This is a genomic window from Phenylobacterium sp. (assembly GCF_031984885.1).
Classification (GTDB): Bacteria; Pseudomonadota; Alphaproteobacteria; order Caulobacterales; family Caulobacteraceae; genus Phenylobacterium.
In genome coordinates this window covers 53,672-109,663 of the sequence record NZ_DAMABV010000009.1, presented here as the reverse complement: position 1 = coordinate 109,663, position 55,992 = coordinate 53,672, and the positions used below count along the sequence as shown (strand labels likewise).

At 67.7% G+C, this 55,992-nt stretch carries 53 protein-coding genes and 1 pseudogene (2 of these 54 only partly in view); 18 read left to right on the top strand and 36 right to left on the bottom strand.

What is annotated here, in order from left to right:
• The 6 genes from RTL41_RS14860 to RTL41_RS14835 form a co-directional block, all read right to left on the bottom strand.
• Positions 1-291, bottom strand: partial view of a hypothetical protein gene (locus RTL41_RS14860; RefSeq protein ID WP_312165807.1) — the 5' portion only. The gene continues 48 nt to the left of window position 1, outside the view; 291 of the gene's 339 nt are visible here — the first part of the coding sequence; its start codon is at positions 289-291; its stop codon lies beyond the left edge, outside the window.
• 167 nt (positions 292-458) lie between these two features.
• Positions 459-974 (bottom strand): GspMb/PilO family protein, encoded by a 516-nt coding sequence (locus RTL41_RS14855; RefSeq protein WP_312165806.1) that lies wholly within the window; start codon positions 972-974, stop codon positions 459-461.
• Complete coding sequence (locus RTL41_RS14850; protein ID WP_312165805.1) at positions 971-1,768, bottom strand: hypothetical protein; 798 nt, start codon at positions 1,766-1,768, stop codon at positions 971-973. The genes RTL41_RS14855 and RTL41_RS14850 overlap by 4 nt, the downstream gene beginning before the upstream one ends.
• Entirely contained in the window at positions 1,765-2,337 is a 573-nt protein-coding gene (locus tag RTL41_RS14845) for a hypothetical protein (protein WP_312165804.1), read from the bottom strand. The genes RTL41_RS14850 and RTL41_RS14845 overlap by 4 nt, the downstream gene beginning before the upstream one ends.
• Positions 2,334-2,708: a hypothetical protein gene (locus tag RTL41_RS14840; protein WP_312165803.1), complete on the bottom strand. Its 375-nt coding sequence runs from the start codon at positions 2,706-2,708 to the stop codon at positions 2,334-2,336. Before RTL41_RS14840 ends, RTL41_RS14845 begins: the two co-directional genes overlap by 4 nt.
• Positions 2,709-3,054: 346 nt before the next feature.
• Positions 3,055-3,540 (bottom strand): hypothetical protein, encoded by a 486-nt coding sequence (locus RTL41_RS14835; protein WP_312165802.1) that lies wholly within the window; start codon positions 3,538-3,540, stop codon positions 3,055-3,057.
• A 633-nt stretch (positions 3,541-4,173) separates the two neighbouring features.
• On the opposite strand from RTL41_RS14835, the gene RTL41_RS14830 reads away from it, so the two are divergent.
• Positions 4,174-4,401, top strand: a complete 228-nt coding sequence (locus RTL41_RS14830; protein ID WP_312165801.1) for a hypothetical protein — start codon at positions 4,174-4,176, stop codon at positions 4,399-4,401.
• Between the two features lie 64 nt (positions 4,402-4,465).
• Here RTL41_RS14830 and RTL41_RS14825 read toward each other — a convergent pair whose 3' ends face one another.
• From RTL41_RS14825 to RTL41_RS20895, 3 genes and pseudogenes are all read right to left on the bottom strand, one after another.
• Positions 4,466-5,386, bottom strand: a complete 921-nt coding sequence (locus tag RTL41_RS14825) for a HEPN domain-containing protein (protein ID WP_312165800.1) — start codon at positions 5,384-5,386, stop codon at positions 4,466-4,468.
• 56 nt (positions 5,387-5,442) lie between these two features.
• Positions 5,443-6,030 (bottom strand): DUF2285 domain-containing protein, encoded by a 588-nt coding sequence (locus RTL41_RS14820; RefSeq protein WP_312165799.1) that lies wholly within the window; start codon positions 6,028-6,030, stop codon positions 5,443-5,445.
• Between the two features lie 3 nt (positions 6,031-6,033).
• Positions 6,034-6,108: pseudogene (locus RTL41_RS20895) on the bottom strand (transcriptional regulator domain-containing protein); the annotation flags it as partial.
• A gap of 484 nt (positions 6,109-6,592) precedes the next feature.
• Here RTL41_RS20895 and RTL41_RS14815 point away from each other — a divergent pair.
• The 4 genes from RTL41_RS14815 (at position 6,593) to RTL41_RS14800 (ending at position 11,093) form a co-directional block, all read left to right on the top strand.
• Positions 6,593-7,105: a helix-turn-helix domain-containing protein gene (locus RTL41_RS14815; RefSeq protein ID WP_312165798.1), complete on the top strand. Its 513-nt coding sequence runs from the start codon at positions 6,593-6,595 to the stop codon at positions 7,103-7,105.
• 669 nt (positions 7,106-7,774) lie between these two features.
• Positions 7,775-8,470 (top strand): peptidase S24, encoded by a 696-nt coding sequence (locus tag RTL41_RS14810; protein WP_312165797.1) that lies wholly within the window; start codon positions 7,775-7,777, stop codon positions 8,468-8,470.
• Positions 8,471-8,472: 2 nt separating this feature from the next.
• Positions 8,473-9,645: a recombinase family protein gene (locus RTL41_RS14805; protein WP_312165796.1), complete on the top strand. Its 1,173-nt coding sequence runs from the start codon at positions 8,473-8,475 to the stop codon at positions 9,643-9,645.
• On the top strand, positions 9,642-11,093 hold the full coding sequence (locus RTL41_RS14800) for a recombinase family protein (RefSeq protein WP_312165794.1): 1,452 nt from the start codon (positions 9,642-9,644) through the stop codon (positions 11,091-11,093). The genes RTL41_RS14805 and RTL41_RS14800 overlap by 4 nt, the downstream gene beginning before the upstream one ends.
• Before the next feature lie 290 nt (positions 11,094-11,383).
• On the opposite strand, the gene RTL41_RS14795 is transcribed toward RTL41_RS14800, so the two are convergent.
• Positions 11,384-11,758 carry an ASCH domain-containing protein gene (locus tag RTL41_RS14795; protein WP_312165793.1) on the bottom strand — a complete coding sequence of 125 codons (375 nt, stop codon included), beginning with the start codon at positions 11,756-11,758 and terminating at the stop codon, positions 11,384-11,386.
• A gap of 277 nt (positions 11,759-12,035) precedes the next feature.
• Positions 12,036-12,395: a hypothetical protein gene (locus RTL41_RS14790; RefSeq protein WP_312165792.1), complete on the bottom strand. Its 360-nt coding sequence runs from the start codon at positions 12,393-12,395 to the stop codon at positions 12,036-12,038.
• A gap of 479 nt (positions 12,396-12,874) precedes the next feature.
• On the opposite strand from RTL41_RS14790, the gene RTL41_RS14785 reads away from it, so the two are divergent.
• Entirely contained in the window at positions 12,875-13,321 is a 447-nt protein-coding gene (locus RTL41_RS14785; protein WP_312165791.1) for a hypothetical protein, read from the top strand.
• A gap of 763 nt (positions 13,322-14,084) precedes the next feature.
• Here the strand turns inward: RTL41_RS14785 and RTL41_RS14780 are convergent.
• From RTL41_RS14780 to RTL41_RS14745, 8 genes are all read right to left on the bottom strand, one after another.
• On the bottom strand, positions 14,085-14,573 hold the full coding sequence (locus RTL41_RS14780; RefSeq protein ID WP_312165789.1) for a hypothetical protein: 489 nt from the start codon (positions 14,571-14,573) through the stop codon (positions 14,085-14,087).
• Positions 14,574-14,616: 43 nt separating this feature from the next.
• On the bottom strand, positions 14,617-15,090 hold the full coding sequence (locus tag RTL41_RS14775) for a hypothetical protein (RefSeq protein ID WP_312165788.1): 474 nt from the start codon (positions 15,088-15,090) through the stop codon (positions 14,617-14,619).
• A gap of 342 nt (positions 15,091-15,432) precedes the next feature.
• Positions 15,433-16,971 carry a hypothetical protein gene (locus tag RTL41_RS14770; protein WP_312165786.1) on the bottom strand — a complete coding sequence of 513 codons (1,539 nt, stop codon included), beginning with the start codon at positions 16,969-16,971 and terminating at the stop codon, positions 15,433-15,435.
• The gene (locus tag RTL41_RS14765) at positions 16,958-19,198 is read right to left on the bottom strand and encodes a KGGVGR-motif variant AAA ATPase (protein ID WP_312165785.1); all 2,241 of its coding nucleotides are present in this window, start codon (positions 19,196-19,198) and stop codon (positions 16,958-16,960) included. The genes RTL41_RS14770 and RTL41_RS14765 overlap by 14 nt, the downstream gene beginning before the upstream one ends.
• Positions 19,195-19,899: a helix-turn-helix domain-containing protein gene (locus tag RTL41_RS14760; protein ID WP_312165783.1), complete on the bottom strand. Its 705-nt coding sequence runs from the start codon at positions 19,897-19,899 to the stop codon at positions 19,195-19,197. The genes RTL41_RS14765 and RTL41_RS14760 overlap by 4 nt, the downstream gene beginning before the upstream one ends.
• A gap of 476 nt (positions 19,900-20,375) precedes the next feature.
• On the bottom strand, positions 20,376-20,759 hold the full coding sequence (locus RTL41_RS14755; protein ID WP_312165782.1) for a hypothetical protein: 384 nt from the start codon (positions 20,757-20,759) through the stop codon (positions 20,376-20,378).
• Complete coding sequence (locus RTL41_RS14750) at positions 20,756-21,424, bottom strand: DUF6602 domain-containing protein (protein WP_312165780.1); 669 nt, start codon at positions 21,422-21,424, stop codon at positions 20,756-20,758. The genes RTL41_RS14755 and RTL41_RS14750 overlap by 4 nt, the downstream gene beginning before the upstream one ends.
• A 44-nt stretch (positions 21,425-21,468) precedes the next feature.
• Positions 21,469-22,371 (bottom strand): nucleotidyltransferase domain-containing protein, encoded by a 903-nt coding sequence (locus RTL41_RS14745; RefSeq protein WP_312165778.1) that lies wholly within the window; start codon positions 22,369-22,371, stop codon positions 21,469-21,471.
• Between the two features lie 204 nt (positions 22,372-22,575).
• Between RTL41_RS14745 and RTL41_RS14740 the strand changes: the two genes are divergently transcribed.
• Positions 22,576-23,334: a hypothetical protein gene (locus tag RTL41_RS14740; RefSeq protein WP_312165776.1), complete on the top strand. Its 759-nt coding sequence runs from the start codon at positions 22,576-22,578 to the stop codon at positions 23,332-23,334.
• Positions 23,335-23,623: 289 nt separating this feature from the next.
• Here RTL41_RS14740 and RTL41_RS14735 read toward each other — a convergent pair whose 3' ends face one another.
• Entirely contained in the window at positions 23,624-25,105 is a 1,482-nt protein-coding gene (locus RTL41_RS14735) for a tyrosine-type recombinase/integrase (protein WP_312165774.1), read from the bottom strand.
• A gap of 542 nt (positions 25,106-25,647) precedes the next feature.
• Between RTL41_RS14735 and RTL41_RS14730 the strand changes: the two genes are divergently transcribed.
• The 3 genes from RTL41_RS14730 to RTL41_RS14720 all read left to right on the top strand — a co-directional run bounded on the left by RTL41_RS14730 (position 25,648) and on the right by RTL41_RS14720 (position 27,699).
• Positions 25,648-27,087: a DUF1254 domain-containing protein gene (locus RTL41_RS14730; protein WP_312165772.1), complete on the top strand. Its 1,440-nt coding sequence runs from the start codon at positions 25,648-25,650 to the stop codon at positions 27,085-27,087.
• 101 nt (positions 27,088-27,188) lie between these two features.
• A complete protein-coding gene (locus RTL41_RS14725) occupies positions 27,189-27,392 on the top strand; it encodes a hypothetical protein (RefSeq protein WP_312165770.1) in 204 nt (67 codons plus the stop codon).
• A gap of 94 nt (positions 27,393-27,486) precedes the next feature.
• Positions 27,487-27,699: a hypothetical protein gene (locus tag RTL41_RS14720; protein WP_312165769.1), complete on the top strand. Its 213-nt coding sequence runs from the start codon at positions 27,487-27,489 to the stop codon at positions 27,697-27,699.
• 139 nt (positions 27,700-27,838) lie between these two features.
• On the opposite strand, the gene nagE is transcribed toward RTL41_RS14720, so the two are convergent.
• The 4 genes from nagE to RTL41_RS14700 all read right to left on the bottom strand — a co-directional run bounded on the left by nagE (position 27,839) and on the right by RTL41_RS14700 (position 37,196).
• Entirely contained in the window at positions 27,839-29,527 is a 1,689-nt protein-coding gene (nagE, locus tag RTL41_RS14715; RefSeq protein ID WP_312165767.1) for an N-acetylglucosamine-specific PTS transporter subunit IIBC, read from the bottom strand.
• Entirely contained in the window at positions 29,527-32,031 is a 2,505-nt protein-coding gene (ptsP, locus tag RTL41_RS14710) for a phosphoenolpyruvate--protein phosphotransferase (RefSeq protein WP_312165765.1), read from the bottom strand. Before ptsP ends, nagE begins: the two co-directional genes overlap by 1 nt.
• Positions 32,021-34,315 carry a family 20 glycosylhydrolase gene (locus RTL41_RS14705; RefSeq protein ID WP_312165764.1) on the bottom strand — a complete coding sequence of 765 codons (2,295 nt, stop codon included), beginning with the start codon at positions 34,313-34,315 and terminating at the stop codon, positions 32,021-32,023. The genes ptsP and RTL41_RS14705 overlap by 11 nt, the downstream gene beginning before the upstream one ends.
• A gap of 244 nt (positions 34,316-34,559) precedes the next feature.
• Positions 34,560-37,196, bottom strand: a complete 2,637-nt coding sequence (locus tag RTL41_RS14700) for a TonB-dependent receptor (protein WP_312165763.1) — start codon at positions 37,194-37,196, stop codon at positions 34,560-34,562.
• Positions 37,197-37,462: 266 nt separating this feature from the next.
• Here RTL41_RS14700 and RTL41_RS14695 point away from each other — a divergent pair, with 266 nt between their 5' ends.
• The 4 genes from RTL41_RS14695 (at position 37,463) to RTL41_RS14680 (ending at position 41,327) form a co-directional block, all read left to right on the top strand.
• Positions 37,463-38,200 carry a GntR family transcriptional regulator gene (locus RTL41_RS14695; protein WP_312165762.1) on the top strand — a complete coding sequence of 246 codons (738 nt, stop codon included), beginning with the start codon at positions 37,463-37,465 and terminating at the stop codon, positions 38,198-38,200.
• Positions 38,201-38,270: 70 nt separating this feature from the next.
• Positions 38,271-39,266, top strand: a complete 996-nt coding sequence (locus tag RTL41_RS14690; RefSeq protein ID WP_312165826.1) for an SIS domain-containing protein — start codon at positions 38,271-38,273, stop codon at positions 39,264-39,266.
• Positions 39,266-40,381: an N-acetylglucosamine-6-phosphate deacetylase gene (nagA, locus tag RTL41_RS14685; RefSeq protein ID WP_312165760.1), complete on the top strand. Its 1,116-nt coding sequence runs from the start codon at positions 39,266-39,268 to the stop codon at positions 40,379-40,381. The genes RTL41_RS14690 and nagA overlap by 1 nt, the downstream gene beginning before the upstream one ends.
• A 37-nt stretch (positions 40,382-40,418) precedes the next feature.
• Positions 40,419-41,327 carry a siderophore-interacting protein gene (locus RTL41_RS14680; RefSeq protein WP_312165759.1) on the top strand — a complete coding sequence of 303 codons (909 nt, stop codon included), beginning with the start codon at positions 40,419-40,421 and terminating at the stop codon, positions 41,325-41,327.
• Positions 41,328-41,334: 7 nt separating this feature from the next.
• On the opposite strand, the gene RTL41_RS14675 is transcribed toward RTL41_RS14680, so the two are convergent.
• From RTL41_RS14675 to RTL41_RS14640, 8 genes are all read right to left on the bottom strand, one after another.
• On the bottom strand, positions 41,335-42,474 hold the full coding sequence (locus RTL41_RS14675) for an AAA family ATPase (RefSeq protein WP_312165758.1): 1,140 nt from the start codon (positions 42,472-42,474) through the stop codon (positions 41,335-41,337).
• A 274-nt stretch (positions 42,475-42,748) separates the two neighbouring features.
• Entirely contained in the window at positions 42,749-44,023 is a 1,275-nt protein-coding gene (locus RTL41_RS14670) for an O-acetylhomoserine aminocarboxypropyltransferase (RefSeq protein ID WP_312165757.1), read from the bottom strand.
• Positions 44,024-44,113: 90 nt separating this feature from the next.
• The gene (locus RTL41_RS14665) at positions 44,114-44,311 is read right to left on the bottom strand and encodes an SHOCT domain-containing protein (protein WP_312165756.1); all 198 of its coding nucleotides are present in this window, start codon (positions 44,309-44,311) and stop codon (positions 44,114-44,116) included.
• A gap of 95 nt (positions 44,312-44,406) precedes the next feature.
• On the bottom strand, positions 44,407-44,784 hold the full coding sequence (locus RTL41_RS14660; RefSeq protein ID WP_312165755.1) for a Rieske (2Fe-2S) protein: 378 nt from the start codon (positions 44,782-44,784) through the stop codon (positions 44,407-44,409).
• Positions 44,781-46,076: a fumarylacetoacetase gene (gene fahA, locus RTL41_RS14655; protein WP_312165753.1), complete on the bottom strand. Its 1,296-nt coding sequence runs from the start codon at positions 46,074-46,076 to the stop codon at positions 44,781-44,783. The genes RTL41_RS14660 and fahA overlap by 4 nt, the downstream gene beginning before the upstream one ends.
• The gene (gene hmgA / locus RTL41_RS14650; RefSeq protein WP_312165752.1) at positions 46,073-47,368 is read right to left on the bottom strand and encodes a homogentisate 1,2-dioxygenase; all 1,296 of its coding nucleotides are present in this window, start codon (positions 47,366-47,368) and stop codon (positions 46,073-46,075) included. Before hmgA ends, fahA begins: the two co-directional genes overlap by 4 nt.
• Before the next feature lie 122 nt (positions 47,369-47,490).
• Positions 47,491-48,561, bottom strand: a complete 1,071-nt coding sequence (gene hppD, locus RTL41_RS14645; protein ID WP_312165751.1) for a 4-hydroxyphenylpyruvate dioxygenase — start codon at positions 48,559-48,561, stop codon at positions 47,491-47,493.
• Position 48,562: 1 nt separating this feature from the next.
• The gene (locus tag RTL41_RS14640) at positions 48,563-49,762 is read right to left on the bottom strand and encodes an amino acid aminotransferase (protein ID WP_312165750.1); all 1,200 of its coding nucleotides are present in this window, start codon (positions 49,760-49,762) and stop codon (positions 48,563-48,565) included.
• A 114-nt stretch (positions 49,763-49,876) separates the two neighbouring features.
• Here RTL41_RS14640 and RTL41_RS14635 point away from each other — a divergent pair, with 114 nt between their 5' ends.
• Together RTL41_RS14635 and RTL41_RS14630 are read left to right on the top strand one after the other, a co-directional pair.
• Positions 49,877-50,347 (top strand): Lrp/AsnC family transcriptional regulator, encoded by a 471-nt coding sequence (locus RTL41_RS14635; RefSeq protein WP_312165749.1) that lies wholly within the window; start codon positions 49,877-49,879, stop codon positions 50,345-50,347.
• Positions 50,348-50,523: 176 nt separating this feature from the next.
• Positions 50,524-51,396 (top strand): alpha/beta fold hydrolase, encoded by an 873-nt coding sequence (locus RTL41_RS14630; protein WP_312165748.1) that lies wholly within the window; start codon positions 50,524-50,526, stop codon positions 51,394-51,396.
• 24 nt (positions 51,397-51,420) lie between these two features.
• Here RTL41_RS14630 and RTL41_RS14625 read toward each other — a convergent pair whose 3' ends face one another.
• Positions 51,421-51,780 carry a hypothetical protein gene (locus RTL41_RS14625; RefSeq protein ID WP_312165747.1) on the bottom strand — a complete coding sequence of 120 codons (360 nt, stop codon included), beginning with the start codon at positions 51,778-51,780 and terminating at the stop codon, positions 51,421-51,423.
• 205 nt (positions 51,781-51,985) lie between these two features.
• Between RTL41_RS14625 and RTL41_RS14620 the strand changes: the two genes are divergently transcribed.
• Entirely contained in the window at positions 51,986-53,005 is a 1,020-nt protein-coding gene (locus tag RTL41_RS14620) for a methyltransferase (protein ID WP_312165746.1), read from the top strand.
• Between the two features lie 7 nt (positions 53,006-53,012).
• Here RTL41_RS14620 and RTL41_RS14615 read toward each other — a convergent pair whose 3' ends face one another.
• The gene (locus RTL41_RS14615; RefSeq protein ID WP_312165744.1) at positions 53,013-53,462 is read right to left on the bottom strand and encodes a GFA family protein; all 450 of its coding nucleotides are present in this window, start codon (positions 53,460-53,462) and stop codon (positions 53,013-53,015) included.
• Between the two features lie 138 nt (positions 53,463-53,600).
• Here RTL41_RS14615 and RTL41_RS14610 point away from each other — a divergent pair, with 138 nt between their 5' ends.
• On the top strand, positions 53,601-54,245 hold the full coding sequence (locus RTL41_RS14610) for a heme-binding beta-barrel domain-containing protein (RefSeq protein WP_312165743.1): 645 nt from the start codon (positions 53,601-53,603) through the stop codon (positions 54,243-54,245).
• Positions 54,246-54,250: 5 nt separating this feature from the next.
• Here the strand turns inward: RTL41_RS14610 and hutC are convergent, their stop codons facing one another.
• Entirely contained in the window at positions 54,251-54,988 is a 738-nt protein-coding gene (gene hutC / locus RTL41_RS14605) for a histidine utilization repressor (protein ID WP_312165741.1), read from the bottom strand.
• A protein-coding gene (locus tag RTL41_RS14600; RefSeq protein WP_312165740.1) for a formimidoylglutamate deiminase crosses the window boundary here: on the bottom strand, positions 54,985-55,992 show its 3' portion. 363 nt of this gene lie beyond the right edge of the window; 1,008 of the gene's 1,371 nt are visible here — the last part of the coding sequence; the start codon falls outside the window, past its right edge — the gene reads right to left on this strand; it ends in the stop codon at positions 54,985-54,987. Before RTL41_RS14600 ends, hutC begins: the two co-directional genes overlap by 4 nt.

Here is a 55,992-nt window from a genome sequence, read left to right as displayed (position 1 = left end):
CCCGGGTGGCGGTTCACCAGGGGGGACGTCCGGATTGGATGGCGACGCGGCGGCGCCGAGGACGACTTCCCGCGGCCCGCCCGACGTCTCAATCACGGCGCTAGTGGCGTCGACGTCCTGCAGCGTGACGCCGTCCTTGGACTGGCCGATCTCGAGCCACACCGACGGCGCGCCGCCTATGGACAGGAGCGCCGCCACCCGCCGGGGCGAGCGGACCAAACCCTCCAAGCGCACGGAGACTTCGGCCAGCGCTTGCGCGCCGACCTTGGCTCCGAAGAGAGGCGCCGCCAACAGCAGCTCCGCGCTACGCTGCGGCCGCATCGCACGGCGTTGTGTGTCAATGCGTGCGAGGCGAACGTCTAACGCCTCTAGCGCGCCGGCCGGAGCCGGCATGGGCGCAACAAGCCAGATCAACGCCCCAAGCGCCAGTCCGGCCGGTGCGCACAGGGCCGCAATGACTAACCAGCGTCTGTCCAACAGAACACCTTTCCGGACAAGGCGAGGCTGACGTTCGCGCCGCTGGGACGAAGATCGATGCTGTCGACGAACACCTCCGGCTCACCTGACGATAGGGCGTCAAGCAGTCCGATCACGCGCTCATAGGGACCTTCCGCGAGTAAGGTCAGGCGCACGGGAGCGATGCGATCCTCCGGCGCCGGCACGCCGCTCGGCGTCACCGAAAGCTCGTTGACCGTCACGCCGGCGGCCTGATCGGTGATGTTCTGGCTGATCGTCTGCAAGCCTGGACCATCCATACCCCGGCAGACCGCCTTCGGCTTGAATGCGCTGGGGTCTCCCGGGAGTCTGGCCTCCCGTTCTATGCGGCTGGCCTGAAGGTCAAGCGCCTCCATTTGAGCGCCCAGCTCCTTGGGCGTCGCAATTGCGGTGAGCAGGAAGTAGCCGGCTGCTGCGGCTACCGACGCCACCAGAACGCAGCCCGCCAACTGCAGGTGAGGAACGCGCTCCCCAATCATGGCCGGTTGGCCTCTTTCACGGAGGTTACGCCCCACAGCCAGACGCCGCGACGAACCGGCTCCTTCGCGCGCTCCAGCTGCCTATCACCCGCCGCCACGAACGGAGCATCTTCGCCCCGCGCTTCGACGGCCATCAGCCCAGGCTCCCAATGCAGCGACTCGATGCGACTGGTCGGCGCCTTGGCGGCCGACGCCCAAGCGATGTCAGCCAACGCCTCCTGCAGGCGAGCGCCTCGATCCGGCGCACCCTGCAACAGGCGCGCCTGCTCCTTTAGCCGCCGTTGCTCGCGCACCGCCTTGAGCTTGGCGTGGTGCCGCAACTCCGCGGCGCCAATTTCGGCCTCAAGCGATGCGCTGCGCGCAAATGCGGTCGCTCCAGCAACCGTGACAAGCGACACCAACACAGCACAGCCCAGGGCGATGGACGTGAGGCGCTGAGCCTGCTTCCTGCGCGCTTCCTCTGCCAGGAAAACAACCTGGACAGTTTTGCCGTCAACCTCGGCGGTGGTCTCTAAGCGCTCACCGACGTCGCCGATCAGCACGTAGAACGCAGCGAAACGCGACGGGACGCCGGGCCGCCAGGCGTTGAGGCGGCGCACCAGATAGAGCACGTCCGCGATCGGCAAAGGCGCGCCATGGCGAGCCTCGAGGTCAGCCGTGCGAGCCTGATCCCAAGGCAAGCCGGGAGGCGTCGAGAGTGTCCGAACGAACACGCGAGACTCACGGGTAGGAGCGATGGGCTCTGGGATGTCTCGCGCGTCGTCGTCGAGACGCATCAGATCGGCGAGACTCACGGCGCTCTCCGGCAGTCTTGGATGATCGTGTCGTACTCGCAGGTGGGCGACTGATCACGCCAGACCCGGGTCACCAGAAGCGGTGTGGCGTTCCCGGTCGACACATCGCTCAACCTGATCGCTCGTAAGGTTTGCCATGCCGGCGCGGGAGGCGGCAACGCGGGCGGGGGCCATGTATCCGAGACGCCGAGCGACCCGACGTATGAGAATTTCGGTGCATGCATGGCGGCCAATTGAAGCGCCGAGACCTTGCCCTGCGCGTCAGTCACTGTCAGGGCGCCCGGCGTCGCCTCCACGCCACAGCGGCCAACTCCGCAATCGAAGCTGAAGCCGTCCGCCCGACCTTCGAAGCCGCCGGCGCCATCGCTTCTGAACGGGCCCGCCACGCGGACGAGACCATCCAGGCGGTAGTTCGCAAGGCGCGCGGCAGCCGACTGAACCACCGCATCGTTCACACGCCGCTCGGTCTGCCCGATGACTTGCATCCCAAAGCCGATACCGCCAATGGCCATGCCGATGATCGCAAGCGCAGCGAGCGCCTCGGTCGCCGTGTAGCCATCCTGGCTCAAGGCGCGACCTCGCCTGCACAAACGCGTTCTGTCGCCGCGCGATAGACTCGGCCGGTGACGCGGTGGGTCACCAGCACCGAATGCTTGCATAGCGTCGCGACACCGGCCGCTTGGGCGGACTCGTCGACCACGCGTCGCCAGACAAACTGCGCGGAGCGCCCCTCATCGACGCCTGCCAGATCGCCAGCGCCGTCAAGGAGATCCTGCATCAGCGCTGTCGCTTGCCGCACCTCAAGCGACGCCTGCGCGATCCGCTGACCTTGATGCGCGGCGGTCAAACTGGCGGCGATTGTCGACGCGAGAATCGTCATCGCCACTAATGCGTCTACGGCTGCATAGCCGTCAGTCGCCGTGGGCTGGTGCGGACGCATCCAGCCACCGCCAGCCCTCGCTGAAGCGCGGCGACGAAGTGCCTTAGATGATAACCACTCAACCAATCCGATACGCCTCAGACAAGCACACGCTTGCCACCCCACCCCCACTAAGTACAACCCAGGGCAGAACTCAAGCCCCGTTTCTCGATTTCCACATCCGGACGGAGCTTCGGCATAGATGGCGCGAGGGGACCTAACGGTCGGCGTCACGCGAGCCATGAGTCAGGAAACTCAGTCCCATGCTTCCGCTCAGCGCCAGAAGCGGAATTTGGCTCTGCGCCGATAACCGGACGTTTCTGCGAATACGGCGTAGGTGGCCATCTTCGGCGCTTTGCGGGCCTCACTAGTGTTTCCTTCCCGCCTCCCAGTTCGAGAGCTCGGCCCGCAATTGCTGGATTGTGCGCACGTCCGCTCCCTTCGGCAGCTCTTGCACGAACGCGAGTGGCACTGGACGCGTGGTGACGATCAGCGGCAGAATGGTGGTCGGAACGGTAAGACCTAGCCGCTGGGCAACACTCGATACTTCAGCCTGGATCCAGCGAAGTCGGGACAAATGCTTGTCGAGCTTGTCACCACCTCGACCGTGGAAATCCTGCATCCAGCCCGCGACCTCGCGAGGCGTGCGGGCCGCCCCGAACCACTTGCATTCGCAGAGGACCCAAGTGTTCCCGTCCGGACTGATGGCGAGGACGTCGATCTCGCCCAGCGCCTTTGGTGCACCGATCCGCTTCATCGGGATCGAGGGGTGCGTGCTCCACTCCGCTCGGGTGAACGCCGCGGCTGTCTCGGCTTCGAATGCCTTGCCGCGGCGATCGACCTCTAAGTCCATGAACGCCTTGGCCTCCGCCGAGGAAAGCTTCTCTTTGGGTCAGATTCCATCCTCAAGAAGCATCAACGCGTACTGCACGCCCATCATAACTTGGCGAACGCCGAAGATGACGAGAGGATCGTCAGAGCTGTCGAGGACAACGAGCGGCGGCACCATGAGCGACAAGCGGCGTTCGAAGAACCAAGGGAAGATGTCGTTCGAGTGAAATCCCGGCGGGGTTCGGCTCCAGTCGGCACGCCAGGGTAGTCGAAGCAGGCATTTCCGCTCCCCACCCTCGTAAGAAGTTGAGGATATCCGCTTCCGGTCGATTTTCCGTGGCCCGGAGCGCTGCCGTGATAGCTTCGCCATAGCAATGGGGGGACCATGCATCTCAGTCGTCTAGCGCCCGCGATCGCAGTCGCAACTTTATTGATCACCGGAGCAGCATCGCAGAGCGCAGCCCAGACGCCGGATCGAGAGCGTTTGGTCGCTGTCGCCAAGAGCTTGGAAGCCGCACCACTGGATCCATCTCTTGTCGACGAACGAGAGTGAGCAGTTGCCTGGCTTTCTGAAGCCCCGGACATTGCGGTCACCCTGTGCCCGCCAGTCCTGGCGGGCTGGGACAGGAACAACTATCCATACGCAGGACAGCTCTTGCTCACGTACATGCTATCAATGGGAGCATTCACCATCGCCCATCCTGAGGTGGCGACGAATGCACAAGCCGAACAGCTCGCTGGCGTCGAGGCCACCCTCAATGCCTATCAAGAAATCCTCAGAGAGCATCCGAATGCCCGGTCACCAGGCCTCGACAAACTCCTCGTTGAGCAAGCGAAGGGCTCTCTCCCCTCCTTCATCGAGAAGGCCAGAGCTCGCTGCTAGCTGATTAGTTGGGGCATGAATCAGGTGCGACGGACGTCGCGTCGGCGCCAGATTCAGACCTTGCCTAGGGCGCGTCGGCCTCCGCGCGCAGCGCCAAGAGGCGCTCGTCGCATGATTGGCGAACCAGGTCGGATAGCGTGAGGATGCGCTCTTCAAGCCAGGCCAGTTCCTCAGCGCTGATCTTGTAGTGCTCGGAGTAGCGGGCATCGACGTAGGCGCGCCTCAGGAGCTCGAAACAACGCTGCTCGAACTTCGTCCGCCGCGGCCAGGCTGCCGTCAGCCGGCCATCCAGTTGCTCGGCCTGTGAGCGCAGGAAGTTCAGCTTGTGGGACTTCGGGCTGTACAGCGTCAGCACGAGCAGCAGGCAGTGGTAGAGCCGCTCGGTCGCCTGGTGCAGCTCAAACGCGGCGACCTTCGGCCTGCCCTTCTCGATCGCATATCGTCCCTGATCCAGGAAGTCGGCGGCCGAATGGAACCACTCCCTGAAAAACCCCTCCGCCTCCACCAATGCCTCGGCAGGCTCCAGCTCCTTCGGTCTATCAAAGGGATGGCCGGGCGCTTCGTAGAGCACCACGCCGTCACGAACGATGTCGGTGAAGAAGTAGCGGCCGTGCTTCAGCCGCTTGTTCACGTCGGCCAGGCTATGGACGATGAAGTTCACCGGCGCGGTCAGCCGATGGGCGATCTGGTACTCGCGCAGCAGGTGGTCGTCGGCCCCGGCCCAAAATTCGAGGACATCGGTCAGTCGCTCGTGATTGACGACCACCAGCAGATCGTAATCCGACACGTAGCCGCCGACCGGATCATCCACCCAGTCGCCGCGGGCATGCGAACCGAACAGGATCACCTTCAGAATCTGCCCATCGCGCTTGTGCTCGGAGTGGCCGCCATCAATGACCGCCTCGAACTCCGAAAACAGGATCTCCACCGCGCGGGCCAGTTCCCGTCGCTTGGCCTCCGGCAAATGATCCAGGCTCGTCTTCATGTCCCTTATGTCCCGTGAACCAGCCAAGGTTGCAAGGCAACTGCGCGCGACGAGCATCACGAAGGAGCGGCGCCGAGAAGCTTCAGGTAGCCGCCCGCCGACAGCGCTCGCCCCGTCCGCACCAAGCGGATCGCGGCGTCGCGTATGGACGAGGTCCTCCAATCATAGCGATGGACCGCCTCTTCCCCGAAAATCTCGATTGCGACCTGCCTGTAGGTCGCCTGCGCTTGAGCGGCATCGAGCGCCTTCAGCACCCGCTGCAATCGGCTGCGCTGCTGCGCCGTCAAGTCCGCAGCCGGGATGTTCCCTCGCAGCACGCGCTCCAGATCCGAGACGCCCTTGAGCGCAGCGGAGAACGAACCGGAGATCGGAACGATGGCCGCGAGCGGCTCGGACGGCTCGCATCCTTCGACATAGGCCTGTAGCCCTCCGCGCAACTTCACGTGCACGCCCTCCCCTGTCCGCCTGTCGGCGATCACGTCGATGAGGTGGTCCAGGCGCACGCCGTCGTCATTCGCGGCGCGACGGAGCCAGACGACATGGGTTGGGGCGACCTCTCGCCGCCAGAACACCTGGGCGGCGTCCACGGCAATGACGGGATCCACCCAGAACTGCAGGCCCCACATCTGGGGCTGGGCGTCCATGCTCGACACTTGTTCCCGGTATCGCGGGTTCCGACGGAGGAACTCCCACGCAAAGTCCGTACGCCGAAGGGTCCGCATCTCGCACCGCCCCGCCTTTGGATTTTCCTGCACTATGAGATGCGAGAATCTGCGTTCTCGCGAACCCTATACGCGCAAAGGCCGCACGCGCAGGCTTGGGCGCCACAGTCTGGCGCGTCTCGCGCCACATTCTAGCGCGCGGCGCTCCTCCGCGCGCCGCTGAGCGATCAGTTGGCACATTGAGGTGCGCCAGGGCCTTCGCATAGCGCGGCGACGATAGCGAAGTCTTGCGGACCAGTAGTCCGCCTCCGATGATGGCGTCGGCGGGCGCCGTGAAGCGGCCAGCGGTCTGGAGCCAGGGGCGACTTCTGTCGCAAGGCGGCGAACGCTTGGCGAGATAGCGGGCTTCGTGCTGCGAAGATTCCAACGCCCGCCCCCTCGCCCTACCGCAAGGTGAAGACGTCGCGAGAAATACAACTATACTTTGAGTCCATGAACGCAATGCGCGAGCGTGGCCGCGCGAGACAAGGTCGATCGGAGGGGCATGGACGACGAGGCCTCAGATGGCGCCCCCAGCCAGAACGCGCTCCTGGGCGCGGCCCTCCGGGCGGTCCGGCGCGCGCGGGGTATGCGTGCCGGAGAGGTCGCATTGGCGATGGGGCTGCCCTTGAGGACCTATCAGCACTTCGAGGAAGGCGCAGGCCCCTTTGACCTGGACCGTATCCGCCTCTTCGCTGACGCGACAGACAGTGATCCCTTCGCGATTGTCGTCAGCATCTGGTTGCGATCGCCGGAGTTCGCAGTCAGGTCGATCGATAGCAAGCCGATGGTGGTGATGATGCTGGCGCTACGGCACTTCCAAGAAGAAATGGGCGAAGACCTCGTGCTCATCGAGCCGCGGATTTGGTGGGGCGCCTTCCGGCGACTGTTCCAGGATCTCGACGAACACGTTCGCAAACGCGATCTCACGGCCGAGACCTGGTTGGACGAACAGGCCGGCCGCCTGGGACTACGCTCTTCCTTTCTTCCCAAGGGGCGGCGCCGCGGCCCTTCCTGAGCGCGCGCCACCGCGCATGCGTAGTCCCCCGCCATGGAGGATCGCTGCGCCATGCGGCCCGATCTCATCGGCTTCAGCGTCTACGACCAAACGACTGGCGGAACGTTCGTGATCGCCGTGGCGTGCAAAAGCGCCCTGTCTCGCGAGGACGCCGAGCGCACTGCCGCCTTACCGGCCCACCCCGTCTCAAGCGATCATGCCGGCGATCTTGGTGCTGGTGGCCTGGGGCAGGCGCCAACGCAGGCCTCATCGCAAACTGATCGGCGCTACGAACTTGGTGGAACAAGGCCCGCGTTCCCCACGAAGCACCGATAGGCGCGCCCGTTCGCTCGCCCCTTAAGAGGGACCGGACTTCGCCAGACACTGACGCGACACCGTCAGGCGCGGTCGCGGACAATTCTTCTCGCCCCGCCAGCACAAGCGCAACGGCGGCCCCCGTTCGAAACTACAGGAACCAGCGCGCCAGAGCTGCGGCGAGAATGGCGAGAACCACGAAGGGAATGGCGATGACGCCAGCCCCAGTAGCGTGGGCTTTGAACCAGTCGCCGAGCTCAACCGAGATCGAGTCCCTGGCGGGCGGAGGTGGGGGTTTCGAACGCGTGACCATATGTTCACTGTATGTTCTATACAGCCAGTTGGCTAGCCGAAACTGTATGATATATACACGCCATGCCCTCCACCGACATTCTTCAGCGACCGGAACAGGCCCGCGCCCGCAGATTGAAGGAGGCGCGCCTGCAGGCCGGTTTCGAGACCGCCGCCGGCGCCGCCACACATTTCCAATGGAACCGCAACACCTACTCGTCCAACGAGAACGGCAACGCTGTCTTCTCCTACAGGATGGCCAAACGCTACGCCGAGGCCTTCGGTGTCGACTTCCTTTGGCTACATGAGGGTATCGCGCCGACAGATGCGGACGCACCACCTGCGCGTCCCCCAAGCGAGATCCTTGTGCCGGTGATCGGAAAGGTCGGTGCGGACACCGAAGGGCGCGTGTTGTTCGCAACCGGCCAGGACGCCGGCGATCTCGTCCCCCTGCCCCCCGGCGGCACCGACAAGGCGGTCGCCCTGCAGATCGTCGGCCATTCCATGCGCGGCGTCGCCGACGAGGGCGGCCTGATCTATTTCGAGGACCAGCGCACCCCGCCGACGCCTGACATGTTCGGCCACGTGGTGGTGGTCGAGACCCTGGAGGGAGAGGTCCTCGTCAAGCGGCTCCTGCGCGGTTCGCGCAGCGGACGCTTCGACCTCGAAAGCGTCGCGGGCCCGACCCGCGAGAACGCCAAGATCCGCTGGGCGGCGCACATCACGGCGATCATCCCACCCCATCAGGCGCGCCGCATCCTGCGGATCGCGGGAGTCTGAGGATGGGGGCGCAGGCGGGACGCGCCGCGGAATATCTGCGCGTCTCGACCGACCAGCAGCGCTATGCGCTCGGCGCACAATCCGATGCGATCGCCGCCTATGCTAAGGCGCGCGGGCTCTCCATCGTGCGCACCTACCAAGACGCCGGCGTCAGCGGCCTGACAGCGGCGGGCCGCCGGGGACTGCAGCAGTTGCTGGCCGATGTCGTGGGCGGCGCGGCGGACTACGACGTCATCCTAGTCTACGACGTCAGCCGCTGGGGCCGTTTCCAGAATCCCGACGAGAGCGCCCACTACGAATATGTGTGCCGCCAGGAGGGCGTCGCGATCGAGTATTGCGCCGAATCCTTCGGGACGGACGGGGTGAGCAGCGCGCTCCTCAAGCAGGTCAAGCGCGTGATGGCCGCCGAGTATAGCCGCCACCTCTCCCAGACGGTGGCCGGCGCTCAGCGCCGCTACGCCGCCCTTGGCCTCTGGCAGGGCGGCCCCACGGGCTATGGCCTGCGGCGCGCGCTGGTCGGCGATGACGGCGAGATCCTTGCCATCCTCGAGCCTGGCCAGCACAAGGCGCTCGCCTCCGACAAGGTCGTACTCGTACCGGGCCCGCCTGAAGAGCAGGTGCTCGTCGCGCGCATCTATCGACTCTTCCTGGAAGAGGGCCTCAGCCGCACGGCGATCGTCCGGCTCCTGAACGCTGAGGGCGCGTTCTACGCAGACGGCCGCCCCTGGTCCTTCCAGCACGTGAACAACGTGCTGACCAATCCCATCTATGCGGGCCTGCAGGCGTTTGGCCGGACGATGAAGCCGCTAGGCGGCTCGCTGCGCAGACCCCGGCGGCAAGACTGGGTGATGGCCCGGACCGCGACCAGGATGGTCAGCGCCGAGACCCAGGCGCTAGCCGCGCGCAAGATCGCCAATCGCATGCTGATGATCGACGACGCCGAGATGCTGGCCCGCCTCAATGCGCTGGCGCGGCGTCGAGGACGGCTGACGAGCCAGATCATCAAGGCGGCGGAAGGGATCCCCTGCCCGGCCACCTACGCCAACCGGTTCGGCAGCCTGAAGGCTGCCTACGAGCTGATCGGCTATGATCCGGAGCCCGCGCGCGCGAAGCGGCGCTCGGCCGCGGCCGCCAAGGGCCACGCGACGCGCCGCCGCAAGGCGCATCCCAAGTGAGGCGCGCCAAGCGCGCGCGCCCGGCGCCCCGCGTCCGGGCGGTGCAGTACCTGCGGATGTCGACGCCCCAGCAGCCCCATTCGCTGGAGCATCAGGCCGCGGCCATAGCTGTCCATGCCCAGCGCCGAGCCTACGACATCATCCGCAGCTATGAGGACGCGGCCGTGAGCGGCGTCGGCGCCAAGAGGCGGCCGGCCTTTGCTGAACTGCTCGCGACGGTTCTGGGCGGCCAGGCCGACTTCGAGGCGATCTTGGTCTACGACGTCAGCCGCTGGGGTCGTTTCCAGGATCCCGACGAGGCGGCCCATTATGAATTCCTCTGCAGCCAGGAAGGGGTGCGCATCGAGTACTGCGCCGAGGCTTTCGGGAGCGCCGGCAGTGCTTCCGACGTCCTGATGAAGGCGCTCAAGCGGGCCATGGCCGCCGAGTTCTCGCGAGACCTCGGCGAGAAGGTCCGCTCGGCCCAACGGCGATACGCCGCGCAAGGCTACTGGCTGTATGGCGAGCCTGGCTACGGGCTCACCCGCCAGATCGTCGGCGCGGATGGCGCGCCCGGCCGGGTTCTCGCCCGTGGGGAGCGCAACGCCGACCGCCAGCTGCGCACCATCCTTGTCCCGGGACCGGCCGAGGAGGTGGACGTCGTGCGACGGATGTTCAGGCTCTGCGGCAAGGAGGGGCTGAGCGCCGGCGCGATCGCAACCCGCCTGAACCAGGAGGCGATCGCCTCGCCGAGCGGCGGACGGTGGTCGGGCGAGCGGGTCCGGCACATCCTGCGCAATCCCAAGTACATGGGCGATCTGCACAGCCAACGCCGCACGACCCCGCTCGGCGGCGCGCGGCGCGCGACTTCAGAGAGCGCATGGATCGTCGCCCCCGGCGCCGGGCCGGCCCTCGTGCCCAGGACGCTGTTCGATGCGGTCCAGGCTGCCTTGCGGGTGGAGCGTGCGCCGGACGACGAAGCCCTGCTGGCGGCCCTGCGGCCGATCGCGCAAGTGCATGGGGCCGTCAGCGAGCCTCAGCTCAAGGCGCTGGGCGTGCCTCACCATCGAAGCTATCGGCGGCGCTTCGGCAGCCTCAGGGCCGCGTTCGCCCTGATCGGCCAGGCCCCGCCCAAGCACTTCCCGAAGCGCAGGCTCTCGGAGGAGGCGTTGCTTTGCGGCCTGGCCCGGTTGTTCCTGCGCGAGCGCGACCTCAGCCCCCGCCTGATCGACGCCGATCCGAACATCCCCAGCACCGACCACTACCACCGCCGTTTCGGCAGTCTGGCGAAGGCCTATGCGCAGATCGGGTTTGTGAGGATTTCCACTGTAGATGCCCAGTCCGCGGTGGGACAGGCGCGCGTCAGAGCGCGGGAATTGCAGATTAGGGTTTGGGCCGATCGGCCCTTCGCCTCATCCGGCGGCGATTGCCGTCCCAATAGCGGCTCACAGGCGATCGACTTCTTGTAGACGAGGGGCGCCTTGGAGCGTCGCCAACTGCTTCGACAAGCTCGCCAAGAAGCTTGCGGGTGAGCCAAGCGCCGGGGCGGCTGCTAGCGTTCTATAAACCAGACCATTCGACAAACTTGTCTTCCTGCGAAATGGAGGTCAACACGGCTTCCGCAGGACTCGATGCTCATGCTTTGCGGCTTCTCCTTCGCGCCCCTACCGGACATCGGATGCAAGGCCGGAAGCGGACTCACTTGAAGGTCTGCTGTGGGGAAAGGCGTGGTCAGCTGAATCCGACCCGTTGCGGACTGTCAGACTTGCAAGGCGGGACCGACAATGGCGTCGGCCGGTAGGGCGAGCCCATAGAGGCCGCGGGCCGCCGGTACAGGCGTACTGGAGGTGACGGGACGAACGGCATGAAGGTCCCAGGCCAGCCACCCCTCCTGGAATGTCGAGGCACACGAGGCCTTCAAGTCCAAAGGTGTCCATGGCCGCACGGCTCTGACGCGCACAATCGCAACTACCCGCCCGTCTGCGTCCTCGTCGCGCAAGAGATACCGCCCGTTCTCAACGATGATGAGATCTTCATCGGCCGAGAGGTCCGGTCGCCACCGGCGCACCTCGATCGTCTTCTCCCCCTCGGCGATCCGCGTCCCGGCCGGATTGACAATAGACAACGCGCGCAACCCACTCGCCTCCCGCATCCACCAATAGTCAGCAGCTCATTCCAAAGCTTAGCGGTCACCAGCGCGATTTGCACATACGCCGCGACGGACGCCCGCTTTCCACCCTGCCCAGCCGCTCGCGACGTCCGCTTCGGGGCAACGAAATGCGAAGCGCCAGAGATGTCGGCTCGGCGCCATTTGCAGACATTCGCCTCCGCCCCAAAAGCGGACTCAACGACGGGTCTGCAGATGGATGGCAGGATTTCGACCACAACCGACCGATAGCGGACGTTCGAACCTAAGTCCGATAGCCGATGGAACGGAGCGCTTCTGCGGCCGCGAAAGTAGGCTGCAACTTAGCAATCAGACTTCGATACCAATCCGGCTCTCGCCATCCCCCCGGCTCGGCAGTCGGCTCGAGGGGCGGATCTTCCTTGGGGTGAAATAGAGTTGGGACGGCGCGGGCCAGTTCCGAAAGTTCAGCCTGCTCGAAGCCGTCGTTGAGAAGGGCCACCGCTTGGTCCCTCGCGGCCTGGAATGTCGGGGCGTGGCCGTTGTAGCCTGGCGTCGCTCCAAGCACGGGTATTAGGTCGTCCAGCGCAGCAACAAACCGTTCCAGTTGCGCCCGTCGCTCAGCGTGGCTGAAGTAGTGCTCCATTGTTCAATGCTCGCCGATCTGCCGGCAGGTCGCAACTTCGTCCCTCGCACCACGTCGGAGGTGCGTCGCGCATCCCGTGCGGGCCTCACTTCGTGAACGAGATGACCGTCACGTCGCCTGTCCCAACATCGACGGCAACCTCATAGCCACACCACGTGCCAAGCTTCAGGCGGTGCGGGTCTGGCAGAATGTTCGTAAAGCAGTCGTTGTGCCCCACGAGCGGGGGCGTAGCTCGCCATATCTCTCCGCCCGTTGCGTCCGTGCGGATGAGGTTCCGCCCGTCGCTAACCGCTTCGTCCATCCAATCGTACAGTGTAATTGCACCGCCATCAGCGAACGTGATGCGTTGGCGAATTTCTGCGTTCATCGGCTAAGGATGCCACCGGCTCGCGGTGCAGAGCAATGACCGCTAACCAGCCCTTGCGGAAGTTGGGAGCGTCAGCTTCCTGGTCACTGGGCTGTAGCAGGCGGAGGCAGCTGTGAGGTGCATTGAGGGGCAAGTCGAAGAGCTTCGTTGTGGGTCGTGTGGGGGCGAGGTCGCCACCTTTGTTTTCTCAGGCGACAGCGACATGGTGACGGCAGGCCTTGAGACGGCCACTGCAATGGAAACCGGCGAAATCGTCATCGGCGAACGCCTCCCCGCTGAGATGGGAGACGACAACGCTGGACGCGCCCAGTTCGCTGAGCGGATCAGTGCAGAGCTTGGGAGGAAGTTCAGTCCCGTTCCCTTGATCCGGGCCGAGAGGCCTGTCGTCCCTCCGGCAACAGCCGATTTCAGTGCGTTCCGGCGGTCCTACAGGCCGCCGGAGCTGGTCTACGCCTGCCCACGCTGTGGCGGGGAAGCACGAGTCATCAGGCGCGAGACTGCAGCAGACTACGTCATGCGCGGCGGCGAGATCTCCGCCGTAGGGGTGTCCCTCGACTGACTGTTCCCAAGGTCTGGCTTCCACCCTGCCCCGACTGCTTCGGGGGCGGCGATCACCCGCCTTCGAGAGTGCCGGTTGGCGCCAATTGCGGAAATTGGCACTGGAGCGGACAGCAGACATTCGCCTAGCATTCGCCAATGCCGTGCCTTGCTTCGCTTCGAGGTCCGGCGGCTGATTGCGGCTTTTCGCAAGGTTTTCGACGACCTTGAAGCGGACCTGGCAACTTGGCTCAAGGGCGATGATGATGGCTGGCGACGCCCTGGCCGCAGTTGCGCGAGATCGATCGCGCCGCGCGCAATGGTTGCCATCCGGCGGGAGCTGCGGAATTGATTGTCGCGAAAGCTTGGCTATCACTGACCGTGGCATGAAGCACGAGCTCGGAGGGCGGCCAGTGCACCAGCAGGATAGCTCCGAGCCTTCGGGATCATCACGCGCTGAAGTCGCTTCATTCGGAGCGGGCGTCGCCCGTCGCTTGAGCCCATTCGGCCGCGACACCCTGCGAACCCTGGAATCCTAGCGCTTGGGTCCTTTGCGCGTCACTGCGGACGATGTGGTCGGGCTCGGGGACGAGACCCTGCGGCAGCTTATTGTGCGCCTTTGCGAGGCGGAGCTGACCTCTCACGGCCTTGGCCATTCCGGTCTCACGGCCGGCGGCGATCAGACCGCCCCCGACGGGGGACTGGCAAGTCGGCGCTGCCCCACGCCCACGCGCACGCGCACGCGCACGCGCACGCGCACGCGCACGCGCGGCGCACAAAACCGACTAGACAACGTCTGACAAGACTACGGTATTCGCAATCAAACACTCATCCAGCGGCACATCATCCTGGGACAAGCCGTGCAACCGTTTGATGCATCGTTCGATCGCAATGGGCGAAATCGTCGTTCGATACGGGACGCGCTCGACTTCTTCTGAAGACGCTTCCCGAAGCTTCTGACCGGAGAAGCTCTCAAGGAAAACTCGCCCCTCATAGCCAACTTTGTAGATAGGTAAGTCGCATTCGTCCATTTGAACGGGCCAGTTTCCAACGACTGCCCAGTGCCCATGATATATCTTTGCGTCCAATGTCCATGCCCAAAAGATCGGGTCTAGATCCGATGTATTTTTTGGAACGCCGTCAGCGGCCATCCAAAGCTTCGAACCCACGAGCACGAACAATACGTCGCGCGCAATCAACAGTTGGGCGTAACTTACCCGATATTCTGCGACGGGAATTTGAATAACATCACCGACTTTCAGCCTCTTCTTCAAAGCCTACCCCTAACAAATGCGCGTCCCTGTGCACGAGCGTATTTCATTTCTCTTGTTTTCCGTACCTCCCCCCGGATTGGAGGGATTTGTCGGACCGCCGCGTGTCTTGGTCGATGTTGCACCAACTGCCGAGAGTGTGACCGTTCAAATCCGCGAGAATGTTGACCGCGCGACATCCGCCGTGAACTGCGTATGGTAGTTCCGAGGCCGACTGCACGACACGGACGCTCGGCTCGCCACCGACGCCGAATTCGCCTGGAAGCACAAGCATTCCGATTATCAGCCGCCCGGGCGTGAACTCGAAATCGTCGCGCATCGATGTGAAGGGCAGATCGTCGCCTGTCTGCACATCTGCGCTGAGGTAATAGCGGATGTAGCTCTCACGCGGGTGCGCCCCGGCGGGTAATTGAATCATACTATCGATGCGGTCCGCATCGTTAAGGTCAAATGCTAGACCCGAGCCGACCCAAATCAGCGAGACGGCGAGAACTGCAAAAATTCTTGAGAACCAGCTCATGCGCGAAGCCTGGCTTCCTCTGAAATCGGGGTCAACACGGCCTTCGCCTACCACCCTACACTTCAGCAGAGCGCCAGTTCCGGACATACGCGTGGAGCCAGTAAGCCGACATTCACGACAGCGACGGAGAGTGCCGACAGCATAGTTGCAAGCGCGGAGTGCTATCAGCGATGAATGCTAGGAGTGGGCCCCGCTGGCGCCTTGCTGCACTCATGGCCGCCTCGCCGGCACGATCTCCGCAGGGGCCGGTTTGACTTCGCCGGCGGCTGAACGGGCCTCAAGCGGGACGACTAGCGCTTGGCCGAGTCGGCCGCGGGTTTTTCGCACGGCACGGAGCCCTGGCTAGGCGCTGCCGATGGTAATCTGCCGCCAGTGGATCGAGCCGTCGCGCCAGGTCAAGGCTGCGAACTTAGGCGAGGAGCCGGGCGTGATCTGGGCCAGGGCTGTCACCCGCTCCAGATCCTCGGGCACTGCGTCACCGTCCGCGGCTGGCGCAAGCGGACCGACGACGAGGCCGACCGGCGGGGGGGCGGCGGGATCGGCAGCCGGCGAGCGCAGGGCCAGGCTGAGACTGTTGGCGACCACATAGCGTGTCTGGGCCGCAGGCGAGAGGCCGAAGGCCCGCTGTCTGCACCAGCCATGTTCCGTGATCGGACCATCGAGGATGGGTGTAAGCACCCAATCCGGCTGAAAGACCCTGACGACCTCGTCGACGAGCGGGCGGGCTTGGATGTCCTGGCAGATCAACACCACGCAGCGGCCAAGGCCGCCGAGGTCGGCGACCACCAGCTCGTCGCCGGCGGCGACGTCTTCCATGACCATTCCGTCCAGCCCAGGGTCGGCCAATCCGTAATCCTCGGCGCGCTGGCGCGCCATGCCGAACGGCCACACCTTTCGCTGGCGAAAGAGTTCGGCGCCGGCCCCGTTCAGCAGCCGTGCTTCATTCCAGGCGCGCCCATCCTCGTGCTTGCCTTCGGTCAATCCCGATCCGGCCAGCAGCACGCGGTGCGTCGTCGTCGCCGCGCCGGCGAGGGCCGAGGCGAGCATGTCGAAGCCGGCCTCGGGCATTGTGAGTTCGGGCGCGAGAGCCAGGTCGCAGACGTCGGCCGCCCAGAGGGCGTCAAGAAGGCGCTGGGCGGGATCGAACCGGGTCGGTTGAACATCGACGAAGCACCGCGCGTGGACCTCGCGCTCGGTGAGCTCCAGTTCGTCCGCGTTCTCGGCCAGCGGAATGAAGATTAGCCTCTCAGCACCGGGCGCTGCTACTCGCCCCACGCCGCGGGCGAGATCCTCGCCGACCACCAGCATCCGCACCCTGATAGGCCGTTCCGCCTGCCTTCCCTCGGTCGGGGCGACGGTCAGGGCCCGGAAGTTGTCCGCTAGGGTGTCGCCGCATGACGCTGATGAGCCTCGCGACGTGCGCAGCAGGGGGCCGTGCGGGATCAGCAGCTGGTCCGGCATCGTCACATAGGCGCCTCGGATCAGACGCTCGCGCGCCAGGCTCTCCAGCCAGGCGGGCGCACTTGCCCGACCCACGGTGCTGGGACGCAGGACCGGCGTTCTGGGGTGGATAGCGGAGAACGCTGTATCGATGGCCTCAAGCACCGCCAGGAACAGGCCGCGGCGAAACTGCTTGGCTTCATAGTCGTCCGCAGCGGGCCATTGGTCTGCAACGATGTCGAGAATCCCGCCTAGTGCGGCCGCGCCCACAGATTGGGCGCAGGCCGCCTCAAGTTCCTTGAGAATCCCCTCCTCGGGCCTGGGCGTCGCATGCCGATCGGTCGGGCTCCAGGTCGAGGCCTGCCGCCAGATCTCCACGAACAGGTCGGCCGGGCTGTCCAGCTTTCGCCAGTCGCCGATGGCGGGATCATCCATCGCCATGTGCAGGTCGATCGTCGGAGGGCGTCACGGCCCGTGAGGACAGATTGGCCAGGCTTTCAGCATGGTCGTCCAGGCCGAAGTCCGCGCAGATGGCCGCGAGCTGGCGCAGGGCGTCCTGCGGCGCGCCGTCCAGAAGAACGCTGCGGGCGTGCGCCTCGTGGCGGGATAGGATCTGCGACCACATGCGCAGAATCTCCATCGCCAGTTTCGCTAAGATGTCTTTGTCGTTCGGACCAAGCGCTGGTGCCACGCGCGCCGCGGCGAGGGTGACGGCGCTTGCAGCCGCAGGGTTGCGCGTATTAAGGGGCAGGCCCGCGCTTCGCCGAGACGCGAGGGTAAGAAGACCGCGCGCAAAGCGCTGCGCATACCGCTCCGTATCGGCCGGCGACATGACAGCGTCGGCCATACGTTCGAGACGGGATACGAAGGCGCCAGAGCGCCAGCTCGGGGCTTCGATCGCGATGATGGCATGTTCCGCTGCGCGGGTCGGGTCGTATTCGGTCAGCAGAATCGCAAGCTGACTATGCAGGTCGAGCGCGACCCGATCGAAGTAAGGTCCCGTTGTCGTCCATGCCTGCACCTCTTGAAGAGCTGAGGTGAAGGCTTCGATTGCGGCGTGGACATCGCCCCGCACTGAAGAAATCCGGCCAATCAGCCGGAGCGTATCAACGACGGCCATTGCGAAACGGTCGTCGTTCAAGGGCGCCTGGTGGTGCCCCTTGAGTAAGTGCATCGCGGAATTTGCCGCGTTTAGGGCTTGGTCATAGTCGCCCCGCGCCACATGGGCGCGGCTCAGGCTGCGCTTGAGCCCGGCTTGAACAAGCGCCGACCGCGGCGAGGTGGGTTCTCGTGGGTAGAGTGCGTCCAGTTCGACAAGCTCTGCGATCTCGGCCTCGACGCTGTCATGAGGATGCACCATCTCTCTGTACCGTTCGACCGTCTCGACCAGGAGGTCCCGCAGGGGGGCGGGATCATCCTTGGCATGGGCGTGCAGCAGGTCGACCAGCTCGCCGAGCAGATCGTCCGTAAGGTTCTCGGCTTCGTCCTGTCCGCCTTCCCAAAGCTCGAACGCCGTCTCGGTGAGCGCGGCCAGGTATTCCGGTTCCAAGCGTTCGGTCTGCCCGACGGCCGCCGTGATCAGCGCCTTGAGTTCCTGGGCCGCGCGCGTCGGCTCGGCCGTCAAAAGATCGCGGACGTAGGCGGGCGTCGCCAGCGTCGGCTCGAGGCGCCTGCGCACAAGCTCGCGCCAATCGGGATCGATCGGTTGCATCGTGAGCCGGCGCCCGACGATGGCGCTGGCCAACGAGAGGTAGTTCAGCGAGAGCACATCGACCAGCGGATCGGGGGGAATGAAGGCAGCGAGGCTTTCATAGAAGGGCACGCCATCGGCGCTGCGCACTCCCAGCCGTTCCATGCCCTCGTCGAACAGAGCTGGCGATAGTCCGCCCACCTCGCGCAGTTCCTGCCGCGCCCAGGCCTTCGCGTCGGCCTCCTCGCGCGTGTCCGATCGTGCGAGCCGCATGGGCGCGAGGCGCAGCGTCACCTCGTCGCCGCGCGTCGCGCCGATGGCGGCCGCCACCTTTGCGACGCCTTCGACGTTCTGCCGATTGAGGATGAAGCACAGCGCGACCGTGTCGGGCAGCTGCATGGTGCAGACCCCGGCCACATCCGCAAAGCCGGTGCGGCTGTCAATGAGTACCAGATCATAGGCGCTTCGCGCCCAGTCGCGCAGGCCATCGATCAACTGTCCGCCAGCCTCTTCCGCGAAGAAGCTCTGCCAGGAGAGCTGCATTAGCGCCTCCTCATAGAGCTCAGGGGAGCGGCCGGGCCGAGACGCTGCCCCGGCTCCGATCAGGTCCAGGGTTCCCTCCCCATCCAGCCGCGATGGGGGTATGAGCGTCGCAACGCAGGCTTCGAAGGTCTGTGGATCGCGCGCGCGCGCGACGAGCGCATTCACGTCGCTTGATCGACGCGCCGACCGAGCGTGTTCATGCCAGTCCCAGGCCAGGTCGAGCACGCCGGGGCGGGCGCGCAACGACGCCTGTTCGGCAGGCGAAAGGTGGCCGCGAAAGTAGTAGGCAAGCCCAGGTGCCTCGAGGTCCCAGTCCATGGCCAGGACCCGCAGGCCGTTGCTTGCCGCCATGTAGGCGACGTTGGCCACGGCCATAGTTCGGCCTACCCCGCCCTTGAAGGAGTAGAAGGTGACGACCTGTCCCAAATCGCTCAAGCCGCCTGTCCGGCTGCTTCCGCCTTGGGGGCGAAGCCGGGCGCCGACTGAAAGACTGAAGGCAGTTCGTTCGTCAACACGAAGAAGGCGCGTTTTACTTCGGCCGGCTGCCCATCGACTCCGGGAAGCGGCGCTAGGCCAAGACCTTCGACCACAGTCTTGGCGGCCGGCGTCAGGAAGTTGATGAGCTGCACGCCGCTGCGGCGAAAGTCCGTAATCCCCATCTCGCGCAGCTCTGGCAGCCGCCGACTGACCGTTTCCGGCGCGACTTTCAGGCGCTGCGCCAGATCCTGGCCATTGAGCGGCTGCTCGGCCAGCGCCCGCACATAGCCCTCGTACTTGGGACTCTTGATCATATCGACGAACGCGTCGTCAGCGCTTTTCTGGTACGCACGGCTGGCAAGGGTCTGGGCGAAGCTGACCTGGCCCAGCGTGAAGGCTGCCGCGGCCTCATCGCTCGCCGAGGGCGCGCCTCGGGCCGCGGCCTGCCCGCCGGCAGGAGAGAGGTGGAGCAACTGGCGGAAGAACGCCTCCAGTTCGCTGCTGGCGAGGCCCAGCACCTCCCGCCGGTCAGCGGCGATGGCGTCCTCGAGCTGGTCCGCGATCGCCGCGGTTTCGCCAGATGACAGGGATAGCCGCTTGTCCTTGCCCGCCAGGCGGGACAGGAAGCCCCAGGGACTCTGAGCCATGTCGATCTCCATCGGCTGGCAACCTAAGCGGCCGATCCCTCCATATCAATAAGCAGTCATTGATATTTAATTGACCAGCCCGGCCGGAACCTGCGGACGGGGTTGCGTCCAGCAGGGTCGCGCTGGTCAAATGGTCGGTGAAAGCCCGCAGCTTCAGGGTTGGCGGGGACGCCCAAGGGCCCGCGCAAAGACCAGCAGCTCGTTTACGTCGATCTTGCGCCGCTACGGGACATCACGTGAGCCAGAAAAAAGACTCTAAGGCTGGCACCTTTCGCGCTTGTCTAAGCGTCTGGCCTAGGGCGTGGACTCAGTCTGCGTGCTGGGGATGGCAGGCTCAGCGCCATGTTTCCTGCATGACCCGCGCGTCGAACTCGCGGCCGAGGTCGAAAAACACGCCGTAGCGGAAGCCCTCACGAAACAGGACAATCGCCTAGTCGTCCGGTGCTATCGCCACGGTCGGGAAATCCATGGTCAGGATGTCACTCAGATCATTGTTGAACAGGGGTGCGCCGGCCTCGACATCTCGCTTGACCCGCGCCGACCACGATCACTGGCGCTGCATCCAGGTACAGGTGAGCAGTCTCATCCGGTTTGATGACTGCAAGCAGCATACTTGCCGCCATCAGGTTCAGCGCCCGTCCATCCTGGGCGGCACTTTGTTCGAGGAGTGAGACCACACCAGCCGCGATCCTGTGAAAGGGATGAATCTCGGACGTCCCGGAGTACCGCGCCGCAACGTTCATCAGTTCGCCAGGGCGACCAGTTGAGACGGCAATGCCTGAAACCTTCACGGAATTAAGGATCAGCCGCGTCGGTCCGGAGACAATCATCCCCGCTTTCGGCGGCGCGTCACCTTGCCCGCCAGCACTCATTTCAGCCATCCCGCATAGGCCCGCGCGTCCAGTGCCGGCACCGTCCCCAGCGCCTGAAGGCGCGCGATCAGTTCGAAGAGAAAGGCGGTTGCTGCCTTGCCGCCTTGATCGACTTTGATCTCGTCGCCATCGCGCACGAAATAGCCATGAGCAGCGACGCACCCGACATTGAGGTGGCTATCAGGGTGTGCCGCACGCAAACTGTCGGTGAGAGCGTTGCCTAGTGGCGGCGACCATTCGCTCTCCAGCGTTAGCAGCCCGGCCAGGATCGGAGCCGGCTTCCGGCCGGCCGCTGAAACCCCGGCATTCACAATCGGCGCGCTCGTCCGGTGAAGCCGGCGGACGCTCGCAGCCTTCTCGTGTGCCTCTGCTAGATGCTTGGCGTTGGCGGTCTGCTTGGCCTCGAATACCGCGTAGACGCTCTCGGCCGGTATCACAGTCTGCGCGCCCATTGTGAAGATCGGCGGCGTGTACAGCTCGTCGTAAATGACGACATCGAGCTGCAGGCTGAACCGGTTGTTACTGTCTGCGACGTGCGCCTTCGCGGCGCGGTAGCGGCGCGGCAGATAAGTGTTGAAGAGGTGGAGCCAGACGGCTTCGCTGGCGTCCCCCTTGGTCGTGGGGTGGTTGAGCGCCTTGCGGGCGAGCTCAAGCTCGGCATGCACTCTCTGGTGCACTCCCTCAAACAGCGTTGGGAGCGCCCATTCACTCATACGACGACCTGATTCCAGTTCGTCGCCTTCAGCGCCCGTATCGCCGCCGCGCGGACTTTCAGCTTATCGCCCGCGGTCAGGTCATCTGAGATGATGTTGTTGGTGTTGGCCGGGTCCTGCACGCGTGCATTTACGAAGCTGTCCCGCAGGTAGGCGAACACCTTCATCACGTTGTTGGCTACGTCGCCGTAGGGCGTCAGATAGCCCAGCGCGTCAAGAACTGTCAACTCCAGATAGAAAGACGGGAAATCCAGATCGCTCTGGTTGCGCCACAGCTTTAAGACCCGGATTTCCTCAAGCCGCGAGGACGCGATGATCTTGTTAGCGTGGACGCTGACGTTGGTCTTGGTCCACGTGTCCGCCTTGCGCCGGTATAGACTGTGATCAGCCAGGAATTGGTTCTGAAGCTTGCCTGGCACCAGATCGACCGACTGCCCCCCCACGGTAATGTTGATCGAGACGTTCTGCCGGCGGGTGACGTAGCCCGCTGCCTTAAACGCGTTGTCGAGCGTGCTGTAGATCTCCTTGAGCGTCTCGGTGGTGGCCGGCGACAGCGAGATGAACAGGTCGATGTCGGTCCCGCTCTTGTTAGCCGTTCCCTTGGAAAACGACCCGCTGGGCGTCACGCTAACCAAGAACCGGTTAGCCCATTTCTGGATGACCGGCAGGATTGCCGCCTGGACGTGCCAGAGAGGTGAGAAGAGCGACGTGTCGACCGCTTCCCGTTGCAGGATGCGGCGGAGATAAGCTTCCGGAGTCATCATGGGGGTCAGGAGCGGGCTGGGCCGGAGGGGATTGGGGAGGGGCAGAACGGAATGCGGCGGGCTGCGCTCGAGAAGGGCATTGGCCGCAAGCTGAGCCAGATAAGTGCGCCGTGGCTGATACAGATCGTAGTTCATAGTTCCCCGCCAGAGGGCGGCGCTCCACGGGACATGGCGACGATTTCCGACCAATCAAGATGATGCGTAGAACTTTTTTCGATACACCAGATATGGTGGGCGGGGGCATTTACCTCGGTTTTGAACATGAAATCTGCCACGACATTCAGGGCGAAAGCCCGCCAAGTCAGCCTTGTCCGCTCGATGTTTTTGAACACGGCGGACATGAACTACGTCGGCGCGCGGGCTGCATTCTTCGAGCGACGGGAGCACGATTTCTGGTGGCTCACCCTCCACGCCGTCGAGAAGTATCTGAAGGCCGCGCTGTTGATGAACGGGCAGACGGCCAATGAGCCAAACCACAATCTGATGACGCTAACGGCCAGGCTGCGGAAGCTTGATAGCCGTCTGGTGCTACCCGCCTTCACCCGGCCGGCGCTGGCTGGCGCAGAGAAAATGTTCGACTTCCACAACGCCGATTTCGTGAAGTGGCTCAACATCTACGGCAGCGCGCCGAACCGGTACGCGACCTACAGCTACGTCATCTCTGACCTCGACCTGTTTCGCGCGGATCACCTCATCTACTGGGCGCGCCGGCACGTGAGACTGCTGCGCCAGACCTTGCCGGACGGCCAAGTGATAGACTGGGTCAAGGAACTGGCTGAAAGTCCTTCCCTGTGGCGGGATCATAGCGGCGCGCCCCTTGAAAGGCTGGCCGATCAACCGGGGCACAGCTCGGCCAAACGATCGTTCGTCCGCGCCAACGTCGCGTTCTTCCCCAACAAGAGGCACCGGCCGGTAAACCGCGGCGGCGGCTTCACCAATGGGGGCATCTTCAACGTGATCCAGAACCTGAAGAACTCTGTTCCCGGCTCGCCTGACCGCGAGGAAATGCGGCAAGTCCTGACGTGGGTGCTCGAGCACATTTTCCTGCCGAAGGTTGAGGTCGCTGAGATCAGGAAGATCATGGATGACCATCCATGAGGGGAAAGCCTTCCCTTGAGCCGAAGCCGACTGACGGCGTCTCCGTCTCCCCCTTCTCGCGGGGCCGAACCCGCAACCCCAACGTTGAGCGACCGCGATTACGCCCGGTCCCGCCGCTGCGCGGCTCTGGGCGCGCTGCCCCAAAGCGGACCCTCCGAAGGTCTTCGATGAGCCCAACTGAGACCTCGCGGGCGCGAACGGCCGCACCGGCGCGGAACTGATTTTCCTGTCCTTTTTTCACCTATCCAGTCGGTCCAATCTGGAAATACCGACTGAGGCTAAAATGGAATCACGCGGCCTCCCAGAGACCCTCCGATCTCCACGAGTCCAAGTCGCCCTGCGCATATACGATCCGCCGCCCGATCTTACGAAAACTTGGACCGGTTCCCATCCACCGATAGGTTTGAAGCGTACCGACGGTATGGCCAAGATAGGCGGCCGCTGCAGGCGTATCGAGCCACTTGGTTTCGATAACCGAACCGAGCAAGCCGCCTTGTCCCGGCGCAGCGATTGCCGGATCGGCCCGAAGCGGTTTGGGATCACTCTTCACCTTCAGACCCATCATTGTGGCGGCTTCCTGAGAGATACGGTCCGCCGCCGACTTTAGCGGATGATCGGAGAGATGGGCGTAGCGATGGGTCGTGGCTGCCGTGCGATGACCAAGTAGAGCGCCAATGACGAGCAGGCTATCGCCGCCGGCGACCCCCAGGCTCGCGAAGGCGTGGCGAAGGTCGTGGATCCGAACGTCGGATAGACCCGCCGCCGCCCGAATGCGCTCCCAGGCGCCCTGCAGGTCGGCAATGCGCCCAACCGCGCCGCGGCCGGGAAGCAAGTATGGATTTCCAACGACTTCGGGGATTGCCTCGATCACTTCCAAGGCCGCCGAGCCAAGGTGAACCACCTTTGCCCCCGTCTTGCTGTCGGGGAGTCGCAGACAGCTATTGTGGACATCGACCCAGCTACGCTGAAGCCCGAGGATTTCGTTCTTGCGGCAGCCCGTCAGCACCAGCAGCCGGATGGCGGCGACGGCGAACGGGTTCTCGACGCCAAGCGACTCCGCCGCCGCCAGGGCTTCGCCCAGCCGGGCGAGTTCTCTGGGGGAAAGAAAGCGCTCGAGCTTCTTCTCGGGGAACTTGCGTACTCCGCGCACCGGGTTGTCTGGCCGCACGCCGCGACGGATGGCGAAACCGAACGCCGCCCCCAAGGTCGAAATCGCCGAATTGGCGGCGCCCTTTCCCCCGCGGACTCGCGAGAGGCCACGCTTGGTCCCGGTCTTCGCCCGCCTAGCGGTCTTGCCCGCCGCGATGGCGAGCAGCAGCTTGTCGACGTCCTCAGGAGTGACCAGCGCCGCACGCTTGGTCCCGATCAACGGCTTGATGTGATTGTCGAGATCTTGCCTGGCCGTTGCGACCGAACTCGGCTTGCGAGTGGCCAAGCCCTCATTGAGGTAGAGATCGCACATCTGGGCGACCGTCAGAGCCTTGCGGTCAACGACCTTGCTGGCCTGCGGATCTTCTCCCTCCACGATCCTGCCGTGCAGAGACCTGGCCCGATCCCGCGCGGTCTCCACCGTCCACGGCGAGCCGTGCGGTCCGATGTTGAAGCGCCTCGACCGGCCATCCAGCCGGTACTGGACCACGTAGGTGCGCAGCCCCGCCCGGGTGACCTTCAGGCCAAAGCCCACGACTTCGCTATCCCACAGAAAGTAGTCCTTCGCTCCGGCGCCGGCGGCGTCGACTAAGCGCTTGGTGAGCTTGATGCGTCGCCCCATGCGGGCATCTCCGAGAATTGGACTGACGACCTTGGCCCGGCCGCTTCCAGTAAGCACATAGTAAGCGCCAGGACCCTGGTGGGTACGAAAATCGTCGTATGGGTATCTAACTATGTCAATGATATTACGTAGTTTTTCGTGCTTCTTCGTAGGATTAGGATGGCTTGGTAAGGCTGAGGTCGGCAGTTCAATCCTGCCCGGCGGCACCACTACGAACCCTTGCCTGCAAGGGGTTTGACGAGCCCAGAGCCCCACCCGGGGTTCTGGGCTTTGTCATTTCCGGCGTGAGCACGTCGAGAAGTCGCGGCGCCCCATCCGCATTCGCGCCCGCCTGGCCAGCCAGCGCGGAGTGACCATCAGGCGTTTGCCCCAGGGTTTCGCCCGGCCGCTCGCGGCCCTGGCGACGTATTCAGTGGAAAGCCCGCCCATCCCCCCGGGGAACACCCGATGGCCCGGCCGCGGCCTGGAGCCGACTTAAGCACCCAGGCGTTCGACGCCGCCAACTGATCGCGCGCTTCAGTCGCCCCACGCGGAGCCCCGGCATGAGCCAGACGCAGAACCTCCGGATGACCACGCCGATTCCGCCGGAGATCCTCACCCCGGACCGGGTCGATACCCGGATTGGCCCCCTGGAGTTCACCGACGGGGTTCCGACCGAGGAAACCGCCCGGAGGGTTTACGACCAGATCGATTTCGGGCGCGGCGTGGAAGCCTTCCTCAATGGAATACCCGGGGCGTCGATGGTGGCGGTCCGCACCGGCCTGCGCGAAGTCGGGGCTGTGAACAGCGTGGTCGGCGTCTTCGAAACCCTGATGGACTCCAAGTCGCTGTTCCTCACGGCCAACTGCGAGACCGTCTATTTCTGGAACTGGATCGACCTGAAGGACGGACCGGTCGTGGTGGAAAGCCCGCCCGGGATCCTGGGCGTGGTGAACGATTTCTGGTTCCGCTATGTGACCGACCTCGGCAACGCCGGCCCCGACAAGGGCAAGGGCGGCAAGTATCTGTTCGTTCCGCCGGGGTACGACGGCCCCCGGCCGGACGGCTACTTCGTCTTCCAGTCGCCGACCTTCGGCAATCTGCTGTTCGGGCGCGCGTTCATGAAGGAGGGCGACCCCGCCCCCGGCGTCGCCAGCCTGAAGCAGAGTCTGCGGGTCTATCCGCTCGCCGCCGCCGGGGCGCCGCCGCCGACCACCTTCATCGACCTCTCCGGGCGCGCCATGAACACGGTCCACGCCAACACCCTGGCGTTCTTCAAGGAGGTCGATCAGATCATCCAGGAGGAACCGGCCGGCGCCTATGGTCCCGACATGACCGGCATCTTCGCCGCGGTCGGGCTGGTGAAGGGCAAGCCCTTCGACCCCGACGAGCGGATGCGCAACATCCTGGTGGACGCCGTGGCGGTCGGGAACGCGGCCGCCAGGTCGATAGACTTCCGCACGCGCCTTCCCGAAGCGTACATCTACCCGGACCGCAAGTGGACGACGCCGTTCATCGGCGGAAGCTACGAATGGCTCAATGACGGCGCCCGCAACTTCGACGCGCGCACGCTGTTTTTCTACGCCGCGACCGTCAACACGCCGGCCATGGCGGTCGCCATGCCCGGGATCGGCTCTCAGTACGCCGCCTCCAATTTCGACGATGCGGGCCGACCATTGGACGGCGCCAGGACCTATCGCCTGCGCGTTCCGGCGGGCGTTCCGGCCAAGGACTTCTGGTCGGTGCTGGTCTACGACGTCCAGACCCGCTCGATGCTGCAGACCGACCAGCAGTTCCCCAGCCTCTCCAGCGCCAAGGGCCTGGCGGCGAACGCCGACGGTTCGACCGATCTCTACTTCGCGCCCGAGCGGCCGGACGGGGCGGCGAACTGGATCCAGACCATCCCGGGCAAGAGCTGGTTCACGATCTTCCGGCTCTACGGCCCGCTCCAGCCCTGGTTCGACAAGAGCTGGAAGCTCAACGACTTCGAACGCATCGCCTAGGATCAGGCGCCCGTCATCTGTCGAGCGTGCGAGACCGGCGGTTCACGGCCGGGAACCGCGGCCCGCCCTGCGGAGTCGAAGGGCGGGGAGAAGGAGATTCGATGCCAGGCCAACTCCGCTACATCGGGCGTCAGGATCACGAGCCGATCGACGACGAGCGACACTTCTACGTCTGCCAGACCTGCGGTCAGCCCGTCGACAAGCGCGATCCGGGCGCCGTCGTCCGCCACGAGGCCCGCGGCCACCAGCCCTGGACGCTCAACACGCCCTCGGTCCTGGCGAGCACCGACCCCGCCGCGCCCTGATCCGCCGTCGGCGAACTTGTCGGCCGCCGCCGCCGGTCCTATGGTCGTTCCATATCCCCCGATCTTGCGCCGCGTCTGCGGTGATCGGGGTTGCATGCGCGTCTACTCGATCTCACTGGTCAATCACCTCGGCGAGCGGTTCCGCACCCAGGCGGTCGCGTGCGCCGACGACGAGGCCGCGCTGGTGATCGGCCGCAGCTTCGAAACCGAGGGCTATCCGGTCGAGGTCCATATCGCGGGGCGGCGCCTCTCGCTCTCGGCCCTGCCGCCGTGGACGCCGGAATGCTGGCTGAAGCCTCTGCTCTAGCGCCGATCGGCATCGGCAGGTTCGCGCGCCGAAACCTGCCGGTCGTGACGCTCGGGCCCGCTCCGGCCGCCCGCAACCGCCCTGTTTGCGGCCCGATCGTGCAGGTTCCTGCAAGCTGCGGCCGAAAACCTGCCGATAGCTAGGCCGGCGCCAGCAGAATCTGCACCTCGCCGCCCGGCAGCCGGGCCACGCCGCGCGCGCCGCGCGCCAGCAGCAGCGCCTCGTCCAGGGCCGCCGGATCGACCAGCCGCGCGCAGACCCGGCCCGCCTTCAGCGCCGCCTCGGCGACGTTGCCGGCCCCGCCCAGCCCGGCCAGCCAGGGGCCGAGGTCGAACGGCGCGGCGGGCGCCGCCGCAGCCGGGCCGGCCGGCGCCGCGAGCGGCCCGCCGGCCATCGCCGCGCGGATCTCGCCGGCCACCTGGTCGGCGACCGGGCCCAGCACCACCTGCAGCGCCTTGTCCGAGGGGCGCACCATGCCGCGCGAGCCCAGCGCCTTCAGCGCCGCCTCGTCCACCGCGCCCTGGTCGGCCACCACCAGCCGCAGCCGGGTCGTGCAGGCGTCGACGCCGACCAGGTTGGCCGCCCCGCCCAGGGCGACGACGAAGTCCTCGCCGCGCTTGCCGCTGAGCGGCCTGGGCGCGCCGGAGCCTGACGCCGCCTCAGGCTCGCGGCCCGGCGTCTTCAGGTCGAAGCGCGCGATCGCCCAGCGGAAGACGCCGTAGTAGAGCGCGAAGTAGGCAAGCCCGATCGGCAGCAAATACAACGGGTTGGTCGCCTTTCCGAAGTTCAGCGCATAGTCGAAGAACCCGGCCGAGAACCCAAAGCCCAGCTTCACGTCCAGCAGGCTCATGATGATGAACGACAGCCCCGTCAGCAGCGCATGGATCGCGTAGAGCACCGGCGCCAGGAACATGAAGCTGAACTCGATCGGCTCGGTCACCCCGGTCAGGAAGGTGGTCAGCGCCATCGAGGCCAGCATGCCGCCGACCGCCTTGCGCCGGTGCGCCGGGGCGGCGTGGTACATGGCCAGGCACGCCGCCGGCAGGCCGAACATCATCACCGGGAAGAACCCGGCCATGAAGCTCCCGGCGCTCGGGTCGCCCGCGAAGAAGCGGTTCAGGTCCCCGGTCGCGCCGTGGAAATCGCCGACGATGAACCAGGCGATGTTGTTGAGGATGTGGTGGAGGCCGGTGACGATCAGCGCCCGGTTCAGCACCCCATAGACGAACAGCCCGGCCTCGCCCGAGCCGACGATGGCGCGGCTGGCGCCGTCCATGGCGCTGTTGAGCCCCTCGTAGGTGAAGCCGACCGCCGCGCCCAGCGTCAGCCCGGCCAGCCCGGCGACGATCGGCACGAACCGCCGCCCACCGAAAAAGGCGAGGTATTCCGGCAGCTTGACGTTCGAGAAGCGGTTGTAGAACTGCCCGCCCACCAGGCCTGAGATGATCCCGATCGGCACCGAGACCTTGGCGATCGCCTTCTCCTTGAAGGCGGCCGTGGCCAGGGATGCGGCCTCGCCGGCCATCCCCTTCAGCGCCTCGGGCGGCACGTGCAGCAGCACCTCGGCGCTGCGCGAGGCGATCAGGAAGCAGACCACGCCGGCCAGTCCCGCCGCGCCGTGGTTGTCCCGCGCCAGTCCCACCGCCACGCCCGCCGCGAACAGCAGGCCGAGATTGGCGAAGATCGCCTCCCCCGCCGCGGCGATGAACGCCACGTCGAGCAGGTCGGGCTGGCCCAGCCGCAGCAGCAGGCCCGCGGCCGGCAGCACGGCGATGGGCAGCATCAGCGCCCGGCCCAGGGATTGCAGCGCTTCGAGGGGCGAGGCCATCAGGCTTCTCCGGTCAGGAAGGTGTTGGAGAGGGCGCGCACCGCCTCGGGCGAGGGCTGGTCCAGGGCCTTGCGCGCCAGCTCGGCGCAGGCTCCCGGCGACAGGGTGCGGATCAGGGCCTTGGCCTCGGGGATCGCGGCCGAGGGCATGGAGAGCTCGGTGATCCCCAGGCCGATCAGGATCGGCACGGCGGCCAGGTCGCCGGCCAGGCCGCCGCAGACCCCGGTCCAGAGGGCGTGCTTGCGGCCGCCCTCGCTGGCCTGGGCGATCAGCCGCAGCACCGCCGGGTGCAGGGCGTCGATCTCGCCGGCCAGGTCCGGGTTCCCGCGGTCCATGGCCAGGGCGTACTGGGTCAGGTCGTTGGTCCCCACCGACAGGAAGTCGGCCTCGGCCGCCAGCAGGTCGGCGGTCGCCGCCGCGGCCGGGGTCTCGATCATCACCCCCAGGTCGGTGCGCCCGACCCGGCCCATCTCGCGGCGCGCCTCGTCCAGGGCCGCGCGCACGGCGCGCAGCTCCGACAGGCTGGCGACCATCGGGGCCATGATCTTCGCGTGCGGCGCACCGCGCAGGATCGCCCGAAGCTGGGTCTTCAGCACCTGGGGGCGGCGCATCAGCACGCGCACGCCCCGCACCCCCAGGGCGGGATTTTCTTCAGGCCCGATAGGCAGATAGGGCGCGGTCTTGTCGCCGCCGACGTCGAGCAGGCGGATGATCATCGGCCGCCCGCCCATGGCCGCGGCGATGGCGCCGTAGCGCTCGGCCTGCTCCTCCTCGTCGGGCGCGGTGTCGCGCTCCAGGAACAGGAACTCGGTGCGCAGCAGGCCGCAGCCCTCGGCCCCCGCCGCCTCGGCGGCCTCGGCGTCGGCCAGCGAGCCCAGGTTCGCATAGACCTTGATCCGCGTCCCGTCGGCCATCCGGCAGTCCTCGCGCGAGGCGAGCCTGGCGGCGGCGCGGCGTTCGGCGCGAACGGCCAATGTCGTCTGGGCGGTCTCCAGGGCCTTGGCGTCCGGCGCGACGTGCAGCAGGCCGGCGTCGGCGTCGAGGATCAGGCTGGTCCCCTCGTTGATCGCCGCCACGCCCGGCCCGGCCGCCACCACCGCCGGCACGCCCATCGAGGCGGCCAGGATGGCGACGTGCGAGGTCGGCCCGCCCCTGGCCGTGCAGATCCCCGCCAGCCGCCCGGCGTCCAGCCCCATCAGTTGCGAGGGCAGCACTTCCTCGGCCAACAGGATCGCGCCCGGCGGCAGTTCGGGACCGCGGTCCTCCTCGCCCGCCAGGATCAGCAGCACCCGGCGCTCCAGGTCCAGCAGGTCGTCGACCCGCTCGGCGATCCGCCGGTCGCCCAGGCCGCGCAGCGCCTCGACATAGGCCCCGATGGCGCTGCGCCAGGCGAAGCCTGCGCTCTTGCCCTCGCCGATCAGGCGGGCGGCCTGGCCGGTCAGCTCCGGGTCCTCCAGGAAGGCCGCATGCGCGCCCAGGATGGCCCGCCGCGCCTGCCCCTCGCCGCTCTCGGCCTCGCGGGCGAGCCTGGCGCCGACGGCGGCGAGCGCGGCGTCCAGCGCCGCCTGCTCCTGCGCCGCGCCCTGCCCGGCCTCGACGACCGTGAGCTCCTCGACGAACAGCCGCACGGCCTTGCCGACCGCCAGGCCCGGCGAGGCCATCACCCCCTTCAGCACCGCCAGGCCGGCGCGCCTGGCGGGCGGCGCCTCGACCGGCGCAGGCGCGGGGCTGCGGATCGGCGCGCCCTCGCCCATGCCGCCCTCGATCAGTTCGGCGACGGCTTCCAGCGCCGCGGCGGCGTCGGGCCCGGCCGCCGCCAGGGTCGCGCTGTCGCCGTGCCGCAGGCCCAGCGACATGATCCCCACCGGGCTGCGGGCGTTGGCGCGGCGGTTGAGCGCCAGCAGCGAAATCTCGGCCTGGAAGCGCTTGGCGGTCTCGGCCACCCGCGCCGCCGGGCGCGCGTGCAGGCCGTGCATCAGCGGCACGACGATGGCGCGGGTCAGCTCCGGCCCGGCGGCGACCGCCTGCGCGGCCACGGCGACGCCGGGCGCCAGGGTCAGCAGCCGCTCGCCGACCTTGACCGCCGCCCCGGACAACCGGGCCGTGATGCTGCGGCCGGCCGCGTCGGTGACGATGATCGGGGTGATCAGGCTCGTGGCCCGCTCGGCCAGCACCGCCAGGTCGAAGGAGATCAGCCGCTGGCCCGCGCTCACGACCTGGCCCTCGGCGACATGGACCTCGAAGCCCTCGCCGCCCAGCGCGACGGTGTCGAGCCCGACATGCATCAGTATCTCCACCCCGCCCTCGGCCCGCAGGCTGACGGCGTGGCGGGCGGCGTGCACGGCGACGATCACCCCGTCGCAGGGCGCATGCAGCACGCCGCCGGTCGGGTCGATCGCCAGCCCCTCGCCCAGCATCGCCTGCGCGAACACCGGATCGGGAACCTCGGCCAGCGGCGCGGCCCAGCCGTCCAGGGGCGAGAGCAGCACCAGGTCAGCGCTCATGGCCAGCTCCCGCGACCAGGGTGACGCGGTCGAGCACCCACATCGGCTCCACCGTCTTCTGGGTGAAGGTGAAGCACAGGTCCTGCGGCCCCGGCGCGCCGGCGATCTGGCCGCTCAGCACCGTGACGCCCTGCGAGCGCGCGGCCGGCGCCAGCGGCAGGGTCGCCACCACCGCGCCGGAGCAGGATCCCTGGCGCACTTCCAGCTCGCCCTCTGCGGTCGCGGGCGGACGGAACCTGATCTTCTCGATGTCCTGGCCGATCTGGAAGTTGAACGGGATCTGCCCGACCGCCGCCTCGATCTGCGAAACGCCCGTCAGATCAACACCTTCGTAGAGCCAGCAGGGGCTGAGGATGTCGACCAGGAAGCGTGCGCGCTCGCCGTCGATCGGCGCGTCGTCCTCCAGGTTGAGCACCAGTTGGCGCTGGCACGAGGCCAGTTCCTGGCTGGCGCGGGTGCGGATGCTGCGGGCGTCCACGGCGATGTCCGACGGCGCGGCCAGGGCCTGGCCGCCGCGGAAGGCCTGGGCGCGCACCCGGGTCCCGAGCGGAACCTCCAGCGGCGCGGTGTAGAGCGCCGAGCCGGCCGCCGGCTGCGAGCCGTCGAGCGTGTAGCGGATCTCGCCGACGTCCTCGGCCCCCAGCAGGGCGACGCGCGCGCCCGTTCCGCTCGGGCTGCTCAGGGCGCGGACCTTCAGCGGCGTCTCGTCGAAGGCCAGGCCCAGGCCGCGATAGCGGTCCAGCTCGACCGGCAGCCGGTCGGCGAAGCCGTCCCAGTCCTTGGCCGCGGCCGGCGACCAGGCGGTCTCGGCCAGGGCCGCGACCCGCGGGAACAGCATCAGCGAGACCCGCTCCTCGGTGCGGGCGTGCTCGGTCCAGATGTTGCCCTGCACGCCCAGCACGTGATGGCGCTCGTCGGCGTTGAGGGCGGCCGGCATCGGCTCGTAGCTGTAGACGTCCTTCAGCGACACTACCGCCCCGCGGCCCGGCGGCTCGCCCGGCGCGGCGCTCTGGCGGTAGTTGAGGTACATCATCGGCTCGGGGCTCAGGATCGTGTCGTGCCCCAGCTTGGCGGCGATGATCGCCCCGTCGATCCCGCGCCAGGACATCACCGTCGCGCTCTCGGCGACGCCGCCTTCGAGGATCTCGTCCCAGCCGATCAGCCGGCGGCCCTTGGCCTCCAGCATCTGCTCGACGCGCGAGATGAACCAGCCCTGCAACTGGCGCTCGCTGGCGATGTGCAGCTCCTTCATCCGCGCCTGGACGGCGGGATTGGTCTTCCACTGGTCCTTCACCGCCTCGTCGCCGCCGACATGGACGTAGCGGCCGGGAAACAGGGCCACGACCTCGCTCAGCACGTCGTCCAGGAACGCGAAGGTCTTCTCGTCCACATTGTAGAGATAGGGAAAGACGCCCCAGTCCGAGGAGGTGGCGGCCGGCGGCGTCGCGGCCGAGCCCAGGTCGGGATAGGCGACGATCGGCGCATGGGCGTGGCCCGGCGTCTCGATCTCCGGGACGATGGTGACGTGGCGGGCGGCGGCGTAGGCGACGACGTCTCGCACCTGGTCCTGGGTGTAGTAGCCGCCGATCACCCTCGGCTTGCCGGTCTTGGGGTCGATGTCCGCGGCGGCCGCCGGGCCGGCGGGCGCGCGCCAGGCGCCGACCTCGGTCAGCCTGGGATATTTCTTGATCTCCAGCCGCCAGCCCTGATCGTCGGTCAGGTGCCAGTGCAGGGTGTTGAGCTTGGCCAGCGCCATCCGGTCGATGAGGCCCTTCACGTAGTCGACGCTCTGGAAGTGGCGGGCGCTGTCCAGCATCACGCCGCGCCAGGCGAAGCGCGGCGCGTCCTCGATCTGGCGGGCGGCGACCAGGATCGGCCCGCGCCGGCCGTCGACCGTGGCGAGCTGCCAGGCGGTGACCGCGCCGTAGAACAGGCCCGCGTCGCCGGCCGAGGCGATGGCGATGCGCTGGCCCGAGACCTCGAGCCTGTAGGCCTCGCCGGCCGGGCCCTGGCGGGAGAGGACGATGGCGCGTTCGCCGGCCCTCGGCGCCCGAACGGCCAGCATCAGCCCGCGGCTGCGGCCTAGCAGCTCGGCCAGGTGGCGGGCGCTGGCCATCGCCTGGGGATCGTCGGCGGGCGCGCTGATCACGGTGCGCGCATCCAGTTGGAAGCCGCCGTCGCGCGGAATGTCGGAGACGGGCGCCGGGACGATCGGGGCGCCGGCCCAGCTACTGGTCGCCAGCAGCGCCGCAGCGGCCGTGGCGAGGAGAAGGGAACGGATCATCGGCCGGACTCGCGCAAAATAAGGGCGGAGCGGCAAGCCGCCCCGCCCAGTGGCCTCGATGAGGCGGGGTTGCGGGGAATCTCTGCGCGGGCGGTCTTCATGGACGCATCCTGGACCGGCCTGCGCGCTAAGCGAAGGCGCGGACGGGGATCCGGGCATGGGCCCCCGTCCGCCGCGGGCGCGGCCCAGAGCCGGGCCGTGTCCACGTAGGGTATGGCCGGTCATGACCGGCCGAGCCGCCGCGTCAGAAGGTCAGGTTGATGGTCGCCATGTACTTCCGACCCGTGCGGTAGACGCCGCGCGGCAGCGATTCCTTGTTGGCGTAGGCGTAGTATTCGGAGTCCGTGAGGTTCATGCCCGCCAGGGTCAGGCTGACATTGTCCGTGAAGTTGTAGGTGCCCGACACGTCGAGGGTGTCGTAGTCCTTGACGTACATGTTGTCGCCGCGGTCGACGCCGGTGAAGTACTTCGAACGCCAGCTATAGGTCGCGCGGAGCTGGATCGGGCCGTTCTCGTAGAACGGGCTGAGGTTGACCTGGTGGCGCGAGTTGTAGGGCAGGTCCGCGCCGTCGTCGGCCTCGCCGTCGGCATAGGTGTAGTTGGCCAGCAGGCCCAGGCCGTAGGCGTAGTTCTGCTGATAGGCCAGCGAGAAGCCGGCGATGTCGGCGCTGCCGGCGTTGTGCGGGCGGCTGATCTGATAGGTCGTCACCCGGCCCTGCGACTGGTTGAAGTACTGCTCGGGCGCGGTCTGCTGCAGGATGTAGTTGCTGATGTCCTTGTAGAACAGCTCCAGCGCCACGATCGCCTGGGGCTGGAAGTACCACTCCGCCGACAGGTTGAAGTTGCTCGACTTGTAGGGATCGAGGTTCGGGTTGCCGCCCTGGCCGGTCAGGATGCCGTCCGAGAGCTGGAAGAAGTTGGTCATGTCGGCATAGTTCGGCCGCGCGATCACCTGGGCCGCGGCGAAGCGGACGATGACGTCCTCGGTGACGTTGTAGGCCAGGTTCACGCTGGGCAGGACGTTGTCGTAGGACTTCGACGTCGTCCGCCAGGACCAGTCGGCGGGCCCCGAACAAGGCGAGCCCGGGTTGCAGACATAGCCGGAGCTGTCGACGCCGGTGTTCACATAGCGGAACCCGAAGTTGCCGCGCAGGGCGCCGGATTCGATCTCGGCCTGGGCGTAGATGGCGTTGATGTCTTCCTGGATCGCCCAGTTGCCGGCGGTGAACTCCGGCGCCGCGAAGATCGAGGGCGTCGGCATCGCCTGGCCGGGGGCCAGCCACTGGCCGCCCTGGACATAGGCGACCATGGCGTCGCCGCTGATGCGGAAGCGGCCGCGCATCTGGTCGTTGGCCCCGAAGCCGTCGAGGTAGTTGCCCGGGACGGTGGTGGGCTGGAACAGGCTGGCCGGCGCCGCCACGCCGGTGACCGCGATGCCGGCGTACTGCTGGGTGGTCTCGTGGCGGCGGAACTTGTAGCCGACCTGCACGCGCTTGATGACGCCGTCGAGGTCGAGGCCGAAGTCGGCCTGGGCGTACTTCTCTTCGTCGGTGGTCGGCTTTTCGACCAGGTTGCCGCTCCAGCCCGGATCGGTGGCGAAGGCGGCCGGATTGCCCTGGACGTTGGTGGCGTAGGTCAGTTGGCCGGCCTGGCCGGGCGCGCCGCTGATGTCGACCGTGTAGTCGGCCCAGTTCAGGAATTCGAGGAACACCTGGCGTTTGGTGCCGCCGTCGGCCTTGGACCAGCCCGCGTTCCCCGACAGGTCCCAGCCGTCGCCCTGGTACTTCCCGCGGAAGTCATAGGTGTCGGAGTTCATCTCGGCTTCGCGGTACTGCACGTCCAGCACGCTGAGCGCGTTCTGGAAGCTGGCGACCGTGACCACCTGATCGCGGACGGTCAGGCCGGTGAGCGCGCCCAGGCTGTTCCAGGTGTTGCCCTGGAAGGCGTACATCGACTGGTTCAGGTTGTCGTAGGTGGCCTTGATCTTCAGCCAGTTGAACTCCAGCTCCAGGTTCTCCATCGGCCGGAACTGCAGCGAGGCGGTGTAGCTGGTGCGTTCGCGCTCCTGCTCGAAGAACGAGGTGCCGAAGGCGTTGGGGCTGCGGGCGTTCTGGTTGGCGCCCAAGGTCAGCGCGCATTCGCCCACGCAGCCGAAGTTGCGCGAGTCGACCGGGTTGTCGGCGTTGCCGCCGGCCCAGTTGCCGGCCGCCATGGTGCCGTAGGTTTCGAGGCCGTCGCGGCGAAGCTGATCGGTGGCCCGCTGGACCGAGAACGCCGCGCCGAGGGTCTCGGCCTCGTTCTTCCAGCTCACCATCGCGGCGCCCTGGACATCGCCCTCCTCGGAGCGGTCGTTGTAGAGGTAGCCGAGCGAGCCGGCGAGGGTCAGCGGCTTCAGGTCGAATGGGCGGCGGGTGTTGACGATGACCGTCCCGCCGATGCTGCCTTCGTCGAGCCGCGCTTCCGGCGACTTGTAGATGTCGACGCGGCCGACGATCTGCGGTGCGAGCAGGGCGTAGTTGAAGGTCCGGCCGGGCGTGTCGAGAATGAACCAGTCGGCCGACGCGACCGTCTGACCGTTCAGCAGGGTGCGGTTCAGCGCCGGGTCGGTGCCCAGGATGCTGACCTTCTCGCCCTGGCCGAACTGGCGGTCGACGGTGACGCCGGGCACCATGGTCAGGGCTTCGGCGACGTTGGTGTTCGGGAACTTGCCGACGTCTTCGGCGGTCACCGAGTCGACGATGGCGTCGGCGGCGCGCTTGGTCTCCAGCGATTGCTGCAGCGAGGCGCGGATGCCGGTGACGACGAGTTCGTCGACCTGGGTGGCCTGCGCGAAGGCCGGTCCGGCGCCGGCGACGGCCAACAGGCTCGCGGACGCGATCAAAATGGATTTGCGATGCTTCACTCGGCTTCTCCCCTAAATCCGGGCCTTCCCCCGGAGCCGACGCGAGCCCAATGTGATACCAATTCTTCGCAAAGACCTGCGAAGACCGGCGTTACATCGACCCTGCGACGCCGATCTGTGCGCAGTTTCATAAAATTGACAAGCCCAAAAAGAGACCAATTGCGCTACTGGTACATATTGGTATCTAAATGGTCTCAACACACGCCGACGGCAGGCACGCCGGCGATCCCCGCGGAGAGACGCCCTTGACCTTTTCCGAGCGCATCGGCCGGCTGGACGCCCAGGACCACGCGCCGCTTTACCGCCAGCTCCAGAAGGTGCTGCGTGATGCGATCGCCAATCGCGTCCTGGGCCCCGACGACGCCCTGCCCGCCGAGCGCGACTTCGCCGAGGAACTGGGCGTGTCGAGAATCACCGTGCGCAAGGCGCTGGACGGCCTGGTCGGCGAGGGCCTGCTGGTCCGCCGCCAGGGCGCGGGCACCTTCGTGGCGGCGCGGGTCGAGAAGAACTTCTCCAAGCTGTCGTCCTTCACCGAGGACATGATCGCCCGCGGCCGGGTCCCGCACTCGGCCTGGCTGTCGCGGACCGAAGGCCAGGTGACGCCGGAGGAATCGCTGACGCTCGGCCTGTCGCCGGGCGCGCCGGTCTATCGCTTCAACCGGATCCGCTACGCCGACGGCGCGCCGATGGCGCTGGAATACTCGACCCTGGCGGCGTTCTGCATGCCCAGCCCCGACTTCGTGGAGACCTCGCTCTACGAGGCGCTGGAGAAGACCGGCCACCGGCCGGTGCGGGCGCTGCAGCGGCTGCGCGCTGTGCTGTTCACCGACGAGCAGGCCGACCTGCTGGGCGTGGCGCCGCGCGATCCGGGGCTGCTGATCGAACGGCGCGGGTTCCTGAAGGACGGGCGCGCGGTGGAAGTCACCCAGTCCTATTATCGCGGCGACGCCTACGACTTCGTCGCCGAACTGAACGCCCTTTGAGACAAGCCCAGTGGCCCGGAGAAAACGCGTGACCCTCAAGCCCCCTGCCCTGCGCCCCGAGGCTACGCGCATGTTCCAGGAGGCCGCCGAGGCGCCCGCCGTCGTGGCCCGGATGCTGGCCGCGAACCGCCAGGCGGCCCAGGCGCTGGGGGCCGAACTGCGGGCCCATCCGCCCAGGGCCGTGGTCACCTGCGCGCGCGGCTCCTCGGATCACGCCGCGACCTACGCCAAGTACCTGGTCGAGACCGGCACGGGCGTCGTCACCTCCTCGGCGGCGCTGTCGGTCAGCTCGGTCTATGCGGCCGAGCCGAAGCTGGACGGCATGCTCTACCTGGCGATTTCGCAGTCCGGGAAGAGCCCCGACCTCCTCGCCGCCGTCGAGGCCGCCAGGCAGGGCGGCGCGCGCACCGTGGCCCTGGTCAATGACGAAGCCTCGCCGCTGGCGGCGATGGCCGACCGGGTGCTGCCGCTGCATGCGGGCCCCGAGCTGAGCGTCGCGGCCACCAAGTCCTACATCGCCGCCCTGGCGGGCATCGCCCAACTGGTCGCCGCCTGGACCCAGGACGCCGCCCTGGAGAAGGGCCTGAACGACCTGCCGGCCATCCTGGAAAAGGCCTGGCCGCTCGACTGGAGCTCGGCGGCCGAGCAGTTGAAGGACGCGCGCAACCTCTATGTCCTGGCCCGCGGCGTCGGCTTCGGGGTCGCCCAGGAGGCGGCGCTGAAGTTCAAGGAGACCTGCGGCCTGCACGCCGAGGCCTTCAGCGCCGCCGAGGTGCTGCACGGCCCGATGGCGCTGGTGAACCAGGGCTTCCCGGTCCTGGTCTTCGCCCAGGACGACCAGAGCCAGGACAGCGTCGTGGCCCTGGCCAAGGACCTGGCCGCGCGCGGGGCCCAGGTGATGCTGGCCGGCGGCGGCGGCGGCCTGCCGACCTTGAGCGCCCATCCGATCCTGGAGCCGATCGTCCGGGTGCAGGGCTTCTACCGCATGGCCAATCAGCTCTCGATCCTGCGCGGGCACGATCCCGACCGGCCGCCCCACCTCAACAAGGTGACCGAGACCGTCTGATGACCACCGCGTTCGTGAACGGTCGGGTCCTGACCGCAAAGGGCCTGGAGACCACCAGCATCATCGTCGACGGCGGGCGCATCGCAGCCGTCGGCGAGACGGCGGCCGACCGGACCGTCGACCTGGAGGGCGGCTATCTGCTGCCCGGCTTCATCGACACCCAGGTCAACGGCGGCGGCGGGGTGCTGTTCAACGACGCGCCCACGGTCGAGGCGATCGCCACGATCGGCGCGGCGCACCGCACCTATGGAACCACCGGCTTCCTGCCGACCCTGATCAGCGACGACCTCTCGACCGTCGCCAGGGCCATCGCGGCGGTCGATGCGGCGATCGAGGCCGGCGTGCCCGGCGTGCTGGGCATCCACATCGAGGGGCCGTTCCTCAGCGAGCAGCGCAAGGGGGTGCACGACGCCTCCAAGTTCCGCACCCTGGACGCCGCGGCGCTGGAGCTGCTGACCTCGGCCAGGCGCGGCCGCACGCTGGTGACCCTGGCGCCCGAAACCACGACGCCCGAAATGATCGGCAAGCTGGCCCGGGCCGGGGTGACCATCGCCGCGGGCCACACCAACGCCACCTACGAGCGGCTGACCGAGGCGCTGGGCGCCGGCGTCACCGGCTTCACCCACCTGTTCAACGCCATGTCGCCATTGACCAGCCGCGCCCCGGGCGCGGTCGGGGCGGCGCTGGAGCATCAGGCGAGCTGGTGCGGGATCATCGCCGACGGCCGCCACATCCATCCGGCGGTGCTGCGCATCGCCTTCGCGGCCAAGCGGCGCGACCGGTTCATGCTGGTCACCGACGCCATGCCCAGCGTCGGCATGACCGACAAGAGCTTCACCATCCAGGGCCGCCCGATCCGGGTGGTCGACGGGGTCTGCGTCGACGAGAACGGCACCCTGGCCGGATCGGACCTGGACATGGCCGGAGCGGTCGCCAACGCCGTGCGGATGGCCGGGCTCAGCCTGGAAGAGGCCGCAAGGATGGCCTCGGCCAACCCGGCGGCGTTCCTGCGCCTGGACGGGTACGGCGTCATCGCGCCCGGCGCGCGCGCCGACCTCGTGCTGCTGGACCAGGACCTGAGGACGCAGCGGACCTGGATCGGCGGCATCGAATAATATTGCGAGTCATTCGCAACTGTGATGTGGTGGGAGCATGTCGCAGGAAGCTTCCCAACCCGCCTCGCCCTACAAGCTGTTCGACGTCGCCCTGAAGGCCAAGTCCCCGCTGTCGCCCCACCTCTGGCGCTTCACCTTCGAGGGGCCGCAGGTCGGGCGGATGGCGACCCTGGCGCCTGACCAGCGCATCAAGATCTTCTTTCCGACCCCGCAGGGCCGCCCGCCGGAGCTGGTCGGCACGCCCGATTGGTACGCCCGCTACAAGAAGCAGGACGTGGCCACCCGCCCGCCCATGCGCACCTATACGATCCGCGCCCTGCGCGCCCATGCCGGCGAGGTGGACGTCGACTTCGTGCTGCATGGCGAGACCGGCCCCGCCTCGACCTGGGCCACGCGGGCCAGGCCGGGAGAACGCCTGCAGATCATGGCCCCCAACGCCGCCTTCGAGGGCGACGCCGGCGGCTATGAATGGAAGCCGCCGCAGGGCCTGAGGCGCCTGCTGCTGATCGCCGACGAGACCGCCCTGCCGGCGGTGGCCGGAATCCTCGAGGAACTGGCCGCCCTGCCCGCCCCGCCGATCACCGAGCTCTACGTCGAGACGCCGTCGGAGGACGACGCGATCCCGCTGGCCACCTGGCCGGGGCTGTCGGTCGAATGGATGCCGCGCGGCCTCGAAGCGCCCGGCGCGAAGATGCTGGGCGCCGCCCATCGGGCCGCCCTGCCGACCGCTGGATCGAAGGCCGCGCCGGTGCTGGCCGAGGTGAACGTCGACGAGGCCATCCTCTGGGACGTCTCGGCCCCGGGCGACGCCGGCTTCTATGGCTGGGTGGCCGGCGAGGCCGCGGCGGTCCTGGCCATCCGGCGGCTGCTGATCGCCGAACGCAAGGTCGACAAGAACGCGCTCAACCTGATGGGCTATTGGCGCGAAGGCCGGGTGCTGGACTGATCGCCCGCTAGGTCTCGTCCGCGAACTCGCCAAGCAGGCTGAGCCCCTGGATCCAGGTCGCGCCGTCCTGCTTGACGACCGTGCGCACCTGGCCGATCCCCGATTGGTCGACGGCCTCGGCCAGGGCTTCCGAATGGGTGACCAGCCAGATCTGGGCGCGCTCGGCGGCGCGGGTCACCAGCCGGGCCAGCGGCGCCATCAGGTGCGGATGGAGGCTGGCTTCCGGCTCGTTCAGGGCGACGAAGGGCGGCAGGCGATAGGCCAGCAGCGCGCCGGCCAGGCCCAGGAACCGCAGGGTCCCGTCGGACAGCTCCTCCGGCTCGAACACCCGATCGGGAAACTCCGCGAACACCATGCCGAAGCTGGCGGTGCGTCCCGGCTGGGGAACCACCAACCGTGCGCCGGGGAAGGCTTCGGCGATCGCCTGGTCCAGGTCGTGGGTGTCCTGGCGCACATGGGCCAGGGTGGCGAACACCGCCGCCAGGTTCGAGCCGTCCGAGGCCAGGGTCGGGGTCGCCGCCGCCGGGCACGGGCGGCGCAGGGGCGAGCCGGCGTCGGTGCGCAGGTCGTGGTAGAAGCGCCACTCCAGCAAGGTGCGCCGGACCATGTCGAGCATGGGATAGCGGCTGGGATCCTGCAGCCGCCCGAGCACCGTTTCCGAGGCCAGCAGGTCGATGTCGATCTCGACGGGGCGGCCGTCCTCGTCGCGGGCCATGACCGAGGGGCCGCGCCGATCCATCAGCCGCACCTGGCGCCCGCCGCCATCGTAGGAGAGCCACTCCTCCTTGATCTGCGGCTCGAGGTCGAAGGCCGCCGTCGGGCGCGCGGGAAAGCCGATCTCGACGTGATAGCGGTAGACGCCGCGCGCCGCGCCCCGCGCCTCGGGATCGGAGAGGCTGACCTCCAGCGCGATACGAGCAGGACCCGATCGCCGCTGGCCGGCCCAGAACGCCGAGGCCATGCCCTCCTGGGCCAGTTCCAGTCCCAGCGTGTTGGCGGCGGCCGCGCGGATCAGCTCCAGGGCTCGATAGAGGTTGGTCTTGCCGACCCCGTTGCCGCCGACGAACACCTCCAGGTAGCTGACCGGGCAGACGATCTTGCGCAGCGAGCGGTAGCCGACGGCGGAGAATTCGCGGACGCGGAGCAAGGCGTCTCCCAGGGCTGACGAGGAGCCCTCCAAACCTAACCGCGAATCCCAAGCCTGGTAGAGCTAAAGTCTCCCTTGACCGGCCTAGCGGACAGTTCTCCCAGAGGGGCAGGGCGATCGCATCCGGCTCTTCTCCAGGGTTCGTCATGGCCGGGCCGGCAGGTCCCGGCCATCCATGGACACCGCCTTGTCGAGAATCTCCGGCGCGTATGGATCCCCGGCACGCCGGCGCGGCCGGGGATGACGATCAGAGGCGGCGCGCGCCCAGATTGGATCAAAGGCTTGAGAAGGCCTGGTCGAGGTCGGCGATGAGGTCGGCGACGTTCTCGATGCCGACCGACAGGCGGATGACGTCGGGGCCGGCGCCGGCGGCGACCTGGTTCTTCTCGTCCAGTTGGCGGTGGGTGGTCGAGGCCGGGTGGATGATCAGGCTGCGAGTGTCGCCGAGATTGGCCAGGTGAGAGAACAGCTTCACCCCGCCGACCAGCTTGATCCCGGCCTGGTAGCCGCCCTTGAGCCCGAACGAGAACACCGAGCCGGCGCCGTTCGGCGTGTAGCGCTTGGCCAGCGCGTTGTAGGGGTTGCCGTCGAGGCCGGCATAGGAGACCCACGCCACCTTGTCGTTGGCTTCCAGCCACCTGGCGACCGCCAGGGCGTTGTCGGCGTGGCGCTGCATGCGCAGCGGCAGGGTTTCGATGCCGGTCAGGATCATGAAGGCGTTGAACGGCGAGATCGACGGGCCAAGGTCGCGCAGGCCGAGCGCGCGGCAGGCGACGATGAAGGCGGCCGGGCCGAACGCCTCGGTGAACACCTTGCCGTGATAGCTGGGGTTGGGCTGCGAGAGATAGCCGAACTTGTCGCTGGCGGCCCAGTCGAAGCGGCCGGAGTCGATGATCGCCCCGCCCATCGAGTTGCCGTGGCCGCCGAGGAACTTGGTCAGCGAGTGGACGATGATGTCGGCGCCGTGCTCGAACGGCCGGCAGAGGTAGGGGGTGGCCAGGGTGTTGTCGACCACCAGCGGCACGCCGGCGTCATGGGCGACCTTGGCGATGGCGGCGATGTCGGTGATCACGCCGCCCGGATTGGCGATCGATTCCACGAACACCGCCCGGGTCTTGTCGTTGATGGCGGCGGCGTAGTCGGCCGGATCGTCGCTATCGATGAAGGTGGTCTCCCAGCCCATCCGCCTGAAGGACTGGCCGAGCTGGTTGATCGAGCCGCCATAGAGCTTGCGCGAGGCGACGATGTTGCAGCCCGGCTCCATCAGCGAGTGGAAGGCCAGGAACTGGGCGGCGTGGCCGCTGCCGACCGCCAGGGCCGCGACGCCGCCCTCCAGGTCGGCCAGGCGCGCTTCCAGCACGCCGGTCGTGGGGTTGCCCAGGCGGGTGTAGATGTTGCCCGGCGCTTCGAGGTTGAAGAGGTTGGCCGCGTGGTCGGCGTCGTCGAAGACGAAGGCCGTGGTCTGGTAGATCGGGGTGATCCGGGCCTTGGTCGTGGGATCGGGCGCGGCGCCGGCGTGGATGGCGCGGGTCTCGAAGTTCTGGGTCATGCGGGCGTCCTCTACGTCTCGTTGCAGCGACCTAGCCCGCGGCGCGGGCTCAGGTCCAGCCAGTGACGAGGTCGTGAGGCCTCAGATTTCCTACTTCCGCAGGATCTCCTTCCGCTTGCGCTCGTACTCGGACTTGGTGATGACGCCCTCGTCGTACGCCTTCTTGAGGTCGACGAGTTCCTGGCCGGTGGTCGCGGTGTCGACCTGGGTCGTGGTGCTGCTGCCGCAGGCGCCCAAGGGGGCGGCGCCGAGGCTGAGGACGGCGGCGGCGGCGAGGATGCGCATCATGGCTTTCTGGCTCCGATTGAGCCGCCATTAGGCCTCGAAAGCCGAGCTTGCGCCCTCAGGTGCAACCCTGAGAACCCAGGCCGGGGTTCGCCCGGTCAGGCGGTGCGGATCTGCCCCTCGACCAGGGCCACCGGCCAGGGCCGCAGCGACGCCCCGGCGCAAGGCCCGCCCACGCAGGCGCCGCTGTCGATGTCGAACAGGGCGCCGTGCCAGGCGCAGGCGATCAGGTCGCCGGCCGGCGTCAGGTAGTCGTCGAGCTTCTGGGCCAGCGGCAGGCCGGCGTGCGGGCAGCGGTCGACATAGCCCCTCACCTCCTGGCCGCGGCGGACCACGAAGCCATGGAAGAAGCCCTCGCCGATCTGCAGCACGAAATTGCGCGCCGCCCCGTCGGCGATCAGCTCCAGGGGGCCGAGCTTCACGCCTGGGGGCGTGGAGAACAGCCGGACCGCAGGCTGGGGCGTCTCCTCGCTCACCCGAGGATGGTTCCGACGCAGGGGCCAAAGCCGATGGCGACATAGCCCGCGGCGCGGGCGTGACCGGCGATGGAGAGCTCGTCGCCGTCCTGCAGGAAGGTGCGGGTCTCGCCGCTGGGCAGGGTGATCGGCGCGGTCCCGCCGCGGGTCAGCTCCAAGAGGCTGCCGAGGCCGGTGTCGTCGGGGGTGGAGATGGTGCCGGTGCCCAGCAGGTCGCCCGGATTGAGGTCGCAGCCGCCGACCGTGTGGTGCGCCACCATCTGGGCGGCGGTCCAGTAGAGGTGGCGCGCGGCGCTGGCCGAGATGCGGACCGGAGCGGTCCCCTGCTGGCGCATCCGGGCCGTCGACAGGAACACCTCGAGGTCGAGAGCGTAGGCGCCCGATGCCTGGTCGGCCGCGTCGGTCAGATAGGCCATCGGCGCGGGGTCGCCTGCGGGGCGCGCCGGCTGGGCGATGCGGAACGGGGCCAGGGCCTCGCTGGTCACGATCCAGGGCGAGATGGTGGTCATGAAGTTCTTGGCCAGGAACGGCCCCAGCGGCTGGTATTCCCAGGCCTGGAGGTCGCGGGCCGACCAGTCGTTGAGCAGGCAGAGGCCGGCGATGTGGGCGGACGCCTGGCCGATCGGGATGGGCTGGCCCAGCGTGTTGCCCTGGCCGATCCAGACGCCGAGTTCCAGCTCCAGGTCGAGCCGGGCGGAGGGGCCGAAGGTCGGCGCCTCGGCGTCGGGGGCCTTCTTCTGGCCGCTGGGCCGGCGCACCGGCGCGCCCGAGACGCGGATCGAGGAGGCGCGGCCGTGATAGCCGATCGGCACGTGCTTGTAGTTCGGCAGCAGCGGGTTGTCGGGCCGGAACTGGCGGCCGACGTTCAGGGCGTGATGAATGCCGGCGTAGAAGTCCGTGTAGTCACCGATGGCGGCCGGCAGATGCAGGGTGCAGGCGTCGGCGCGATGAAGCCAGGTCTCGACCTCGGCGCGGTCGGGCGCGCCTTGGGCGAGCAACTCCGACAGCCGCCGGCGCAGGGCGCGGCGGGCCGCGGGCGCCAGACCCAGCAGCGGGTTCAGCGTCGGGCCGGCGGCGGCCTTAGCCGCGGCCTTGGCCTCGCCGCTCAGCAGGGCCGAGCGTGCGGCCAGCGACAGGTCGAGGATCAGGTCGCCGATCGCCACCCCGCCCCGCGGCGCGGCGCCGTTCGGCGAGAAGACGCCCAGCGGCAAATTCTGGATCGGGAAGTCGGCATGGCCGTCGGCGCTCGAAACCCAACTGGCGCGGGCCGGGTCGTGGGTCTCGTCGATCATCGGGTGGGAACTTGCGCCTTGGAGAAGCCGGTCCAGCAGTCGTCATAGTCGAGCTGGTGCAGCGGGGTTTCGGTTGCGAACCGGGTCGGGCGGATCACCCAGCGGCTCTCGAACATGAAGGCCATGGTGTTCTCGATCTTGTGCGGCGCGAGGTTGGAGGCGACGGCCTTCTCGTAGCTCTCGCGGTCGGGGCCGTGGCCGCTCATGCAGTTGTGCAGCGAGGCGCCGCCGGGCGCGAAGCCGCCGGCCTTGGCGTCATAGGCGCCGTGGATCAGGCCCATGAACTCGCTCATCACGTTGCGGTGGAACCAGGGCGGGCGGAACGTGTGCTCGGCCACCATCCAGCGCGGCGGGAAGATCACGAAGTCGCAGTTGGCGGTGCCGGGGACCTCCGACGGCGAGGTCAGGACCGTGAAGATCGACGGGTCGGGGTGGTCGTAGCTGACCGTGTTGATCGTGTTGAAGCGGCCCAGGTCGTACTTGCAGGGCGCCAGCGCGCCGTGCCAGGCGACGACGTCGAGCGGGCTGTGGTCCAGCGTCGTGGTCCATAGCGCGCCCTGGAATTTCTGAACGACTTCCGTGGGTTCGTCGCGATCCTCAAACCAGGCCGTCGGGTAGAAGAAGTCGCGGGCGTTGGCCAGGCCGTTGGCGCCGATGGGGCCGAGCTCGGGCAGGCGGAACGGCGCGCCGTAGTTCTCGCAGACATAGCCGCCGGCGACCGGGCCGGTCAGCTCGACGCGGAAGCGCACGCCGCGCGGGACTACCGCGATCTCGCCCGGCTTCAGCTCAAGGCGGCCGAACTCGGTGGCGAGCAGCAGTTCGCCCTCCTGCGGCGCCAGCAGCAGCTCGCCATCGGCGTCGCAGAACACCCTGCCCTGCATCGAGCGGTTGGCGGCGTAGAGGTGGATGGCGATGCCAGCGAAGGTCCCGACGTCGCCGTTGCCGGCGTAGGTGACCAGCCCGTCGATGAAATCGGTCGGCTCGGCCGGGATCGGCAGCGGATCCCAGCGCAGGCGGTTGGGGCTGGGCGGAACCTCGTCGAAGGGGCCAGAGCGCAGCAGTTTGCCGCCGGCATAGGGCTGATAAGGCGAATGGCTGGCGGTGGGGCGCAGGCGATAGAGCCAGGAGCGCCTGTTCTCATGCCGTGGCGCAGTGAAGGCGCTGCCCGAGAGCTGCTCGGCGAACAGGCCGAACGGCGTCTGCTGCGGCGAGTTCTGGCCGACCGGCAGGGCGCCGGCGACGGCCTCGGTTTCGAAGCTTCCCCCGAAGCCGGACATGTAGTTCAGCGGCATGGTTGTCTCCACGGCCGGTTTCCCCCTCAAACCCTAGGCGGGCATAGGCGCCGCCGCATCCTGCACGATCCGGTGGGTCCCGGTCTTCGGCCTGCGGCCGAAACCGGGATGACACGTATGATTCAGGCCGCGTCGACCTTGATGACGCCGCGGCGGATCTGGTCGAGCTCGATGGACTCGAACAGGGCCTGAAAGTTGCCGTTGCCGAAGCCCTCGTTGCCCTTGCGCTGGATGATCTCGAAGAAGATCGGGCCGAACAGGTTCTCAGTGAAGATCTGCAGCAGGATGCCTTCGTCGCCGACATTGCCGTCGATGAGGATGCGGTTCCTCTTCAGGCGCTCCAGGTCCTCGCCGTGGCCGGGGACGCGCTTGTCGACCAGTTCGTAATAGGTCTCGATGGTGTCCTGCAGGTTCACGCCGCGGGCGCGCAGGGCTTCGACCGTCTCGAAGATATTATCCGTGGTGAAGGCCAGGTGCTGGATGCCCTCGCCGTTGTACTCGCGGATGAACTCCTCGATCTGGGACCTGTCGTCCTGGCTCTCGTTCAGCGGGATGCGGATGGCCTTGTCGGGCGCGATCATCGCCTGGCTGAACAGGCCCGTGGCCTGGCCCTTGATGTCGAAATACTTCTGCTCCTCGAAGCCGAAGATCTGGTTGTAGAAGCTCGACCAGGTACGCATCTGGCCGCGCTTGACGTTGTGGGTCAGGTGGTCGAGCAGGTCGAGGCCGACGCTGTTCCTGGCCTCGGCCTCCGCCGCGCCGGGGATCTGCTCCCAGGCGTCGTAGATCGCGCCCTTGTCGCCGAAGCGGTCGACCAGATAGAGCAGCGAGCCGCCGATCCCTTCCAGCACATAGGCGTCCGGCAGGGCCGAGGTCGGGGCGTCGGCCGGCCTGGCGCCGCGCGAAACGGCGAGGTCATAGGCGGCCTTGGCGTCGGCGACGCGGAAGGCCATGCCGTTGGCCGACGGGCCGTGGGCCGCGCGGAATTCGGCGGCCTGGCCGGCCGGCTCCTGGTTGACCAGCAGGTTGATGCGGCCCTGCTTGTAGCGGGTGATCGCCTTGGTCGGATGCCTGGACCAGGCGGTGAAGCCGAGCTGTTCGATCAGCGCCGTCATCCCGACCGGATCGGGGCTGGTGAACTCGACGAATTCGAAACCGTCGAGACCGATGGGATTTTCCGGGGTCACGGTCATGTCAGGCGTCTCCCTTGAGGCAGGCGTCGAGCGCCTGCACGAATGGCTGGACGGTGTCGGCCTTCAGGCCGGCGATGTTGATGCGGCCGGAACCGGCCATGTAGACGGCGTGGTCGCGGCGCATGGCCTCGACCTGGGCCGGGCTCAGCGGCAGCAGGGCGAAGAGGCCGTGCTGGTCGCGCAGCGGCTCCAGGCGCGGATCGGCCTCGGCCAGCGCCGCGCGCACCTGATTCAAACGCGTGCGCATGGCGTCCAGTTCGGCGCGCCACTGGGCGGTCAGGGCGGGATCTTCGAGGATCACCCGGACGGCGGCGGCTCCGTGGTCCGGCGGCATCGACCAGGCGCAGCGCGCCAGTTGCAGGATGTTGGAGCGGACCACGTCCTCATGACCGCGGGCGCGGACGAACAGCGCGCCGGTGCGCTCGCGGTAAAGGCCGAAGTTCTTGTCGCAGGAATAGGCGACGATGACCGCGTCCGAGGCGTCCATCACCAGCCGCATGCCGGCGGCGTCCTCGTCGAGGCCCGCGCCCAGGCCCTGATAGGCCAGGTCGATGAGGGGGACGGCGCCGCGCGCGCTCAGCAGCGCCGCGACCTCGGCCCACTGGGCCAGGGACAGGTCCGCGCCGGTCGGGTTGTGACAGGCGCCGTGCAGGAGCACGAGGTCGCCGGCCGTGGCCCTGGCCAGGGCGGCCATCATCTCGTCGAAGCAGATGCGCTGGGTCGCCGGGTCGAAATAGCGGAAGCTCTCCACGGCCAGGCCGGCCTGGCGGAAGATCGGCGCGTGGATCGGCCAGGACGGCGCGCCCATCCAGATGCGGGCGCCGGGCGCGCCGGCGTTGGCCAGCTCGGCCGCCAGGCGCAGGGCGCCCGTGCCGCCGGGGGTCTGGACCGCGAACAGGCCCTCGCCGGCCCGGCTCTTGCCGAACACCACCGGGGCGATGGCTTCCAGGAAACCGAAGTCGCCCTCGGGGCCGAGATAGGCCTTGGTGGCCTGCGTTTCGAGCAGCACCCGCTCGGCGGCCTTCATGGCCCCGAACACCGGCGTGGCGCCGGCCGCGTCGCGATAGACGCCGACGCCGAGGTCAAGCTTCTGCGGGCGCGGGTCGTTCTTATAGAGGGCGATCAGAGACAGCAGCGGGTCCGGCGCCTGGGCCTGCAGCCCGGCGAACAGCGAGCGCGCGGGGGCGATCACATCGGTCATGCGGCGTCCTCCTTCATCTGAGAAGAAAGTTACGCGCAGCCCGCGATGAACGGCTTTCAATCTCGCGGCGTTTTGACGATCATCTGGTGAAACGTTTCACCAACGGGCCAATATATGAAAGAGACGCATCAGCTCGACGAGGTCGACCGGAAGCTGCTCCGCGCCCTGCAAGCCGACGCCTCGCAGAGTCACGCCGCGCTGGCCGAACAGGTGGGCGCCTCGCCGGCCTCGTGCTGGCGGCGGATCAAGGCGCTGGAGGCGGCCGGCGTGCTGCGCGAGGCGGTGCGGCTGGTCGACGCCGAGCGCGTCGGCCGCGGGGTCAACGTCATGTGCCAGCTACGCATGAAGTCCCACGCCACCGTCCAGCGCCAGGAGTTCGAGGCCTTCCTGCGCACGCGGCCGGAGATCATGGAATGCCACTCGATGTCCGGCGAATGGGACTATCTGATGCGCGTGGTCGTCGCCGACGTGGCCGGCTACGAGCGGTTCCTGATGGGCGTGGTGCTGAACCATCCCAACGTCGCGACCGCGGCGTCGCACTTCGCGTTGAGCCAGGTGAAGTACACGACGGCCATGCCGGTCTGAGGGCGTGGGCGGGGAGGTCGCGTGACAACCCGATGGGCTCATGCAAACTCTCAAGCTCGAAGCATGATCGGTTTCGATGAATCGAGTCGTGCTCGGGACTCTTTGAATTTAGGGCATTTTCTTAGCCGAGCCGGCATCCGCTTCGACGGAAGATGCTCCAGGTCGGGGAACGGGCGATGAAGCACCTGCTGCTGACGATGGCGCTGATGGCGCCCGCTTCGGTCTGCCTGGCGCAGGCTGCGACGCCGCCGCCGGCCGTCATCGCCGATCCCGCGCCGGACAAGGATCGACCTGCGCACCTCCTGCAGGTGCGCTACCACACCGGCGGCGTCCAGGTTCCGGCTCGGTTCTTCACCGCCGGCGGCCAAGGCCCGCATCCGACCGTCCTGCTGCTCCACGGCTTTCCGGGCACCGAGCTCAACCTCGATCTGGCGCGGGCCATCCAGCGGGCGGGCTGGAACGTGCTGGCGATCCACTATCGCGGCGTCTGGGGCGCTCCTGGGCAATTCAGCTTCGGGCACACCATCGAGGATGCGCGCGCGGCGCTGGCGTGGCTGCGGCACCCGTTCAACAGCAGCCAGGTGGACGCGACGCGGCTGGTGGTGCTGGGCCACAGCATGGGCGGTTTCGACACGGTGATGCTGGGCGACGAACCGGTCGCCGGCTTCGTGGTCATCTCCGCCGCCGACCTCGGCGGCATGGCGGCGCAACTTGGCGATCCGACCGGGCTGGCCGAAGCGCTCATGGGCCTGACCGACGATGCGAGTTTCACCAACGCCACGCCGGCGGCGCTGGCCGACGAGATCCTCGCCAACGCCGAAGCCTGGGACTGGCGACGCAACGCTGCGGAGATGGCCGGACGGCCGGCGCTGATCATCAGTTCGGACGACGGCGCCGAGCCGGCCGATCAAGCCGTCGCCGACGCCATCGAGGCCGCCGGCGGCCCTGCCCCGACCCGCGTGAGGTTCCCGACCGACCACAGCTACAACGACCACCGCATCGCCCTGCAGTCGGCCGTGGTCAGGTGGCTGCAGACGACCTATCCCTGACGCGGGAAGCGGCCCCCTATCCGATCAGGGGATCGGCGCGCGCGGGGTCTGCCAACCGCCGGCGGCCTGGGCCGGCGCCTTGCGCGGCTCCCACGGATCGGCGACCCGGCCCCAGGCCTCCCGGCGCAAGGTGGGGGAGTTGCGGATCATGCTGTCGGGCGGCGTGATCCCGCGGCCATGGCCATCGGAGGTTCCCCATTTGCGCGGGTCGGTGGAGGTGGTCCGCGCCCCGCCTTCGCCGTCCGGACGCCGCTCGGTCACGTGACCGTCCAGTTCCTTGCAGCGCCAACCGCCGTCGAGCGTCGCCTTGCACCCGGCCTTTTCGGCGCTGGCGGGCGAGGCCAGAAGGGCGGTCGCGAAAGCCGCGATCAGAAGCGCACGCATGCCAATACTCCATCCGGGCGACGCCCACGGCGCCACGCCTGGTAGAACATTAGCGCCTCGGCGGGACGGGGGTCACTCCCAATCTGGGCCGCCCGGCCGCGCGGCGGCGCGGTTCCGCCGAACACGCTCGATGATCGGACCTTGACGAGCTCGCCTCGCCGGGCGGACCGTCCGCACGGGGCGGGGCTGGCCAGGGAAGCTAGCCATGGACGATGCACGCCCGATCACGCCTGAGAAGATCATGGAGTTGGGCTGGGGCTTTTGGGGTTCCAAGACGCTGCTCAGCGCCGTCGAGCTGGGGGTGTTCACCGAGTTGGGAAAAGGGCCGCTGGGCCTGCAGGCGCTGACCACGCGACTGGATCTGCACCCCCGTTCGGCCCGCGACTTCCTCGACGCCCTGGTGGCGCTGGGCATGCTGGCCCGCGAGGGCGAGGTCTACGCCAATACGTCCGAGACCGCGGTCTTTCTCGATCGGAACAAGCCGACCTATGTCGGCGGCATCCTGGAAATGGCCAATACCCGGCTCTACCGCTTCTGGAACGGACTGACCGAGGCGCTGCGCACCGGCCAGCCGCAGAACGAGGCCAAGGACGGCGGCGAGGACCTGTTTGGGACGATCTATGCCGATCCCGTCATCCTGGAGAGCTTCCTGCGGGGCATGACCGGCGTCAGCCTGCCCGCCGCCCAGGCCATGGCGGCGCTGTTCCCGTGGAACGAGGTCAAGTCCTTCGTCGACGTCGGCTGCGCCCAGGGCGGGGCGACGGCGGCGATCGCCCAGGCCCATCCGCACCTGTCGGCGACCGGCTTCGACCTGCCCGCCGTGCAGCCGGTGTTCGAGGCCTATGTGAAGGAGAAGGGGCTTCAGAGCCGCGTGCGCTTCCAGGCCGGGGACTTCTTCGCCGGGCCGATGCCCACGGCCGACGTGATCATCATGGGCCACATCCTGCACGACTGGGATCTGGGCCAGAAGCAGGCGTTGCTGGCCAAGGCCCATGCCGCCCTGCCCGAGGGCGGGCGGTTGATCGTCTATGACGCGATCATCGACGACGAGCGGCGGCAGAACGTCTTTGGCCTGCTGATGAGCCTCAACATGCTGATCGAGACCAACGGCGGCTTCGACTACACCGGCGCCGACTGCATCGGCTGGATGAAGGCGGCCGGGTTCAGGGACGCCCGCGTCGAGCCGCTGGTCGGGCCGGACTCGATGGTGATCGGAACCAAGTAGCGCGCCGTCAGGCGCGGCCGGCGGCGAAGGCCTTCATCAGCGGGCCGTAGACCTCAGCCGGCGGAAAACCCTCGAAGCTGGCGACCGCCGGCGTGGTCGCCCACGGCAGTTTCTCGGCGGTCATGGTCTCCATGTAGGGCTCAAGGCCGCTCGGGTCGTCCAGCAGGGTCGTGCGGACATTGACCAGATGCTCGGCCCCGTCCGGGCGCGTGAACATCCAGCTCTTGCAGTGCGGGCAGAAGAAGTGGCGCGTCGCCCCGTGCAGGCCGCCGAGAACCGGCTCGCCCTCCATGACGGTGAACCCGGCGCTGGGCGTCAGGACGCTCAAGGAAAAGGCGCTGGCGGTCATCTTCTGACAGCCGGTGCAGTGGCAGGCCATGGTGATCAGCGGCGGCGCGGAGATCCTGAAACGCACCTGGCCGCAACGGCAGCCGCCTTCCCTCGCGAACTCGCCCATGACCGCCCTCCGCCTTGTGTTTCGAGGCCACGGTTATGGCAGCTTCGCGCCACGTCTCCAACGTGAGCATCGCGGCCGAGCTTGACCATCACCTCGGGCGCTTGGCATGGCTGGCGGCGTAGACGCGAGGAGGCGCCCGTGAACCCGTTCCCCGACGACATCTTTACCGAGCCGGAGGACGTGGACCCCGACGGCCTGGCCAATCTGGGGCCGCTGCGGCGGCTGGCCGGGGCCTGGGAAGGGCGCAAGGGCGTGGACCTGAACCCCAAGGCCGATGGCCCCGAGCAGCGCGAATATGTCGAGCGCATCGTCATGCGGCCGATCGATCCGCAAGCCAACGGGCCGCAACTGTTCTACGGCCTGCGTTACCACGTGCACATCATCGCCGTGGACGAGGAAACGACCTTCCACGATCAGGTCGGATACTGGCTGTACGAGCCGGCGACCGGGTTGATCCTGCAATCCCTGGCCATTCCACGCGGTCAGACCGCGCTGGCCGGCGGCGCGGCGACCGACACCGGCATCCTGGTCAAGGCGACGCGCGGCGACACCCAGCACGGGATCTGTTCGACGGCGTTCCTGGAGCACGCCTTCCGTACGGAGTCCTATCAGCTTGAGGTCACCTTCCACGACGATGGCAGTTGGAGCTACGTCTCGGACACCATGCTGGCGGTGCGCGGCCAGGAGGGTCTCTTCCAGCACCGCGACCGCAACACCCTCTCGAAGGTCGCCGAGCCGATGGGAAATCCGCTGATGCGCCGCAAGAGCGGACTGGACCTCTAGGGTCGTCAGCCTCGCGAGGGCCCGAAGCGCGCGACGAGGTCGTAGGCCTCGCCGGGGAACAACTGGCGGACGCGCGTAACGCCTTCGCCGCCCCGCCAGGTGCGCCGCTCGACCGCCAGGCAGGCGGTCTTCGGCGCGATCGCCAGCAGCCGCGCGGCCTCGGCGTCGGCGGCCACGGCGGCGATGCGGTTCTCCGCCTCGGTCCAGGGAATGTGCTCCAGCAGCCAGGCTCCGGGCGAGATCTGGGCGAAGTCGATGCGGGCCGCCTCCGGCGCCGCGCGCATGCTGATGAGCCGGTCTTCGAGGGCGAAGGGCTGGTCGTTGGCGAAATGCACGCCGCGCAGGGCCAGGAGCGCGCGCCCGCCGGCGAGTTCCGCCTCCTCCGCGCCCTTCGCCGCGCGCCGGACGCAGGAGATCAGCTCGAAGCGATAGGCCTGCCCCCGGCCCTCGATCTCCGAGCGGAGGTCCGGAATGTCGAGCACCGCGGAATGAACCCGCGGCCGGGCGACGAAGGATCCTGCGCGGCGGCGACGTTCGATCAACCCCGCCTCGGCCAGGGCCGAGATCGCCTTGCTGACCGTCATGCGCGAGCAGCCGTACTGCTCGGTGAGTTCGTGTTCGAAGGGAATGCGGTCGCCCGGCCCCCACTCGCCCGAGAGGATCTTGGCCTCGATGTCGGTGCGGATGCGCTGGTGAAGGGCGGTGGGAACCTCGGCTTCCGCGATGGGAGCGGGCTTGTTCACGCGAGCACGTTCTCCAGGACCTGCCGATAGCGGGCGACGATCTCCCCACGGCGGTGATGGCGACCATTAGTGACCAGCTTCGCGCCGGCCCGCCAGACGCCGTCGATCACGTCCTTGCGCCCGGCGAACACCAGGCTGTCGAGGATGGCGTCGCCTGAGCGGCCGACCAGCACCGGATGGGCGGGATCGAGGCTCACGATATCGGCCGGCGCGCCGGGTCGCAGGGCCGCAGGCTCGGCCCCCAGCGCTTGCGCCCCGCCGGCGAGGGCCGCCCGATAGAGATCCGCGCCCGTGGAATCGCCTGCCTCCAGCGCCAGCACGTTGCGGGTGCGCCGCGCCAGCCGCTGGCCGTACTCCAGAACCCGCAACTCCTCGGCGGCGTCGATCAGGACATTGGAGTCGGAGCCGACGCCGAAACGTCCCTGGGCCGCCTGATAGTCCAGGGCGGGAAACAGCCCGTCGCCGAGATTGGCCTCGGTGATGGGGCAGAGCCCGGCGACTGCGCCGCTTCGGGCCAGGGCGAGGGTTTCCTCCGGCGTCATGTGGGTAGCGTGGACCAGGCACCATCCGGTCCCGACCGACGCATGGTCAAGCAGCCATTCGACCGGCCGCGCGCCCGACCAGGCGCGGCAATCGTCCACTTCCTTCGTCTGTTCGGCGATATGGATGTGGATCGGGGCATCGCCGGCAAGCGCCTGGAGCACAGCGAGTTCGGCCGGCGTCACCGCGCGCAGGCTGTGCGGCGCCAATCCCACCACCGCCCCGGGCAGGTGCGCGACAGCCTCGCGGCTGCCCTCCAACAGGCGCGCGAAGCCGTCGATGTCATGGATGAAGCGGGCCTGACCAGCGGTCGGAGGGAGTCCCCCGAAGCCGGCGTGGGCATAGAAGACCGGCAGCAGGGTCAGGCCCAGGCCCGTCTCTTCAGCCGCCGCGGCGATGCGGGCCGCCATCTCGGCCGGATTGGCGAAGGACGCCCCGTCGCGATCGTGATGCAGGTAGTGGAA

Excerpts from the sequence above, each read along its gene's own strand:
- RTL41_RS14690 (WP_312165826.1), top strand. The coding sequence starts at position 38,271 with ATGTTCCAGGAGGCCGCCGAGGCGCCCGCCGTCGTGGCCCGGATGCTG.
- hmgA (WP_312165752.1), bottom strand. The coding sequence starts at position 47,368 with ATGCCGCTGAACTACATGTCCGGCTTCGGGGGAAGCTTCGAAACCGAG.
- RTL41_RS14825 (WP_312165800.1), bottom strand. The coding sequence starts at position 5,386 with ATGAAGACGAGCCTGGATCATTTGCCGGAGGCCAAGCGACGGGAACTG.
- RTL41_RS14620 (WP_312165746.1), top strand. The coding sequence starts at position 51,986 with ATGGACGATGCACGCCCGATCACGCCTGAGAAGATCATGGAGTTGGGC.
- RTL41_RS14775 (WP_312165788.1), bottom strand. The coding sequence starts at position 15,090 with ATGAGCTGGTTCTCAAGAATTTTTGCAGTTCTCGCCGTCTCGCTGATT.
- RTL41_RS14635 (WP_312165749.1), top strand. The coding sequence starts at position 49,877 with ATGAAAGAGACGCATCAGCTCGACGAGGTCGACCGGAAGCTGCTCCGC.
- RTL41_RS14755 (WP_312165782.1), bottom strand. The coding sequence starts at position 20,759 with ATGAGTGCTGGCGGGCAAGGTGACGCGCCGCCGAAAGCGGGGATGATT.
- RTL41_RS14665 (WP_312165756.1), bottom strand. The coding sequence starts at position 44,311 with ATGATGCGCATCCTCGCCGCCGCCGCCGTCCTCAGCCTCGGCGCCGCC.
- RTL41_RS14735 (WP_312165774.1), bottom strand. The coding sequence starts at position 25,105 with ATGGGGCGACGCATCAAGCTCACCAAGCGCTTAGTCGACGCCGCCGGC.
- RTL41_RS14835 (WP_312165802.1), bottom strand. The coding sequence starts at position 3,540 with ATGGACTTAGAGGTCGATCGCCGCGGCAAGGCATTCGAAGCCGAGACA.
- RTL41_RS14740 (WP_312165776.1), top strand. The coding sequence starts at position 22,576 with ATGAACTACGTCGGCGCGCGGGCTGCATTCTTCGAGCGACGGGAGCAC.
- RTL41_RS14705 (WP_312165764.1), bottom strand. The coding sequence starts at position 34,315 with ATGATCCGTTCCCTTCTCCTCGCCACGGCCGCTGCGGCGCTGCTGGCG.
- RTL41_RS14615 (WP_312165744.1), bottom strand. The coding sequence starts at position 53,462 with ATGGGCGAGTTCGCGAGGGAAGGCGGCTGCCGTTGCGGCCAGGTGCGT.
- RTL41_RS14790 (WP_312165792.1), bottom strand. The coding sequence starts at position 12,395 with ATGGAGCACTACTTCAGCCACGCTGAGCGACGGGCGCAACTGGAACGG.
- RTL41_RS14745 (WP_312165778.1), bottom strand. The coding sequence starts at position 22,371 with ATGAACTACGATCTGTATCAGCCACGGCGCACTTATCTGGCTCAGCTT.
- RTL41_RS14840 (WP_312165803.1), bottom strand. The coding sequence starts at position 2,708 with ATGCGTCCGCACCAGCCCACGGCGACTGACGGCTATGCAGCCGTAGAC.
- hppD (WP_312165751.1), bottom strand. The coding sequence starts at position 48,561 with ATGACCGTGACCCCGGAAAATCCCATCGGTCTCGACGGTTTCGAATTC.
- ptsP (WP_312165765.1), bottom strand. The coding sequence starts at position 32,031 with ATGAGCGCTGACCTGGTGCTGCTCTCGCCCCTGGACGGCTGGGCCGCG.
- RTL41_RS14670 (WP_312165757.1), bottom strand. The coding sequence starts at position 44,023 with ATGACCCAGAACTTCGAGACCCGCGCCATCCACGCCGGCGCCGCGCCC.
- RTL41_RS14720 (WP_312165769.1), top strand. The coding sequence starts at position 27,487 with ATGCGCGTCTACTCGATCTCACTGGTCAATCACCTCGGCGAGCGGTTC.
- RTL41_RS14760 (WP_312165783.1), bottom strand. The coding sequence starts at position 19,899 with ATGGAGATCGACATGGCTCAGAGTCCCTGGGGCTTCCTGTCCCGCCTG.
- RTL41_RS14680 (WP_312165759.1), top strand. The coding sequence starts at position 40,419 with ATGTCGCAGGAAGCTTCCCAACCCGCCTCGCCCTACAAGCTGTTCGAC.
- RTL41_RS14625 (WP_312165747.1), bottom strand. The coding sequence starts at position 51,780 with ATGCGTGCGCTTCTGATCGCGGCTTTCGCGACCGCCCTTCTGGCCTCG.
- RTL41_RS14640 (WP_312165750.1), bottom strand. The coding sequence starts at position 49,762 with ATGACCGATGTGATCGCCCCCGCGCGCTCGCTGTTCGCCGGGCTGCAG.
- nagA (WP_312165760.1), top strand. The coding sequence starts at position 39,266 with ATGACCACCGCGTTCGTGAACGGTCGGGTCCTGACCGCAAAGGGCCTG.
- nagE (WP_312165767.1), bottom strand. The coding sequence starts at position 29,527 with ATGGCCTCGCCCCTCGAAGCGCTGCAATCCCTGGGCCGGGCGCTGATG.
- RTL41_RS14810 (WP_312165797.1), top strand. The coding sequence starts at position 7,775 with ATGCCCTCCACCGACATTCTTCAGCGACCGGAACAGGCCCGCGCCCGC.
- RTL41_RS14815 (WP_312165798.1), top strand. The coding sequence starts at position 6,593 with ATGGACGACGAGGCCTCAGATGGCGCCCCCAGCCAGAACGCGCTCCTG.
- RTL41_RS14855 (WP_312165806.1), bottom strand. The coding sequence starts at position 974 with ATGATTGGGGAGCGCGTTCCTCACCTGCAGTTGGCGGGCTGCGTTCTG.
- RTL41_RS14630 (WP_312165748.1), top strand. The coding sequence starts at position 50,524 with ATGAAGCACCTGCTGCTGACGATGGCGCTGATGGCGCCCGCTTCGGTC.
- RTL41_RS14725 (WP_312165770.1), top strand. The coding sequence starts at position 27,189 with ATGCCAGGCCAACTCCGCTACATCGGGCGTCAGGATCACGAGCCGATC.
- RTL41_RS14770 (WP_312165786.1), bottom strand. The coding sequence starts at position 16,971 with ATGGCGATGGATGATCCCGCCATCGGCGACTGGCGAAAGCTGGACAGC.
- fahA (WP_312165753.1), bottom strand. The coding sequence starts at position 46,076 with ATGATCGACGAGACCCACGACCCGGCCCGCGCCAGTTGGGTTTCGAGC.
- RTL41_RS14805 (WP_312165796.1), top strand. The coding sequence starts at position 8,473 with ATGGGGGCGCAGGCGGGACGCGCCGCGGAATATCTGCGCGTCTCGACC.
- RTL41_RS14730 (WP_312165772.1), top strand. The coding sequence starts at position 25,648 with ATGAGCCAGACGCAGAACCTCCGGATGACCACGCCGATTCCGCCGGAG.
- RTL41_RS14820 (WP_312165799.1), bottom strand. The coding sequence starts at position 6,030 with ATGGACGCCCAGCCCCAGATGTGGGGCCTGCAGTTCTGGGTGGATCCC.